The 57,671-nt window shown below is 72.4% G+C and carries 40 protein-coding genes, 1 other RNA gene and 1 pseudogene (2 of these 42 running past the window's edge); 28 read left to right on the top strand and 14 right to left on the bottom strand.

Annotated elements, in window-relative coordinates:
• On the bottom strand, positions 1–1,710 hold the beginning of the coding sequence (locus ABD832_RS05390; RefSeq protein ID WP_344889232.1) for a cation-translocating P-type ATPase. 2,889 nt of this gene lie to the left of the window's left edge; only the first 1,710 of its 4,599 coding nucleotides appear in the window; its start codon is at positions 1,708–1,710; the stop codon falls past the left edge of the window.
• 170 nt (positions 1,711–1,880) lie between these two features.
• Between ABD832_RS05390 and ABD832_RS05385 the strand changes: the two genes are divergently transcribed.
• The 6 genes from ABD832_RS05385 (at position 1,881) to ABD832_RS05360 (ending at position 9,198) form a co-directional block, all read left to right on the top strand.
• Positions 1,881–3,590 carry a hypothetical protein gene (locus ABD832_RS05385; protein ID WP_344889229.1) on the top strand — a complete coding sequence of 570 codons (1,710 nt, stop codon included), beginning with the start codon at positions 1,881–1,883 and terminating at the stop codon, positions 3,588–3,590.
• Between the two features lie 607 nt (positions 3,591–4,197).
• Positions 4,198–4,842: an HAD family hydrolase gene (locus tag ABD832_RS05380; protein WP_344889226.1), complete on the top strand. Its 645-nt coding sequence runs from the start codon at positions 4,198–4,200 to the stop codon at positions 4,840–4,842.
• Between the two features lie 195 nt (positions 4,843–5,037).
• Entirely contained in the window at positions 5,038–5,544 is a 507-nt protein-coding gene (locus ABD832_RS05375; protein WP_344889223.1) for a DUF6912 family protein, read from the top strand.
• 51 nt (positions 5,545–5,595) lie between these two features.
• On the top strand, positions 5,596–6,216 hold the full coding sequence (locus tag ABD832_RS05370; RefSeq protein ID WP_344889220.1) for an HAD family hydrolase: 621 nt from the start codon (positions 5,596–5,598) through the stop codon (positions 6,214–6,216).
• Between the two features lie 176 nt (positions 6,217–6,392).
• On the top strand, positions 6,393–7,127 hold the full coding sequence (locus ABD832_RS05365; RefSeq protein ID WP_344893328.1) for an HAD family hydrolase: 735 nt from the start codon (positions 6,393–6,395) through the stop codon (positions 7,125–7,127).
• A gap of 100 nt (positions 7,128–7,227) precedes the next feature.
• Positions 7,228–9,198 (top strand): acetoacetate--CoA ligase, encoded by a 1,971-nt coding sequence (locus ABD832_RS05360; protein ID WP_344889217.1) that lies wholly within the window; start codon positions 7,228–7,230, stop codon positions 9,196–9,198.
• 38 nt (positions 9,199–9,236) lie between these two features.
• Here the strand turns inward: ABD832_RS05360 and ABD832_RS05355 are convergent, their stop codons facing one another.
• From ABD832_RS05355 to ABD832_RS05335, 5 genes are all read right to left on the bottom strand, one after another.
• Entirely contained in the window at positions 9,237–10,808 is a 1,572-nt protein-coding gene (locus ABD832_RS05355) for an FAD-binding oxidoreductase (RefSeq protein ID WP_344889214.1), read from the bottom strand.
• Between the two features lie 226 nt (positions 10,809–11,034).
• Positions 11,035–12,600 (bottom strand): NADH-ubiquinone oxidoreductase-F iron-sulfur binding region domain-containing protein, encoded by a 1,566-nt coding sequence (locus ABD832_RS05350; RefSeq protein WP_344889212.1) that lies wholly within the window; start codon positions 12,598–12,600, stop codon positions 11,035–11,037.
• 49 nt (positions 12,601–12,649) lie between these two features.
• Positions 12,650–13,369, bottom strand: coding sequence for a ferric reductase-like transmembrane domain-containing protein (locus ABD832_RS05345; protein WP_344889209.1), 720 nt, complete (start codon positions 13,367–13,369; stop codon positions 12,650–12,652).
• 242 nt (positions 13,370–13,611) lie between these two features.
• Entirely contained in the window at positions 13,612–15,108 is a 1,497-nt protein-coding gene (locus ABD832_RS05340) for a DUF1996 domain-containing protein (RefSeq protein WP_344893325.1), read from the bottom strand.
• Between the two features lie 5 nt (positions 15,109–15,113).
• Positions 15,114–15,791, bottom strand: a complete 678-nt coding sequence (locus ABD832_RS05335) for a DUF4142 domain-containing protein (RefSeq protein ID WP_344889206.1) — start codon at positions 15,789–15,791, stop codon at positions 15,114–15,116.
• Between the two features lie 301 nt (positions 15,792–16,092).
• Between ABD832_RS05335 and ABD832_RS05330 the strand changes: the two genes are divergently transcribed.
• The 3 genes from ABD832_RS05330 to ABD832_RS05320 all read left to right on the top strand — a co-directional run bounded on the left by ABD832_RS05330 (position 16,093) and on the right by ABD832_RS05320 (position 22,468).
• The gene (locus ABD832_RS05330) at positions 16,093–16,641 is read left to right on the top strand and encodes a sigma-70 family RNA polymerase sigma factor (protein ID WP_425582568.1); all 549 of its coding nucleotides are present in this window, start codon (positions 16,093–16,095) and stop codon (positions 16,639–16,641) included.
• The gene (locus ABD832_RS05325; RefSeq protein WP_344889203.1) at positions 16,641–16,844 is read left to right on the top strand and encodes a zf-HC2 domain-containing protein; all 204 of its coding nucleotides are present in this window, start codon (positions 16,641–16,643) and stop codon (positions 16,842–16,844) included. The genes ABD832_RS05330 and ABD832_RS05325 overlap by 1 nt, the downstream gene beginning before the upstream one ends.
• A gap of 746 nt (positions 16,845–17,590) precedes the next feature.
• The gene (locus tag ABD832_RS05320) at positions 17,591–22,468 is read left to right on the top strand and encodes an NAD-glutamate dehydrogenase (RefSeq protein WP_344889200.1); all 4,878 of its coding nucleotides are present in this window, start codon (positions 17,591–17,593) and stop codon (positions 22,466–22,468) included.
• Between the two features lie 58 nt (positions 22,469–22,526).
• Here the strand turns inward: ABD832_RS05320 and ABD832_RS05315 are convergent, their stop codons facing one another.
• Positions 22,527–23,636: a DUF8094 domain-containing protein gene (locus tag ABD832_RS05315; RefSeq protein WP_344889197.1), complete on the bottom strand. Its 1,110-nt coding sequence runs from the start codon at positions 23,634–23,636 to the stop codon at positions 22,527–22,529.
• A gap of 65 nt (positions 23,637–23,701) precedes the next feature.
• Between ABD832_RS05315 and prfB the strand changes: the two genes are divergently transcribed.
• The 6 genes from prfB to ssrA all read left to right on the top strand — a co-directional run bounded on the left by prfB (position 23,702) and on the right by ssrA (position 29,959).
• Complete coding sequence (prfB, locus tag ABD832_RS05310; protein WP_344889194.1) at positions 23,702–24,823, top strand: peptide chain release factor 2; 1,122 nt, start codon at positions 23,702–23,704, stop codon at positions 24,821–24,823.
• A gap of 514 nt (positions 24,824–25,337) precedes the next feature.
• Positions 25,338–26,027 (top strand): cell division ATP-binding protein FtsE, encoded by a 690-nt coding sequence (gene ftsE / locus ABD832_RS05305; RefSeq protein WP_012888192.1) that lies wholly within the window; start codon positions 25,338–25,340, stop codon positions 26,025–26,027.
• Between the two features lie 31 nt (positions 26,028–26,058).
• The gene (gene ftsX / locus ABD832_RS05300) at positions 26,059–26,970 is read left to right on the top strand and encodes a permease-like cell division protein FtsX (protein ID WP_344889191.1); all 912 of its coding nucleotides are present in this window, start codon (positions 26,059–26,061) and stop codon (positions 26,968–26,970) included.
• Positions 26,971–27,091: 121 nt separating this feature from the next.
• Positions 27,092–27,565, top strand: a complete 474-nt coding sequence (smpB, locus tag ABD832_RS05295) for an SsrA-binding protein SmpB (RefSeq protein ID WP_344889188.1) — start codon at positions 27,092–27,094, stop codon at positions 27,563–27,565.
• Entirely contained in the window at positions 27,562–29,451 is a 1,890-nt protein-coding gene (locus ABD832_RS05290; protein ID WP_344889185.1) for a penicillin-binding transpeptidase domain-containing protein, read from the top strand. The genes smpB and ABD832_RS05290 overlap by 4 nt, the downstream gene beginning before the upstream one ends.
• Positions 29,452–29,574: 123 nt before the next feature.
• Positions 29,575–29,959: a transfer-messenger RNA gene (gene ssrA / locus ABD832_RS05285) on the top strand.
• Positions 29,960–30,207: 248 nt separating this feature from the next.
• Here ssrA and ABD832_RS05280 read toward each other — a convergent pair.
• Positions 30,208–30,573 (bottom strand): hypothetical protein, encoded by a 366-nt coding sequence (locus ABD832_RS05280; protein WP_344889182.1) that lies wholly within the window; start codon positions 30,571–30,573, stop codon positions 30,208–30,210.
• A gap of 665 nt (positions 30,574–31,238) precedes the next feature.
• Here ABD832_RS05280 and ABD832_RS05275 point away from each other — a divergent pair.
• Positions 31,239–32,186 (top strand): hypothetical protein, encoded by a 948-nt coding sequence (locus ABD832_RS05275; protein WP_344889179.1) that lies wholly within the window; start codon positions 31,239–31,241, stop codon positions 32,184–32,186.
• Between the two features lie 86 nt (positions 32,187–32,272).
• Entirely contained in the window at positions 32,273–32,635 is a 363-nt protein-coding gene (locus tag ABD832_RS05270) for a roadblock/LC7 domain-containing protein (RefSeq protein ID WP_344889176.1), read from the top strand.
• A 145-nt stretch (positions 32,636–32,780) separates the two neighbouring features.
• Here the strand turns inward: ABD832_RS05270 and glpK are convergent, their stop codons facing one another.
• Entirely contained in the window at positions 32,781–34,298 is a 1,518-nt protein-coding gene (glpK, locus tag ABD832_RS05265; protein ID WP_344889173.1) for a glycerol kinase GlpK, read from the bottom strand.
• An 85-nt stretch (positions 34,299–34,383) separates the two neighbouring features.
• Entirely contained in the window at positions 34,384–35,214 is an 831-nt protein-coding gene (locus tag ABD832_RS05260) for an MIP/aquaporin family protein (RefSeq protein WP_344889170.1), read from the bottom strand.
• A 507-nt stretch (positions 35,215–35,721) separates the two neighbouring features.
• On the opposite strand from ABD832_RS05260, the gene ABD832_RS05255 reads away from it, so the two are divergent.
• Entirely contained in the window at positions 35,722–36,474 is a 753-nt protein-coding gene (locus ABD832_RS05255; RefSeq protein ID WP_344889167.1) for a GAF and ANTAR domain-containing protein, read from the top strand.
• A 73-nt stretch (positions 36,475–36,547) separates the two neighbouring features.
• Here the strand turns inward: ABD832_RS05255 and ABD832_RS05250 are convergent, their stop codons facing one another.
• Positions 36,548–37,861 carry a PP2C family protein-serine/threonine phosphatase gene (locus tag ABD832_RS05250; RefSeq protein ID WP_344889164.1) on the bottom strand — a complete coding sequence of 438 codons (1,314 nt, stop codon included), beginning with the start codon at positions 37,859–37,861 and terminating at the stop codon, positions 36,548–36,550.
• A gap of 459 nt (positions 37,862–38,320) precedes the next feature.
• Here ABD832_RS05250 and ABD832_RS05245 point away from each other — a divergent pair, with 459 nt between their 5' ends.
• Together ABD832_RS05245 and ABD832_RS05240 are read left to right on the top strand one after the other, a co-directional pair.
• Entirely contained in the window at positions 38,321–39,061 is a 741-nt protein-coding gene (locus tag ABD832_RS05245) for a GAF and ANTAR domain-containing protein (protein WP_344889161.1), read from the top strand.
• A gap of 207 nt (positions 39,062–39,268) precedes the next feature.
• Positions 39,269–40,336 (top strand): polysaccharide deacetylase family protein, encoded by a 1,068-nt coding sequence (locus ABD832_RS05240; protein ID WP_344889158.1) that lies wholly within the window; start codon positions 39,269–39,271, stop codon positions 40,334–40,336.
• A 90-nt stretch (positions 40,337–40,426) separates the two neighbouring features.
• Here the strand turns inward: ABD832_RS05240 and ABD832_RS05235 are convergent, their stop codons facing one another.
• On the bottom strand, positions 40,427–41,464 hold the full coding sequence (locus tag ABD832_RS05235; RefSeq protein WP_344889155.1) for a S1C family serine protease: 1,038 nt from the start codon (positions 41,462–41,464) through the stop codon (positions 40,427–40,429).
• A gap of 112 nt (positions 41,465–41,576) precedes the next feature.
• Positions 41,577–43,040: an AMP-binding protein gene (locus ABD832_RS05230; protein WP_344889152.1), complete on the bottom strand. Its 1,464-nt coding sequence runs from the start codon at positions 43,038–43,040 to the stop codon at positions 41,577–41,579.
• A 135-nt stretch (positions 43,041–43,175) separates the two neighbouring features.
• Between ABD832_RS05230 and ABD832_RS05225 the strand changes: the two genes are divergently transcribed.
• The 8 genes from ABD832_RS05225 to ABD832_RS05190 all read left to right on the top strand — a co-directional run bounded on the left by ABD832_RS05225 (position 43,176) and on the right by ABD832_RS05190 (position 56,749).
• On the top strand, positions 43,176–44,537 hold the full coding sequence (locus ABD832_RS05225) for a hypothetical protein (protein WP_344889149.1): 1,362 nt from the start codon (positions 43,176–43,178) through the stop codon (positions 44,535–44,537).
• Positions 44,538–44,772: 235 nt separating this feature from the next.
• The gene (locus ABD832_RS05220; protein ID WP_344889146.1) at positions 44,773–47,001 is read left to right on the top strand and encodes an acyl-CoA dehydrogenase family protein; all 2,229 of its coding nucleotides are present in this window, start codon (positions 44,773–44,775) and stop codon (positions 46,999–47,001) included.
• A 12-nt stretch (positions 47,002–47,013) separates the two neighbouring features.
• Positions 47,014–47,778: an FkbM family methyltransferase gene (locus ABD832_RS05215; protein WP_344889143.1), complete on the top strand. Its 765-nt coding sequence runs from the start codon at positions 47,014–47,016 to the stop codon at positions 47,776–47,778.
• Complete coding sequence (locus tag ABD832_RS05210) at positions 47,778–49,517, top strand: MmpA family trehalose lipid delivery protein (RefSeq protein WP_344889140.1); 1,740 nt, start codon at positions 47,778–47,780, stop codon at positions 49,515–49,517. The genes ABD832_RS05215 and ABD832_RS05210 overlap by 1 nt, the downstream gene beginning before the upstream one ends.
• Positions 49,518–49,658: 141 nt before the next feature.
• Positions 49,659–49,790 carry a hypothetical protein gene (locus ABD832_RS05205; protein ID WP_344889137.1) on the top strand — a complete coding sequence of 44 codons (132 nt, stop codon included), beginning with the start codon at positions 49,659–49,661 and terminating at the stop codon, positions 49,788–49,790.
• Between the two features lie 183 nt (positions 49,791–49,973).
• Positions 49,974–51,278 (top strand): glycosyltransferase family 4 protein, encoded by a 1,305-nt coding sequence (locus tag ABD832_RS05200; RefSeq protein WP_413224135.1) that lies wholly within the window; start codon positions 49,974–49,976, stop codon positions 51,276–51,278.
• Between the two features lie 6 nt (positions 51,279–51,284).
• Positions 51,285–55,481 (top strand): alpha-(1->3)-arabinofuranosyltransferase domain-containing protein, encoded by a 4,197-nt coding sequence (locus ABD832_RS05195; protein ID WP_344889134.1) that lies wholly within the window; start codon positions 51,285–51,287, stop codon positions 55,479–55,481.
• Positions 55,478–56,749: a PorA family protein gene (locus ABD832_RS05190; RefSeq protein ID WP_344889131.1), complete on the top strand. Its 1,272-nt coding sequence runs from the start codon at positions 55,478–55,480 to the stop codon at positions 56,747–56,749. The genes ABD832_RS05195 and ABD832_RS05190 overlap by 4 nt, the downstream gene beginning before the upstream one ends.
• 314 nt (positions 56,750–57,063) lie before the next feature.
• Here ABD832_RS05190 and ABD832_RS05185 read toward each other — a convergent pair.
• Positions 57,064–57,671 (bottom strand): annotated as a pseudogene (locus ABD832_RS05185) (acyltransferase family protein); its annotated part runs 220 nt beyond the window's last position; the annotation flags it as partial.

Below are 57,671 nucleotides of genomic sequence, written 5' to 3'. Positions count from 1 at the left end.
CGCGGCCATCCGCCGTGCCGACACCACCGCGACCCCGTGCCCCTGCGCCTGGAGCGTCCGGACCGACCGGGCCAGCCTGGAGCCTCCCGGTACGGTCTCGTCCACCCCGAGCCGCGCGCCGAGCTCGGGCCCGCCGCCGGCCAGCCGCACGGCGCAGCCGCTTCCGGCCGCGGCGACGACGGCGTCCGCCAGCGGATCCACGCCCGGGCTCATGCCGACCAGGGCGACCGGGACGCCCTGCCTCGTCACGCGGACGGCCCGCACGCCCCGGACCTCCCAGCCGGCGGCCTCGGCCGAGACGAGCACGGCCGGGGCCTCGACCGGCTCGGCCGCCCAGCCGTCGCGTTCCCGCCGCGCGCCCGGGTCGGTGAGGTCCAGCAGGGAGTGCAGCCGCGCGTGCAGCCCGTCGGCGTCCGCCTCGTCGCCCAGCGGGACGACACGGTCGATCTCCCAGCAGCCCGTGCCGAGCACGTCGGCGTCCAGGACGACCATGTCGATGCCGTCCATGTGGCGCAGGGCCCGGGCGTCGAGCACGATCGCCCCGCGCCGGGCCAGGGCCCGCCCGATCGCCGAGGCGAAGGACTCCCTGCCCTGTTTCGCGGCCTTGGGCGTGGTCGCGGTGAGCATGGCGACCGACCGGTGCCGGTCGTGGCCGAGAAGCTGGGTCAGGCCGGAGACGCCCGCCGCCGCGGGGCTCGCGGCACGCTCGAACCGCTCCACCGGGCTGTGCCTCAGCGGGGCCGGGCGCGGGCTCTTGGGCGAGCGGATGTGGCGGTAGGAACCGTCGGCGGAGGCCAGCTCGCGCTCGCGCGCGGCCCAGGCCCGGCGCGTGTCGCGTGCCTCCAGGTAGCCGCCGGCGGCGGTGACCGACTGGACGAGCATGCCCAGGGGACGCAGCGCCAGCGTGTGGGTGACGATGTTCGTGGTCACGAGCAGGTCGAACGTGGCCGAGGAACCCAGGCGGCGTTCCAGCTCGGCGCGCACCTTCGGGGTGGACTCGGCCAGGTTCAGCAGGGCGGGGACGATCGCGGGCAGGGCCGGGGCGCGCACGGCACGTCCGGCGATCGTCAGGCCCGCCCCGAGCAGGGTCGCGCCGAGCCGGATGCCGGCCCGCGTGTGACGCTCCACCAGCCTGGCGGCGTGATGCTCGGCGATCATGGAGATGAGGGCCGCGGGTCCCGCCGAGGGGTCCTTCGCGGACGCCGGGTCGTCACCGGGTCCCGGGGCGCCGGTGTCCTCGCTGTCCTCGGTGTCCTCGCTGTCTTCGTCTTCTTCGGTGTCGTCGGTGTCTTCGTCGTCGTCCTCGTCGGTGCCGGTGATGTCGTCGGTGTCCCCGTCGTCGGTGTCCCCGTCGTCGGTGTCCCCGTCGTCGGCGTCGGCGTCGGTGTCCTCGGGGTCATCGCCGTCGAACGCCTCGACCAGTTCGAGGATCTTCTCCAGGTCGATCGAGGCGGGGTCGCATCCCACGAAGACGGAGCCGAGGACGCCGTTCACCTCCGCGCGCTCGATCCCCTCCAGCCGCAGCAGCAGGCTCTCCAGCCGCCGTGCCCTCCCGCGGCTGCCCGGATCGCCGACCGTGCGCAGGTCCACGCGGAGCCCGCCGGGACAGACGCTGCTGCGCCGGGAGCGCGGCAGCAGGCCGCGGACCGCTTCGGGTACGACGCTCCGGAGGGTCTCGGTGGCGGGTGAGAGCAGGCGGGGCATGAACATCCAGAACTCCGGTGGAAGAGATGACGAGGCCGATCAGGCCGCGGTCGCGCATGGCCTGATCGGCCTCATCACGTGATCAGCCGGACGAGCGCCCGCCGGCCGAGCTCCTCGACCGCGCGCCGGACGCCCCGGCCCGGGAGGCGGTCGCCCGGGTCGTGCCAGTCCGGGACGTGGCCGTTCTCCGCGAGCCCCGCGAGGCGGCGGTCCGGGACGTGCCGCTCCCGGCCCGTGCGGTGGACGCCGAGGCCCTGGACGCCGGCTTCGTGGTGCGCGCGGCGGGCTTGGCGGTCCGCGACGCGGGCTTGGCCGTTCGCGAGGCCATGCTCCCGGTCCGGGAGCCGGCGCTCCCGCTCCGGGACGCGGGCTTCGCGCTCCGGCTCCGCGAGGTGCCGGACGCCCGTGAGGTCCCCGACATACCAGACATACCCGACATCTTCGAGCCGCCGGACGCCCGTGAGGTGGACGCCGTCGCCCGGGTGGTGCCGCCGGTGGACCGCGACGTGGCCGCCGAGGTCCGTGCCGTGCCGCTCCTGGTACCGGAGGCGGCCCTCGACGCGGTGGTCCGCGTGGTCCGGGACGCGGCACCCGTGGTGCGCGAGGCGGGCCTCGTGGCGCGTGAGGTGGTGCTCGCCGTGCGAGACGTCGAGCCTGCGGCCCGTGCGGTGGAGCCCGTGGCGCGGGACGCGGTGGTCCTGCTCCGCGACGTGGAACCCGCCGCCCGCGACGCCGGTCTCGTCCTTCCGCCGGCCGAGGCCGCCGTACGGGACGTCGCGCTCCGGGTACGGGAGGCGGGACGTGCCGTCGTCGACGTCGAGGCCGTCGTCCGGGAGGCGGTCCTGGTCCGCGGTGCGGCGGTCCGGGACGTGGTGCCGGTCGTGCGGGACGCGGTGGTGCGGGTCCGCGGGGTGGTGCCCGAGGCCCGGCCGGCCGCCGTCCTGGTCCGGGACGTGGTGCCGGTCGCGCGTGAGGTGGTGCTCGCGGCGCGGGTGGCGGGTGTCCTGGTCCGGGATGTGGTGCCCGTCGTGCGGGAGGTGGCGGTGCGGGTCCGCGGGGTGGTGCCCGTGGTACGCGACGCCGTGCTCCGGCTCCGGGTGGCGGTACCGGTGGTCTTGGACGCGGTGCCCGCGGTGCGCGAGGCGGCCGTCCTGGTCCGGGACGTGGTGCCGGTCGCGCGTGAGGTGGTGCTCGCGGCGCGGGTGGCGGGTGTCCTGGTCCGGGATGTGGTGCCCGTCGTGCGGGAGGTGGCGGTGCGGGTCCGCGGGGTGGTGCCCGTGGTACGCGACGCCGTGCTCCGGCTCCGGGTGGTCGAGCTCCCGGAGGCGGTCCCCGTGGTCTTGGACGTACCGCTTCTCGTGCGGGAGGTGGTGCTCCGGCCGCCCGAGGTCGAACCCGTCGTCCGGGTGGTCCCGCTCGCGCGGGAGGCCGTGCCCGTCGCCCGGGAGGTCGAACCCCCGGTGCGGGAGGCGGCCCCCGTCGTACGGGACGCCGAACCGCTCGTCCGGGAACCGGTGCTCGTGCCGCCGCTCGACGTGCTGCGGGACGCCGTGGACCGTGAGGTCCGGGACGCCGTGCCGCCGGACCGCGAGGCGGTGCCGCGCGAGGCGGAGCCCCCCGTGCGGGAGGCGGACCCTCCGGTACGGGAGGCGGACCCCGCCGAACCGGACCCCGCCGAACCGGACCCCGCCGAACCGGAGCCGGTCATCGCGGAGATCGGGTTCATGCTCTGCGCGGCGGACGCGATGGAGCTCATGGCCCGGGAGGTGCCGGAGGACCGGCCCCTTCCCCGTGCGCGCTGGGCTATCAGCGTCCCCACCCCGATGGCGGCCGCCACCGGCCACTCGATCAGTCCCACCACCGCGAGGGCGCCGAGCCCTCCGTAGTAGGCGATGCGTTCGGCCGGAGGGAGGAACGATGTGGCGGTTTCAGTGGCCTGAGCCGCCCCCCGGGTGTCGACACGTGGCATGCGGACGTTCGGGGGTCGGAGCTGCACGGTCAGCATCGGAAGCTTGAGCGTTAGCGAGTTGCCGTCGCGCTTCCGGTCCGTCGTTGCATTCGTGGCTGATGCGGCCGGTCTCGACGCCGTACGGGCGCGGGAGCGACTCGCCTGAGTTACTGCCATGATCCCTCCTCATGGGAACCGAGGGAAGGTGCGGATGGAGCCCGCAGGAGGTTGATCACGCCTTCTACGTGCGGTTATATGGCACGACTGCCATTCTCATAATCTTCCTCGTATTAGAGCCGCGAAACTCGCACCAGTCCTTGAATCGGATGTTAGGGGATGAATCTCCGGTCAATCACACCCTTCTTGTGTCGTTCCGGGAGAGATACGGCTTGAACTCGCGATGGGATTGCGCGCGCGGACGGACCCCGCCACGACGTGTCGTGACGCGTCACGGCGTCACGGTGCGCGGACGCGGAAGCCGTCCCCGCGCTCGGCCGGTCCGCCGGACGCGTCTACTCTGAAACCCGTTCCATCGAGGAGGACGGATGCTGAAGGGCGTGCTGATCGACTGGGGTGGCGTGCTGACCGTCGGCCTCTCCCAGGCGGTCGCGGAGTGGATCGTCGACGAGAGGCTCGACGCGACCCACTACCGGCAGGTGATGAACGAGCTGATATCGCACGCGTACGAGGGCTCGGGGAACGGGGAGAACGCGATCCACGCGCTGGAGCGCGGTGAGATGTCCGGGCTGGACTTCGAACGTCACCTCGCCGACAGGCTGGTCACCACGGACGGCGTGCCGCCGGAGGCCGAGGGGCTGCTGTCCCGGATGTTCTCCCGCTTCCACAGGGTCGAGCCGATGTACGAGATGCTCCGCGCGGTCCGTGCGGCCGGGTTGCGGACCTGCCTGCTCTCCAACTCCTGGGCGAACGAGTACCCCCGGGAGGGCTGGGACGACGTCTTCGACGAGGTGGTCATCTCCGGCGAGATCGGCATGCGCAAGCCCGAGCCGAGGATCTTCGAGCACGCGCTCGGCAGGATCGGCCTGGCCGGGGAGGAGTGCGTGTTCGTCGACGACATCGAGACCAACATCGAGGCGGCCCGGCGGCTCGGCATCGTCGGCGTGCACCACCGCGAACCCGACCTCACCATCGCCGAGCTGGAGCGCCTGCTCCGGATCCCGCTGCGCTGAGCCGTTCATCAAAGCGGTCGTCACCGCGGATCCCGCTGCGCCGAGCCGTTCGTACGGGCGGTCATCACCGGTCACCCCGTTGCGCCGAGCCGTTCGCACGGCCGGTCATCACCGGGACTCGCCGGTACTGGCACACTCGATGGGTGAATCGGTGCCGAACCGGCGCCGACGTGGGAGAGACAGATCGAGGCATGGATGCGCGTCTACCTGCCGTGTACGCTCCCGGCGCTGGCCCGCGTGGCCGGCGCGGGGGAGCTCGGCCCGGCCCCGCTGACCGGTTACGCGGTGACCCCCGCGCTGATCGAGTGGTACGTCTCGGGTGACACCGAGGAACTGGAGTACGTGGCCCTGACCGAGGCGGCCAGGGCCTCGCTGCGGATGCTGGCGGCCGACCGCGCGGACGGGGTGGAGGTCGCCGCCCGGAGGGTCGTCGTGGCCGTCGACGTACCGGACGGCGACGTCACCGTCCGGCCGGACCTGGAGGAGCGCGCACGGGTACGGCTGGACGCGGCGGTGCCGTCGGCGCGGATCGCCGCCGTCCACGTGGACGAGCCCGAGGCGGTGAAGGACGTCGAGGCCGCCATCGCGGCTCTGCCCGCGGCCGACCTCGGCGACGACGACGCCCGGTTCACCGTGGACGGCGCCGAGGCCAACGAGCTCCTGTGGTACGCCACCCAGGAGATCCCCGACCTGATCGGCTGACCGCGACCCTCCCGGGGTTTTGGCTATTCTTGACGGCATATGAGACACATCGTGTGGGATTGGAATGGCACGCTTTTTCATGACATCGACGCTGTCGTCGGTGCCACGAACGCGGTGTTCGAGCCCTACGGGCTGGGCTCCTACGACGCCGACCGCTTCCGTGCCGTCTACACGCGCCCGATCTGGGCCGCCTACGAGCGCATGCTCGGGCGTCCCCTCCGCGAGGGCGAGTGGGAGGCGCTCGACCTCGGCTTCCATGACAACTACCACCGGCTGATGCTGGAGTGCGGGCTGGCCGAGGACGCCCTCGCCACCCTGGACGCCTGGAAGGCCACCGGGGGCCGGCAGTCGCTGCTGTCCATGTGGGCGCACGAGCGGCTGGTCCCCAAGGTCGCCGAGCTCGGCATCGACCACCACTTCACCCGGATCGACGGCCTGCGCGGCATCCCCGGGGGGCACAAGGCCGAGTGGATGGTGACCCACCTCGCCGCGCTCGGCGTCGACCCGGCCGACGTCCTGGTGATCGGTGACAGCCTGGACGACGCGCACGCCGCCCAGCACGTCGGCGCGCGGGCGGTGCTCTACACCGGTGGCATGACCAGCCGGGCCGACCTGGCGGCCTGCGGGGTGCCGGTCGTCGACACCCTCGCCGACGCCCTCGACCACGCCTAGCGACGCCCCTCTGCTCCGGTCCCGGTCCCGGCAGGCCCCGGGACCGGCACGACCGCCACCATCACCCGCTCGATGTCAGGAAACATCCGGAAACAGGATGGTTTCAGCATCGGAGGCGGTCGCCGGGCGTCCCGGGCCGTACCCTGGGCATCCGCACCCTCTCCGGGAGGCCCCCGATCAACCGCCTCGTTCTGTGGAACATCGACCTCACCCTGGTGGACGTCTCCATCGTCACCCGTGAGGCGTACGCGGAGGCGTTCCGCGCCGTCACCGGACGTCCCCTGGTCAAGCTGACCCAGCCCAACGGCCGCCCGGACTCGGAGATCGTCTTCGAGATGCTCGCCATCAACGGGATCGTCGCGAGCGACGAGCACCTGCCCAGGTTCCTCGACGCGCTGGCCGCGGCCTTCGGAGCCCGGCGCAGGCGCCTGGCCAAGGAGGGCAGGATGATGGCCGGGGCCCGCGACGCGCTCAAGGCGGTGGCGAGGCTCGACGGGGTGGTCCAGTCGGTGCTCACCGGAACGATCAAGAGCAACGCCGCGCACAAGCTGGCCGCGTTCGGTCTCGACAGGTACGTCGACATCGAGATCGGCGGCTACGGCGAGGAGGTCTACCCCAAGGCCACGCTGCTGCAGGTCGCGCAGGGCCGGGCCGGTCGCAGGCACGGGACGGTCTTCGACGGGCGCAACACCGTGCTGATCGGCGACTCGGCCAGGGACGTCCAGGCGGCCAGGATCGCCGGGGCCTCGATGATCGGCGTGGCCTCGGGCAGGTCCCTCCCGGCCGAGCTGCACGAGGCCGGGGCCGACGTGGTCCTGCCCGACCTGTCCAACTCCTCCGAGGTCGTCGCCGCCGTCGCGAGCCTCACCTCCCCGGCCCGCGGCGCCGGTCGTTTCCCCGCGGGCCGCTGACCTGGCCGGACTCTCCTACGTGGGCCTCCCACACGCTCCGGGCGCGCGCTGTGTGGACCCGGGGGATGACATTCGGGTGGGGCGCCGAGAGGATGGGGGCATGGTTGAGGAAGGTGCGCTGCTCTGGGAGCCGTCCCCGGAGGTCGTGAAGAACGCCAGGATCACCCGCTACATGCATTGGCTGGGCCGCAGCGCCGACTACGAGGCGCTGTGGCTGTGGTCGGTGGAGGCGCCGGCCGAGTTCTGGACGTCGATCTGGGACTACTTCAAGGTCGTGGGGGACCGCGGCCACGGGCCGGTCCTGTCGGGGGAGATGCCCGGGGCGGAGTGGTTCGGCGGATCGACGCTGAACTACGCGGCCAACGCGCTGCGCAGGGCCGCGGCCGAGCCGGAACGGCTCGCGGTGATCTTCCGCGACGAGACGGGCGGACGGCGGGAGCTCACCCTGGGCGAGCTGGCCGAGGAGGTGGCGCGGGTCCGCGCGGGCCTGGCCGCGCTGGGCGTCGGGCGCGGTGACCGGGTCGCGGCCTACCTGCCGAACATCCCCGAGACCCTGGTCGCCTTCCTGGCGACCGCCTCCCTGGGGGCGATCTGGTCCTCCTGCTCGCCCGACTTCGGCGCGCCCAGCGTGATCGACCGCTTCACCCAGATCGAGCCGAAGGTGCTCCTCGCGGTCGACGGCTACGACTACAACGGCAGGCACTACGACCGCGGCGCCGTCGTGGAGGACATCGCCGCCCGGCTGCCGACCCTGGTGGCGCGGGTACGCGTCCCGTCCACGAGCACCCCCGCCACCCCGGACGGCTCCGGTTCCCGGGACGACGTCCCGCAGACCGGCTCCGGGGCCCGCACCCTGGACTGGGCCACGCTGCGCGCGGACACGGCGCCGCTCGCGTTCGAGCCGGTGCCGTTCGGCCACCCGCTCTGGATCGTCTACTCCTCGGGCACCACCGGGCTGCCCAAGCCGATCGTGCACGGCCACGGCGGCGTGGTGCTCGAACACCTCAAGGCCCTCTCCTTCCACCAGGACCTGGGCGAGGACGACGTCTTCTTCTGGTACACCACCACCGGCTGGATGATGTGGAACTACCTGATCGGCGGCCTGCTGGTCGGTTCGACGGTGGTGCTCTACGACGGGTCGGCGACCCACCCGGGAACCGACGCGCTCTGGCGGCTGGCCGCGGAGGAGGGGGTCACCTACTTCGGCACGGGCGCACCGTACATGATCGCGTCCATGAAGGCCGGTCTGCGGCCGTCGGGCTTGGACCGGCTGCGGGGGCTCGGCTCCACGGGCTCGCCGCTGCCGCCCGAGGGCTTCGCGTGGGTGCACGACGCGCTCCCCGAGATCCAGCTCGGCTCGTTCTCCGGGGGCACCGACGTGTGCACCGGTTTCGTGGGCGCCGTCCCGCTGCTCCCGGTACGGGCGGGCGTGATCCCCTGCCGCTGCCTCGGGGCGAAGGTCGAGTCCTTCGACCCGTCGGGCAAGCCGGTGGTCGGGGAGGTCGGCGAGCTGGTGCTGACCCTGCCGATGCCGTCGATGCCGGTGATGTTCTGGAACGACCCCGACGGGTCCCGCTACCGGGACAGCTACTTCTCCGAGTACCCGGGCGTCTGGCGGCACGGCGACTGGATCAAGGTCCTCCCCGACGGGGGCTGCGTCATCTACGGCCGGTCCGACTCGACCCTGAACCGGGGCGGCGTGCGGATGGGCACCAGCGAGTTCTACCGCGTGGTCGAGCGCTTCGAGGAGATCGCCGACAGCCTGGTGATCGACACCGGGCAGCTCGGCCAGGAGGGGCGCCTGCTGCTGTACGTGACCATGACCGAGGGCGCCGCCCTGAGCGACGGACTCGTCCTGCGCCTGCGCAGGGAACTGAAGGAGGCGCTCTCCCCGCGCCACGTGCCGAACGAGATCGTCGAGGTTCCCGGAATCCCGCGCACCCTCAGCGGCAAGAAGCTGGAGGTGCCCGTCCGCAAGATCCTGCTCGGCGTCCCCCCGGAGAAGGCCGCGAACCTCGACGCCATGGCCAACCCCGAGGTGCTGTCGTACTTCCTGCCGTCCGAGGGGTGACCTCTTCCGGGGATCCCGGCCCCCGGACCCGGCCCCGGTCAGATGCCCTGGGGCAGGCGGAACAGGCGGCCGGGGTCGTAGGCGGCCTTGACGCGGGCCAGGCGGGCGGCGTTGGGGCCGTAGTAGGCCGAGCGCCAGCCGGAAAGGCCCGCGTCGACGTAGTTGACGTAGGCGTGGTCGCCGAAGTGGGGCCGCATCGCCGCCCGCGCGGTCCTGGTCCAGGTCGCGGCCCCGGCGCGGTGGGCGTAGTACTGCACGCTGTAGAGGGCGGCCCGGTGCGGGAAGGCCGTGGCGTCGGGGCGGACCCGGGCGACGGCGCCGCCCAGGGCGTCCAGCAGCACGGTGTGCTCACCGGCGCGGGCGACCTGGGCGACCAGCGTCCTGGCCCCGCCCTCCGAGAGCGGCCGGTAGGCCATGTGCGACGCGGCCGCGAACCTGTCCCGCGACAGCCGCCCGCCCCGGGTCTGCCCCGGCAGCGATCCGCCCAGGTGGCACTGGCCGACCGAGAGCGAGCCGCAGCCCGCCATGGTCAGCATGGCCTGCCGGTAGGAGGTCCTGCGGACGAGGCTGGACGACGGTGAGCCGGCCGCGTCGGCCAGCCGGTCGAGCAACCGCTCGCACCCGGCCCTGCCGCCCAGGTAGAGGCCGACGACCTGCACGTCCATGGCGCCGTCGCGGCTGAGGTGCATGCCCGACCACATCGCGTCCGGTGCCGAGGGGGCCCACGCCTGCCAGGCGCGCAGCGCCCGGACCGCCTTCGACCACGGCCAGTGCAGGAAGAACACGGTGACCTCGCGGGCCGGGTGGGTGCGGAACTCGAAGGAGACGGCCACCCCCAGGTTGCCGCCCCCGCCGCCGCGCGAGGCCCAGTACAGGTCGGGGTGGTGGTCCGCGTCGCAGGTCAGCAGCCGCCCGTCGGCGGTGACGATCCGGACCGACTCCATCACGTCACAGGTCAGGCCGTACATCCTGGAGACGACCCCGATCCCGCCGCCCAGGGCCAGCCCGCTCACCCCGACCGTGGCGCAGGTCCCGGCGGGGACGCTCACCCCGCTCGCGGCCAGCCTGTCGTAGACGTCGACGAGCCTGGCACCCGCCCCGACGGTGGCCCGTCCGGAGGCGTGGCGCACCGTGTTCATCCGGGAGACGTCCACGACCAGGCCGGTCCCGGTGGACCAGCCGGCGTAGGAGTGCCCGCCGGACCGTACGGTCAGCGGCACGTTCAGCCGCCGCGCGAACCCGACGCACTCGGCGACGTCGGACGGGTCGGCGCAGTAGGCGACGCCCGCGGGCCGTACCGCGTCGAAGGCGGGGTTGAACAGCCGCCGTGCCCTGTCGTACGTGGCGTCGCCCGGCCGGACGAGTGAGCCCTCCAGCCCCTCGGCCAGCGCCCGCCAGTCGGCCGGCCGCGGCGCGCCGCCGGTCCGTGTCGGGGCACGACCGGGCGTGCCGGTGGCGCCCCGAGGCGGACCGGCGGCTCCGCCGGACGTGCCGGACGTGCCGCCCGTGCCCGGGGCGGGTGTGCCCGAGGTGCCGAGCCCGGTGCCGAGGGCGAGGGCGGCCAGGCCGCCGGTCCGCAGGAACGCCCGCCTGTCCGGAGGGATCCGCATGTCGTTCTCCCCGAGGGTTCGTGTCAACTGCTCGATAGGACGACCGATCCGCCGATCCGGTTGGCCACATTCGCATCACCCTTCGCCCGGTGCCCCCGGCGGGACGTCCGGCCGTCCCGGGTCGCAGGGTGATCCCGGTGCTCCCGTCGGGGCGTCCGCTCGTCCCGGGTCGCCCGGTGATCCCGGTGCTCCCGGCGGGACGTTCGGCCGTCCCGGCGGAGGTGGTTCACACCCCCTGGGCCACGCGCAGCGCCAGCGCCGGGCACATCTCGACGGCCCTGCGCGCCATCCGCCGGAACTGGGCGGGCACGGTGTCCCGGCCGAACACCGGGTAGCCGTGCTCGTCGAGGTGGACCAGGTCGGGGGCGAGCTGGGCGCACAGGCCGTGGCCCTGGCAGCGGGTCCAGTCCACGGTCAGCCTCACCTCCGGCTCGTTCTCCTGCGGCGGCAGCGGGAGCACGCCGTGCACCGGGCGCCCGCAGGTGCCGTGCAGCAGGTGCTCCTCGATGTCGTCGGGGAAGGCGTCCAGGGCCGAGAGCACGAACCGGGAGGTCCCGTCGGGGTGGAAGCAGGCGCCCCTGCCCTTGACCCCCGCCGCCCTGACCCGCAGCTCGTCCAGGGCCGTGGCCGACCCGGCCATGACCTCGGCCAGCGACTGCGCCACGTCCGGCAGGCCCAGGCGGCACGGGCCGCACTGGCCCGAGGACTGCGCGGCCAGGTAACGGGCGACCCTGACCGTCTCGCCGATCGGGCAGGTCTCCCCGCCGAGCGGCACGATGATCCCGGCGCCGAGCTGGCCGCCCGCCTCGGCGATGCCCTGGCGGGAGACGGTCGCCACGGCCGCGGCGTCCGCGGACAGCCACGCGCCGTGGTACCCGCCTACCAGCACGCCGTCGCCGGTGGTGGCCTTGCAGGCGTCCAGGACGGCGTACAGCGGGGTGCCGGTCGCGACCTCGACGACGGCCGGCGCCTTGGCCGACCCGCCGACGGTGAGCAGGACCGTCCCGGGCTCGCGCGCGGTGCCGACGTCGGCGTAGCGCTCCGCGCCCAGGGTGGCCAGGACCGCGAGCTGGGCGTAGGTCTCGGCGTTGGACAGCAGCGTGGGCAGGCCGTTGACACCGCTCTCCACGGCCCTGACCTTGCGGCCCGGCGGCTCCCCGATCTGCCCGTTCACCGACCGGACCAGGGCGCCGCCCTCGCCGGAGATGAACCGCTCGACGATGCCCGCGACCCGGACCTGGTGGCCGATGCCGCGCTCCTCGACCGCGGCGGACACCGACGCGTGGCCCATGCCGCCCGCGACGGTGGCGATCACCACCTGCTTGGCGCCGATCGCGTTCGCCGCGAGCAGGGCGCCCTCGATGACCAGGTGCGGGGTCCGGGTGAGCAGCATGGTGTCCTTGCTGCTCGCCGGTTCGCCCTCGGCCGCGTTGACCAGGACGATCTTGTCGGCCTTCTTGCCCATCACCGCGCGGAGCTTGCGGGCGAAGGGGAACGCCGCGCCGCCCCGGCCGCGCATGTCCACCTCGTCGGCCAGCGAGGCCAGGTCCTCGCCGCTCATCGCCGGCGCGGTGCCGTGCATGTCGCGGTGCGCCGCCAGGTCCATCCTGCGGCAGTCCTCCAGCCCGGCCGTCAGCCGGGCCGGTCCGAGCTGCCGGACGGGGGGGACGCGGTAGGGGATCATCGACGGTGCCGGGTCGGCCGAGGCCGCCGGGCCCGCCGGGCCCGTCATGCCGGCCGGCCCCGTCAGGGGCGTCACGGTCGTCGTGTTCCTCTTGGTCAAAGTGATCATCGAACACCTCCGGTGGAGAGACGCTGGGGTCCGGCCGCAGGGGAGGTCGTCACCCGACGCCTCCGACGCGACGGAGTTCCGGCGGATCCTCGCGCGCCTGGCGCGGGATACGGCCGACGATGCTCGTGGGCGGGGTCAGCTCCGCGACGGCGGGCCGCTCCACCACGATCTCCTCGCGTACCGGGATCTCCCTGGGTTGCAGCTCGGAGATCACCCGGATCAGCAGGGCCGCTCCCACCGCGACCAGGCAGACCACGTAGCTCCAGGTCACCCACTCGGCGGGACGGCGGCCGGCGGTGAGGCCGTGCAGCACCGACAGCGGCCACGCCAGGTAGGCCGCCCCGTGCAGCAGCCGCCACATCCACGGCCTGCGGTTGTCGGCGAACCTGGCCCGGGCGACGCCGGTGAGGAAGACCAGGATCATCAGGTCGGAGGCGACGGCCCCGAAGCCGACGTAGAGGCTCTGGCCGCTCACACCCAGCGGGAGCACGACGGACGCGAGAGAGGTCCTGCTTTCGATGATCTTCATGATGACGTGCACGGCGAGGAAACCCATGCCGAGCACGGCCGCGGCCCGATGGGCGAGCTGGGAGCGGATCCTGCCGATGACGGGAAGCACGATCCGGTCGGCCGAGAGCAGGCCGAGCGCCACGGTCGTGGTGAGCGACACCAGGGCGATCACGCCCGAGAAGAACGAGAAGACTCCGCGGACCGTGGCGGCGACCTGCATGCCGGGCGCGGTCCGCCCGAGCATGAGAAGGCCGACCACGGAGACCGTGATCGCGACACCCAGACCGATCCTGGAGGGCCTCTCGTCGAGGCGTATTCCGGCCTCCGACCGGGTGTGTCGCGGAGTCCGTCTGTTACCCACCTGTTGCTCCTGTCTGCGAAGCGGCTCGACGGCGTGTACGTGCGAGGGGAAGGACCCCCATACCGCGGATGCCGCTCCCCGTCCTCGCGGGATCGTGGAAGAGGCGCGAGGACGGGGAGCGGCGGTCCCGGGCGGGGTCGTCAGCAGCGACGGCCCCGGTTGATGCAGTCGACGGCGAACCTCATGAGCCGCTCGGGCATCACGTTCGCGAAGTCGGCGTGGTCGGTGACGGGGTTGTGGCGCTGCTCGGGGAAGGCGTCCAGCGCGAAGGACGGGGTGCGCGGCGTGGAGTAGACCAGGGTCATCCGCAGCTGCGGGATCGCCCGGGTGCCGGACGGGCAGGTGCCGCCCGCGTCGGGGAAGAGCACGTGCGTGCGGTGGTTGGCGCTGTCGGTGTTCTGGCCGTCCCAGCAGCTGGGGAAGTCCAGGATCCGCACGAGCTGGCTGCCGCGGGGGCAGAGCGGGTACTTGGTGGTGATCCGGTCGGTGAAGCCGGTGCAGCTCCACTTGGCGAGGGCGTTGGCGCCGCCGTTCGTGGCGGCCTTGGCGTCACCGGTGAGGATCCTGATGAAGCGCGGCATGGCGGTCACCCTGGAGGCCGGGTTGCCGCGGAACTGCAGGCTCACCTGGCGGGCCCGCATGATGGTGCCCACGTTGCCGTCGGGGTCGTCGGCGTTGGCGTCGGAGGTGCGGTCGCGCAGGACCGGCCAGAAGTACGTCGAGCGGTCCCCGAAGGCGCACGTGGTGCCCGCGGCCGCGAGCGACTGGTCGGTGCTGAACGCGTCGGTCGACAGGTTGCCGACGTAGTCGTGGATGTGGTGGGCGCCGTTGCTGACGCCGGGGGCCACGATGAAGTTGTCGGGGTTGCGGTGGCCGTTGCCGTTCGTGCCGCAGCGGGAGGTGAAGACGCCGCGCGAGCCGCCGCGCCGCGCCCGGGGCTCCTGGACGTTGCGCTGGACCTGCCGGATGTCGATGAAGTCCTCGGGGAACGGGCCGAGGTCGGCGCACTCCTCCTCGTCCCCGCCCGGCGCGGGGCTCTGGGTGGGGGCGGGCGTCTCGGCGGGCGGCGCGTCGGTGGGGGCCGGGCTCGGCGACCTCGTGGGCCGGCGTCGGGAGGTGTCCTGGTTCCGGCGCTGGTCCTGCTCCTGTACGCCCTGCTGGTCCTGCTCCTGGTCCTGGTTCTGCCGGTCGCCGTCCGGTTCGGGGGCGGGCGGCTCGGTGGGGGACGCCGGGACGGCGGCTCCGGCCGGGGGAGGCACGTCGGCCCCCTGCTGCTCCTGACCCTGCTGGTCCTGCGCGGGCTGGTCCTGGGCCGGCGGGTTCTCGGCAGGGGGGTCCTGCGCGGGGGGCGCCTGCTCCTGGTTCTGGCCCTGCTGCTCCTGACCCTGCTGGTTTTGACCCTGCTGGTCCTGAGGCGGCTGGTCCTGGTCCTGCTGGTCCTGCTGCGCGGGCGGGTTCTCGGCCGGCGCGTCCTGCTGTCCCTGACGGTTCTGCCGGTTCTGCTGGTTCTGGGCCTGCTCGGCGGGGTCGCAGTGGTCACCGTAGGCGGGGGCCGTGCTCGCCACCGTGAACGTGACGGTGGTGAGCGTGCCGGCGGCGAGTACCAGCGCCGACAGGGAGACGAGCGAGCGTTTCATGCGTTTCAAGCGTGTTCTCTCCTCACAGGTGTGTCGAGAGCGGCCGCGACGGGCGGCGGCGGCGAGGGCGCCGGGGGCTCGGGCAGGGCCGAGTAGTCGACGAGCCCGGTGCTCTCCAGCAGGGTCATGTGCTTCATGACCACCTCCACGGCCCGCTGGGCGAATGCCCGGACCAGGTCGTTGCGGGTGCCGGCGCGTACCGCGGCGACCACCGTGAAGACCTTTCCGTGGGCCTTGCGCAGCAGGTCGGCGAAGAGCAGGTCGTACTCGGCGCCAGCCGGGACGGCCGCGAGCTGCGCCATCCACTTCTGCTGGTCGGCGCTGGCCTGGCTGGGCAGCGTCACGTTCAGCTTGGCGGCGAGGGCGCGGACCTCCTCGTCGAGCTTGAGGTGGTCGGTCATCAGGTGCATGCCGACCTCCTTGACCCGTTTGCTCGCGGCCCGTTGCTGGGCCTGCTGGCCGCTGGGGATCTCCCAGAGCCCGGCCTGCCTGACCTTGATCAGCAGATCGCGGTCGGCCGGACCCAGGGGCCCCTGCGGGGTCTGGGTCCAGCCCTCGGTAGCCAGGGAGGGGGAGCCGCCGGGCGGCGTGATCAGGACGACCGCCACCGCGGCGACCGCGATGAAGACCCCGAACAGCAGGGGCTCGCCGTTCGTGAAGCGGCGGAACAGTGATCTGAACATGACCCGGCTTCCGCTCTCAGATGACGGCCGTCACCGGGGCCGTCCCGGCGCCCGGTGTGGTGGCCGGCGTGCCGCTCCGCCCGGGCCGGGCGGAACGCGCAAGGAGGAGGACGGGTCCGACCGGCCACGGGATGTGCCGCTCTGCCATGCCGTTTCCTTTCCCCGAGGCCCGCCGGTGCGGGCGCACTTGGTGGGAGGTACGCGGCGCTCGCCGGGGTGGTTCACAAGAAGTGATGAGATAGTTAGAAATGACTGGAGTTGCGCGAGTTGCAGACGTGACGCATAACGAAGGTGTAAAGATGTGCCCGTGCGTCGTCAACTCGACAGTCGTTTCGAGAGCACGGACACCGATGCCGTCCTGGTAGAGGACTTGTACCGGGAGTTCGGTGTCCCACTGCTCCGGCATGTTCGCAAGGCCACAGGTAACGACCTGCAGTGGGCGGAGGACGTCGTCCAGGAGACGCTCGTCCGCGCCTGGCGTAACGCAGGGAGGTTGCAACGAGAGCCCGGCCTGTTGTGGGCCTGGCTCCTCACCGTCGCCCGTCGTATCGTCATCGACGGTCGTCGCAGGCGAGGGACGAGACCACAGGAGGTCGAACCGGCCGACGCCAACGCCGTACCGGTCCCCGACGGGGCGGATCGCGCGCTCGAGGCGATGATCGTCGCCGAGGCGCTCCGTGAATTGTCACCAGAACACCGCGAAGTCATCGAGCAGACGTACCTGCAGGACCGTACGATTAACGAAGCGGCGGAGATCCTCGGAATTCCGCCGGGTACGGTCAAGTCTCGGCTCTACTACGGGATCCGAGCTCTCCGCAAGGTCCTGAAGGAGAGAGGTGTCGCGAGCTGATGTTGCCCTCCCCGCATCATGACGTGGCGGCGTACGCCCTCGGTGTGCTCGACGACGAGGACCACGAGGCCTTCGAACGCCATCTCATGGAGTGCGAGGAGTGCCAGATCGAGCTCCGGGAGCTGAGCGAGGTTCCCGGCCCGCTCGACGCACTGCGACGGGACCGCTCCAACTCGCTGGACGACGACCGGACGTCACATTGACGTTTCATTGGTTTTCGGGTGGTATCAGGGACGGTGGTGCATTCCGGTCAACGAGGACCGGAACTGACGGCCACTGGAGGTGCCGTGCCGCGGGCCATGCCCGATGGGCGGAGCACGGACCGCGAGGTCCGGCCCGCCGGGCGACAGGCCGCAGGCGAGACCGGACTCGCCCGGCTGCGCCACGACCTCTCCGGACCGACCCTGTGGGATGATCGCCGTACCGCGGTCTCGCGGGAGGGACCGGCCCTGTCCGACCGGAGGACCCGCCTTTCTCCGCAGGCTGTGGCCACGGACCGTGTTTTCCGCGTTTCCCACGTTTCCCGTGTCCTGCACGTCTCCCAGGTTTCCCAGGTTTCCCACGACGAACCGCGGCGGCCGGCCGTGAACCCGCCGGCCCTCCATGACGGAGCGGTCACCCCGCACCGGACGCCCCGCGTCCCGGTGCCCGACGATCCGGTAACGCCCCGGAACCCGGGAACACCCGGCGGCCCGGCAAGGCTCGACAGACCGGCAGGGCTTGAGAACCCGGCAGGGCTCACGAGGCCGGCAAGGCTCGAAAGTCCGGAAACACCAGATGATTCAGGAACGCCGGAAGCGTTCGGTACGTCCGACACGCGGCCCGACGTGGACGTCGCGGCCCGCCCGATGCGCGCGACGGCATCACCTTCTCCGGGACGGGCACCATGAGTCCGGTCATGGATTCCCATCAGAACATGCAAAATCCCTCACAAAGGAGTGAGAGCGACATGCCGCTCGACGAGGCCAAGGACGAGCTGCTGAGGAGTGCCGCCGAGACGTGCGCGCGCACCCCGGGCAGCGACCACGCGAGCGCGGAGGAGGTGCTCGCCTTCCTGCGGCGCTACTACCGGCATGTCGCCCCGGAGGACCTGCTCGGCCGCGAGCCGGCCGAGGTGTACGGACCGGCGCTGGCCCAGCGGCGGCTCGCCGCGACACGCCCCCAGGGACGCGCCCTGGTGCGTGCCTCCACGCCGGAGCCGGGCGAGCACGGCCACGACGCCGGGATCTCCGTGGTGGAGATCGTCACCGACGACATGCCCTTCCTCGTCGACTCGGTGACGATGGAGCTCGACCGCCACGGCATCGCCGTCCACCTGGTCGTCCACCCGCAGATGCGGGTGCGCAGGGACATGACCGGCACGCTGCTGGACGGCGACCGGCAGGACGTCACCGGGCAGGTGCTCGCCGAGTCCTGGATGCGCCTGGAGATCGACCGGCAGCCCGACCCCGAGGTCCTCGGGCGGATCGAGGCCGACCTGCAGCGCGTCCTGGAGGACGTGCGCAACGCCGTCGAGGACTTCGTCAAGATGCGGGCCATCGCGCTGCGCACCGCCGAGGACGTCGAGGCCCACCCGCCGCCCCTGGACCAGGCGGGCGTGGAGGACAGCCTGGAGCTGATGCGCTGGCTGGCCGACGGGCACTTCACCTTCCTCGGCTACCGCGAGTACCGCCTGGAGGAGAGCGAGGGCGGCGACAGGCTGCACCCGCTGCCCGGCACCGGGCTGGGCATCCTCCGCCACGACAGCACCGACTCCGGCAGCTTCGCCGCGCTCCCGCCGGAGCTGCGCGCCAAGGCCCGCGAGAAACAGCAGATGCTGATCATCACCAAGGCCAACACCCGCGCCACCGTCCACCGCCCGGCCTACCTCGACTACGTCGGCGTGAAGCTCTTCGACGCCTCCGGCGAGGTCGTCGGCGAGCGGCGCTTCCTCGGCCTGTTCACCCACGTGGCCTACAACGAGTCCATCTCGCGGGTGCCGGTGCTGCGGCGCAAGCTGGCCGAGGTGCTCGTGCTCGCCGGCCTGGACGCCGACAGCCACGACGGCAAGGACCTCATCGAGATCCTGGAGACCTTCCCCCGCGACGAGCTCTTCCAGACCTCGGTGGAGCAATTGCTGCCGATCGCGCTGGGCGTCCTCCGGCTCCGCGAGCGCAAGCAGGTCAAGCTCTTCCTGCGCCCGGACGACTACGGCCGCTACATCTCCTGCCTGGTCTACCTGCCGCGCGACCGCTACACCACCAAGATCCGCCTCAAGATGCAGGACATCCTGCTCCGGGCCCTGGGCGGCACCTCCTTCGACTACAGCGCCATGATCGGCGAGTCGGCCCTGGCCAGGCTGCACGTGGTGGTGCGCGGCGAGCGCGGCAGGCCGCTGGCGCTGGACGCGGTGAACGTCGAGGAGCTGGAGGCCCGGCTGGCCGAGGCCACGAAGTCCTGGGAGGACGACCTGGCCACCGCGATCGCCGAGCTCTGCCCCGAGCAGGACGCGCCCGCGCTGACCCGCCGCTACGCCGCGGCCTTCCCCGAGGGCTACAAGGCCGACTTCCCGCCCCGGACCGCGGTCGCCGACCTGCGCCGCCTGGAGGACCTCGCCGCCTCCGGCGACGAGATCGGGATGAACCTGTACGAGCCCTACGACGCCTCCGAGGGGGACCGCCGCTTCAAGGTCTACCGCCTCGGCGCGCCGGTCTCCCTGTCGCACGTGCTGCCGCTGCTGCAGCGGATGGGCGTGGAGGTGGTCGACGAGCGGCCGTACGCGATCGACCGGGACAACGACCCGGCCACCAGGGACGCCTGGATCTACGACTTCGGCCTGCGCCACACGCTCTCGCCCGAGGTGGACAGGGACGAGTTCAAGCGGCTCTTCCAGGACGCGTTCGGCGCCCTGTGGGCCGGGCGGGTGGAGAGCGACGGCTTCAACGGGCTCGTCCTGGCCGCCGGGCTGACCTGGGAGCAGGCCGAGATCCTGCGGGTCTACGCCAGGTACCTGCGCCAGGCCGGCACCGCGTTCAGCCAGGAGTACATCGAGCGGGTGCTGACCGGCAACGTGCGGATCGCCCGCCTGCTGGTCCGGCTGTTCGACGCCAGGCTCAACCCCCGCCGCCCGGCCGAGGTCCGCGCGGACCTGGCCGAGGCACTGCGCGAGGAGATCCTCGCCGCCCTGGACGACGTGGCGTCCCTGGACGAGGACCGGATCCTGCGGACCTACGTGGAGATGATCGGGGCCACGCTCCGGACCAACTACTTCCAGACGGTCGACGGCGTCCGCAAGCCGTACGTCAGCCTGAAGTTCGACTCGCCGTCGATCAGCGCGCTGCCGCTGCCCCGGCCGAGGTTCGAGGTGTTCGTCTACTCGCCCCGGGTCGAGGGCGTGCACCTGCGCTTCGGCAAGGTCGCGCGCGGCGGGCTGCGCTGGTCGGACCGGATGGAGGACTTCCGCACCGAGGTGCTCGGGCTGGTGAAGGCGCAGATGGTGAAGAACACCGTCATCGTCCCCACCGGCTCCAAGGGCGGCTTCGTGGTGAAGAACCCGCCCAGATCGGGCTCGCGCGAGGACGTGCTGGTCGAGGGCATCGCCTGCTACCGGATGTTCATCTGCGGCCTGCTCGACATCACCGACAACCTCGTCGACGGCGCGGTGGTCCCGCCCGCCGACGTGGTCAGGCACGACGAGGACGACACCTACCTGGTGGTCGCCGCCGACAAGGGCACCGCGACGTTCTCCGACATCGCCAACGGCGTGGCCAAGGAGTACGGCTTCTGGCTCGGCGACGCCTTCGCCTCGGGCGGTTCGATCGGCTACGACCACAAGGCCATGGGCATCACCGCGCGGGGTGCCTGGGAGTCGGTCAAGTACCACTTCCGCACGATCGGCATGGACGTGCAGACCACCGACTTCACCGTGACCGGCATCGGCGACATGTCCGGCGACGTGTTCGGCAACGGCATGCTGCTGTCGGAGCACATCCGGCTGGTCGCGGCCTTCGACCACCGGCACGTCTTCGTCGACCCCGACCCCGACGCCGCCCGCGGCCACGCCGAGCGGGCCCGGCTGTTCGCGCTGCCGCGCAGCTCCTGGGCGGACTACGACGCCTCGCTCATCTCCGCGGGCGGCGGCGTCTGGCCGCGTACGGCCAAGTCGATCCCGGTCTCGCCGCAGATGCGCGCCGCGCTCGGCATCGACGGCGAGGTGACGTCGCTGGCCCCGGCCGACCTGATCAGCGCGATCCTGCGGGCCCCGGTCGACCTGCTGTGGAACGGCGGCATCGGCACCTACGTCCGCGCCTCCACCGAGTCCAACGCCGACGTCGGCGACAAGGCCAACGACGGCCTGCGGATCACCGCGGCCGAGCTGCGCTGCAAGGTGATCGGCGAGGGCGGCAACCTGGGCTTCACCCAGCCGGCCAGGATCGAGTTCGCCCGGGGAGGCGGGCTGGTCAACACCGACTTCATCGACAACTCCGCCGGGGTGGACACCTCCGACCACGAGGTGAACATCAAGATCCTGCTGGACCGGGCGGTCCGCGACGGCGAGCTCACCGACTCCGAGCGCAACCAGCTCTTCCTCGACATGACCGACGAGGTGGCCGGGCTCGTCCTGCGCGACAACTACGACCAGAACGTGGTGCTGGCCGCGGCCCGCGCCCAGGCCCCCGAGATGCTGCACATCCACGCCCGCCAGCTGCGCAGGCTGGAGCGGGCCGGGCTGCTCAACCGGGAGCTGGAGGCCCTGCCGTCGGACAAGATGCTCGCCGAGCGGCGCCAGGCCCGGCTCGGGCTGACCGCGCCGGAGTTCTCGGTGCTGCTGGCCTACACCAAGCTGGTGACCGACGCCGAGATCCTCGCCTCGGACCTGCCCGACGACCCCTACCTGGCCTCCTGGCTGGTCTCCTACTTCCCCTCGGCGCTGCGCGACCGGCTGCGCACCTACATGGACTCCCACCCGCTGCGCAGGGAGATCATCACCACCGGCGTGGTGAACGACCTGGTCAACTCCAGCGGGACCACCTTCATGTTCCGGCTGGGCGAGGAGAGCGGGGCCTCCAGCCCGGACATCGCCCGCGCCTACCTGGTCACCCGCGAGGTCTTCGACATGCCGAGCCTGTGGCGCCGGATCGAGGAGCTGGACAACAGGGTCGACACCGCCACGCAGATCGCGATGGAGCTGGAGGCGCGCAAGCTCGTCGAGCGGGGCACCCGGTGGCTGCTGGGCAACCGGCGTCCGCCGCTGGACCTGGCCTCCACCGTCGGCTTCTTCGCCAAGGGCATGAACGGCCTGCTGCCGCACCTGCCCAAGCTGCTGACCGGTTCTGACCTGTCGGCGTTCGAGGAGCGGCGCGACGGCTTCGTCGCCCGGGGCGTCCCGGCCGAGCTGGCCGAGCGGGTGGCCGCGATGGTGCCCGCCTACTCCACGTTCGACCTGGTCGAGGTGGCCTCGCGGACCGGACGCCCGGTGCACGACGTCGCCGAGGTCTACTTCGACCTCGCCGACCGGCTCCAGCTCGCCCGGCTGCGCGAGCGGGTGGTCGCGCTGCCCAGGGACAGCCGCTGGAACTCGATGGCGCGGGCCGCGCTCCGCGACGACCTGTACGCCGCGCACGCGGCCCTCACCCACGACGTCGTGACGCACAGCACGCCGGGACTGTCGCCGGAGGAGCGCCTGGCGCGCTGGACCGAGGCCAACTCGGCGGCGGTCGCGCGGGCCCGGCAGACCCTGTCGGAGATCTGGGAGAGCGACACCTTCGACCTGGCGACCCTGTCGGTGGCGCTGCGCGCGATCCGCACCCTGGTGGCCACCATCAACCTGCCGCACGCCGGGGCCTGACGGCACCGGCGGGCCCCTGCCCGGCCCCGCCCGGCCCGGCCGGGGCCGGGCGGCGGGGTCAGTTCCCGGTCACCTTGGTGAGACCGCCGAGGTAGCCGATGACCCTGGCCGCCCGGCCGCTGTTTTTGGCCGGGACCGTGGTCACGTACTGTTGCGTCTCCACGATGCGCAGCTCGTCGCGGATGAACCTCGCCGTGGTCAGCTCCCTGGCCTCGGGCGGGACCGGGGTGTCCGACCCGCACGGATCGACCCGGACGATCCGGGTGGTGGTCCTGATCAGGGAGTACAGGACCAGCGCGCCGCCGTCGGCGGTGCGCAGCGCGTGCACGGGGTAGTTGCTCGCCGCGAAGATCGAGTCGTAGCTCAGGCAGGCGGTCTTCTCGATCCTGGTCCTTCTGGCGATCTCGTCGGCGAAGCCGGTGGTGTGCGGGCCCTTCTCGATCAGGCCTGCCGTGAACCCGCGCTCGCCCTCCTCGGCGGAGGTCGCGTGCAGCGGGGCCATCAGCCGGGGGCTGATCACCACGGTCGTGTCCTGCGGGTCCAGGGCGGTCGCGTACCCCTCGGCGTCCTTGGCGACCTGCGGCGGGGGGGCGCCCACCTCCAGCAGCGAGGTCGAGCTGAGCTGCCAGTTCTCCCGGTCGTGGCGGACCAGCGTGAGCACGGCGGTCCTGGTCCCGCCGGAGGCGTCGGTGCGCTCCACCGTCGCGGCGAACCACGCCGGGCCGCTCTGCTCGCGCGGGACCAGCAGGCTCGGGGTGCCCCAGGTGTGGCGGGGGAGCTTCCCGGCCGGGCCGTTGAAGGCCGCCAGGGTGAGGGCCTCCTGCCCGTCGCGGGTCTGGGCCAGGAGCAGCCTCTGCTCGGCGTCCAGGCGCGGCGTGGCCGCCCCCAGCACGCCGTCGGCGCCCAGCACGCCCGCCAGCGCCCCGGCCGCCTCGGCGAGCGTCACCCGGGGGGCGGGCAGGGGCGTGCCGGTGGGGCCGGCCGTGGTGGCGGCCACGCCCGCCGCCCGGCCCGGCCCCGGCCGGGCCTCGCCCGGACCTGAGCACGCGGCGCCTCCCGCCACGACGGCCGACGCCAGCGCGAGGGCGAGCACGCCCCGCCGCCCGTGTCCGCGCACGTCCACCTCCCGCGCCTTCCGATGATCCCCGCCGCTCCCGATGCGGGCCATGCTAGCCATGGTGACGCAGCGGGCCGTACACGATGGGGGCCGGGGGTCGCGTACCCTTTACAGACGTGGCACTCATCGATCCGGCAGAACAGATCAGCGAGCTCAGCGGGACGCTGAAAAGCATCCAGGACGTGCTCGACCTCGGCGCGATGCGCAAGCAGATCGAGGAGCTGGAGGACCAGGCCGCCGCCCCCGATCTGTGGAACGACCAGGACCGCGCCCAGAAGGTCACCAGCAGGCTCTCCTACCTCCAGGGCGAGGTCAACAGGATCGAGTCGCTGGGACAGCGCCTGGACGACATCTCCGTCCTGTACGAGCTGGCGGCCTCCGAGGACGACGAGGACACGCTCGCCGAGGCCGAGCGCGAGCTGGCGTCCCTCAAGAGCGACGTCGGTGCCCTGGAGGTCCGCACCCTGCTGTCCGGGGAGTACGACGCCCGTGAGGCGGTCGTCACGATCCAGTCGCAGGCCGGGGGCGTGGACGCGGCCGACTGGGCCCAGATGCTCCAGCGGATGTACCTGCGCTGGGCCGAGCGCCGGGGCTACCCGACGGACGTCTACGAGACCTCCTACGCCGAGGAGGCGGGGATCAAGTCGACGACCTTCACGGTCAAGGCGCCCTACGCCTACGGCACGCTCCGCGGCGAGCACGGCACCCACCGCCTGGTGCGGATCAGCCCGTTCGACAACCAGGGCCGCCGCCAGACGTCGTTCGCGGGCGTGGACGTGGTGCCGGTCGTCGAGACGACCGACCACATCGACATCAACGAGGACGACCTGCGCGTCGACGTCTACCGCTCCTCGGGCCCCGGCGGCCAGGGCGTCAACACGACCGACTCCGCGGTCCGGCTGACCCACCTGCCCACCGGCATCGTGGTGTCCTGCCAGAACGAGCGCTCGCAGCTGCAGAACAAGGCGACCGCGATGGCCGTCCTGCAGGCCAAACTCCTGGAGCGCAAGCGCCAGGAGGAGACCGCGGCGCTGAACGAGATCCGGGGCGAGTCGACCACCTCGTGGGGCACCCAGATCCGCAACTACGTGCTGCACCCGTACCAGATCGTCAAGGACCTGCGGACGGGCGCCGAGGCGGGCAACCCGAGCGCGGTGCTCGACGGCGACCTGGACTCCTTCATCGAGGCGGAGATCCGCTGGACCCGCCGCCAGGAGTCGGGCGTCGACGACGCCTGAGACACCTGACCGGCGCTTGAGAACCGACCGGCGCCTGATATGCCTGACCGGGCCCGAGGGCCCCTTCGGGGGCCCGGACGGGCCGGTCAGGCGCCGGTGAGCCGCTCCAGGGCCATGGTGAGGAACAGGAGCACGATCAGCGCCAGCGAGACGAGCGCCGGGGTCAGGCCGCCGAAGGCGTTCTGATGCATCCGGTCACGGTACGCGCGGCACCGGGGGCATCTGCCCTCGGCCACCGGGTGAGCACACCCCGCGCAGACCAGGTCTTCACAGCTCATGCCGTCCTCCCTCGTCGAGGTCAGAACCACTTTATGCGGTCGTTACCGGGCGCCGAATCGTTTTGTTTCCGTTATGGACGTTCCATGCCAGTCTTCCCCCTAGACTGGGCACCGGCCAACCGGAGCTTCGGTCTGGAGACAAGACCGGGGTCCTCGGGCCGGAGAGTAGGTGGAAGTGGCCCTCTGCCACTCCTGCGACCGTCCTAACCCCTAGACTGGCATGCCGTGATGCGCCCGTGATCCATTTTGATAATGTCACCAAGGTCTACGCGAACCAGAACCGGCCCGCGTTGGACCACGTCAGCGTCGATGTCGACAAGGGCGAGTTCGTGTTCCTCGTCGGCCCCTCGGGGTCCGGGAAGTCGACCTTCCTCCGGCTGGTCCTGAAGGAGGAGCGCCCCAACTCGGGCGCGATCCACGTGGCCGGCAAGGACCTCGCCCGACTGTCCAACTTCAAGATTCCGCACCTGCGCCGCCGGATCGGATGTGTCTTCCAGGACTTCCGGCTGCTCCCCAACAAGAACGTGTACGAGAACGTCGCGTTCGCTCTGGAGGTCATCGGCAAACCGCGCCGTTTCATCCGTAAGGTGGTCCCGGAGGTCGTCGAACTCGTCGGCCTGGAGGGCAAGGCACACCGGATGCCCGACGAGCTGTCCGGTGGTGAGCAGCAGCGGGTCGCGATGGCCCGGGCGTTCGTCAACCGGCCGATGATCCTGCTGGCCGACGAGCCGACCGGGAACATCGACCCCGCGACGAGCATCGGCATCATGAAGGTGCTCGACCGGATCAACCGGACCGGCACCACGGTCGTCATGGCCACGCACGACGCGGCCATCGTCGACTCCATGCGCAAGCGGGTGGTGGAACTGGAGGACGGCAAGATCGTCCGTGACCAGTCGCGGGGCGTGTACGGCCAGGCGTACTGACACCAGGACCGGAAAGAGCGACAGGAAGAGCATGCGGGCAAACTTCATCTTCTCCGAGGTCTGGATCGGCCTCCGCCGCAATCTCACGATGACCATCGCGGTCGTCCTGAACGTGGCGATCGGCATGGCACTGCTCGGCGTGGGGCTGCTGATCAACTCTCAGATCAACGCCATGAGCGACTTCTGGACGGACAAGGTCGAGGTCTCGGTCTTCCTGTGCGACAAGAACAGCCCCTTCCCGAGCTGCAAGGGCAGCGCCGGGATCAAGGAGGAGGAGAAGGCCGAGCTCAAGGCGACCATCGAGGCCATGCCTCAGGTGCAGCAGGTCACCTTCGAGAGCGAGGCCGAGGCCTACGAGAAGTGGAAGAACGACAACAACAGCAACCCGGTCCTGATCTCCGCCATCCAGGTCGGCGACATGCCCGAGTCGTTCCGGGTCAAGCTCAAGGACCCGAACACCTACGACGCGGTGATCGAGGCGCTCAGCGGCGCCAAGGGCGTCTCCAACGTGGTCAACCAGAAGCTCCTGCTGGAGAAGGTCTTCGGGCTGATGGAGATGTTCCGCTGGGCCGCCATGCTGGTGGCGATCATCCTGGTCTTCGCCGCGACCCTGCAGATCGGTAACACGGTCAGGCTCTCGGCGTACAACCGCAGACGCGAGACCGGGATCATGCGCCTGGTGGGCGCGTCCAACCTGTACATCCAGCTCCCGTTCGTGATGGAAGGCGTCATCGCCGGACTGCTGGGCGGTGTGGTGGCCGCGATCCTGCTGATCGTCAGCAAGGTCTTCATCTTCGACAGCGTGCAGGGCTACCTCGCCGCCGGGAACAACCAGCTCTCCTGGGAGACGGTCGCCTCGGTGATCAGCTTCACCATGGTGGTCGGCGTGGTCATCTGTGTGCTGGCCTCGTTCTTCACGCTCCGCCGCTACCTGCGGGTGTGACGCCCCCGTGTCGGCGTCCTCGTCGGTGTCTTCGGATGTCTTCGGATGTCTTCGGGTGTCTTCGGCGACCCCGGCGTTCTCGGACGCGGCCCGCGCGCCCGGTCACCGGTAGGCTCCAGACATGCCACGTGAGACCGGGCGGAAGGTCATCGCCCAGAACAAGCGTGCCTGGCACGATTACCACATCGAGGACACCTACGAGGCTGGTCTCGTGCTCCAGGGCACGGAGGTGAAGTCGCTGCGGCTCGGCCGCGCGTCCCTCCTCGACGGGTACGCGGTCATCAAGGACCGCGAGGCCTGGTTGATCAACGTCCACATCCCCGAGTACACCATGGGGACCTGGACCAACCACGCCGCGCGCCGAACCCGCAAGCTGCTGCTGCACCGCAAGGAGATCGAGAAGCTGATCTCCAAGACCAAGGAGGGCGGCCTGACCCTGGTGCCGCTCGCCATCTACTTCAAGGACGGCAAGGCCAAGATCGAGATCGGCCTCGCCAAGGGCAAGAAGGACTGGGACAAGCGCCAGACACTGGCCGAGAACCAGGCCAAGCGGGAGATGGCGCGCGCGCTCCGGCACAGGAACAGGGGATCGTGAGGGGAAAGGCCCGGCGTGCCGGCGCCGCGGCGCTCGCGCTGGCGGTGACGGCTCCCATGCTGTCCGCCTGCTTCGAGGAGCCCTCCGCCCACGAGGCGGTGCGCGACTTCCTGATCGGCTGGCAGACGGGCGACTACGACTACGCGGCCCGGCGTACGGACGGCGACGAGAAGGCGGTCGGCAAGGCGCTGGAGAACGCCACGTTCGACCTCGACGCCGCGTCGTTCCGCTTCACCATCACCGGGATGCGCCGCGCCGCCGACCAGGTCGAGGCCGACTTCGACGCCGAGGTGGACCTGGGGGAGAACAACCCGCTCTGGGAGTACCAGGGCAAGATCCCGCTCCACCTGGTCGACGGCCGCTGGAAGGTGCGCTGGTCGCCCAGTGTGCTGCACCCCAAGCTGGCCGAGGGGCAGCGCTTCGCGGTGGACGTCGACCCCGAGGGACGCCAGCCCATCCTCGACCGCAACCGCGACCCCCTCCAGGAGAAGGCCGTCCTGCACGTGGCGCAGGTGGTCCCGGCCAACCTCAAGGACGGCGAGGCCGAGAAGCTCTGCGAGCGGCTCTCCAGGATCACGGGCTTTCCGCAGGACCGGCTGCTCAGCCGGATCCGCTCGGCGCCGCCCAACGTGCAGGTGCCGCTGGTGACCTTCGGCCGCACCAGGTTCGGGCAGCTCAGCGCCGACCTGCGGGCCGTGCCCGGCATCACCCTCACCGAGCAGGAGCAGGAGCTCGCGCCGGCCTCGCCCAAGCAGATCGTCGGCACCGTCACCGCCGTGACGCAGGAGGCGGTGCAGCAGCTCGGCGGCCCGCAGCGGGCCGGGGACACGGTCGGCAAGACGGGGCTGCAGGAGGCGTACCAGGAGCACCTGACCGGTTCGACCGACACCCGCGTGATCACCGTCGACCTGAAGACGCTCAAGGAAGTGGCCGAGCTCAAGAAGTGGCAGCCCGACCGGTCCACCGCGCCGGTGCAGACCACGCTCGACCGCGCGCAGCAGAAGGCGGCCGACGCCGCGCTGCTGGGCGGGCCCCCCGGCATGCTGGTGGCCGTCCAGGCCTCCACCGGTGACATCCGGGCGGTGGCCGGCACCGAGGAGTACGACCAGGAGAGGCACGCGCTCGCCGGGAAGTTCTCCCCGGGCACCGCGTTCTCCATCATGTCGGTCGGCGGCATGGTCAGGGCACAGATCGACCCCAAGCAGAAACTGTCCTGCCCGGCCGACCGGAGCGTCGGCGGCGCCCCGTTCCACCAGGAGGGCTCGCCCGCCGGGACCTCGCCGACGCTGCAGGCCAACTTCGCCAACGGCTGCGTGACCGCGCTCGCGTCGCTGGCCCGCAGGATCGACGGCGCGGACCTGGCCGAGGAGGCGGCGAAGTTCGGCATCGGGGCGAAGTGGACCCTGCCGCTGAAGGCGTTCAGCGGGGTGACGCGGCCGCTCACCGGCGACGCCGCCACCGCCAAGGCCATCGCCGGGCAGAACGTCCTGGTCAGCCCGCTGTCCATGGCGCTGGTCGCCGGAGCCGTGGCGTCGGGCACCTGGCGTCCCCCGGTGCTGGTCACCGACCCCAAGACCACCGACCCCACGACCGACGCCGAGCCGCCCAAGCCGCCCGACCCGATCAAGCTGGACGACAGGACGGTCAGGACCCTGCGCACCTTCATGCGCGCCGGGGTGACCACGGGATCCGCCCGCGCCGCCGCGGCGCTCGGCGACCCCGTCCACGGCATCACGGCCGCCGCGCTGCAGAAGCGCAAGCCGTACGCGTGGTTCGTCGGCTGGCAGGGCGACGTGGCCGTGGCGGTGCTCATGCAGAGCTCCGACCCGTCCGCGGGCGCGGCCGTCGCGGGACGGTTCTTCCAGGGGCTGCAGGCCACTCCCTGAACCCGGAACCCGGGCCCGCTCCCGGGTTCCGGCGCGTCGGCGGGAATTCGATTGGCGTTGACCCTGTTGTAACGGGTATCTTCGGATGGCTCGGCCCCGCGGGGACGAGTTGAAAACTCAACAGGGGGTGACTGGTTTCGACTTTGGCTTTGCAAGCCAGGTGAAGCGGGTCGAGGACTGCGGACATAACCTCGTTAACACTGTGACCGCGACCAATAAGTGCCAATAAGACGCACTCCGAAGTCAGCCAGGGCAACCTGGCACTCGCCGCCTAAGCAGCGAGTGACTTCTGCCGGCCCGGGAGCGCCTCCGGCCCGGATCCGGCATCGCTAGGAGGCTCAACCGATCGACCCGGCCACGGGGAAGATCGGGAAATCAAACAGTGGCTGAGCCCGTCGGCGTCTTGCCTGTGTGATCGCCGGGGCTGAGAAAAGCACAACAGGCTGCACCCGGAGAAGCCCTGTCTTGAAGTTGAAGGACGCGGGTTCGATTCCCGCCACCTCCACCCCCGTTCCGCGTTCGAACGCGTGGAACAGATCGCCCGAGGGCGGTCGGAGCGGCCTCAGTGCCGTCCCGGCCGCCCTTCGGCTTTCTCCGGTGGTTTTCGCCCGGCCGCCCTCCGAGGACCCGCGGATCTTCGCCGAACCCACCGGACCCGCCGGTCCTTGCGGGGGATCCGCGGGAATCACCGTGGCGCCGGGCCCGGGGACGCGCGGGTGATCGCCGCCCCGGACGCGTCCCCGTGGCGGACGGCCGCTAGACGGTGAGGGCGCCCTCGATACGGCGCAGGTGGTGCCGGGCCAGGGCCAGGTTGGCGCGCTCGCGGTCGAGCACCAGGTACAGGAAGATGTGGCCGCCGCTGTCCGACAGGAGCCGGATGATGTGGTACTGCCGGGCCAGGGTGATCAGGATGTCCTCGACGGTGTCGTCGATGTTCAGCGCGGACAGCGTCCGGACCTTGGCCCGGACGACCTCGGTGTTGCCCGCCGCCGCCACCTCCAGGTTCAGGCCCCGATCTCCTCCGGTGGTGCCCAGGCACATGCCGCTTTCGTAGTCGACCAGCGCCGCGCCGATCGCGCCGTCGATCGTCATGGTTTCCTTGAGAGCGGTCTCGATGTTCATGAACTTCTTCCCTGCGATCGCGTGTGCCCCGACGCCTCGCCCGGCGGACCTGTCGGTCGTACCGAGGAGATCGTTTGTGACGGTAGATACGTAAAGTACACTCATTTACTACCGTTAGTGAAGTGTCATATGCTTTAGTACCGGATACAAGGGTCTATTGGGGGATATATGCCCCATCATGTGACCCGAGTGTGATCCGTTCCGTCCACGGGGCAGGGGTGGCGGGCCGGTCGTCCACCCGGTCGTCCACGGGGTGCCTTCCGGACGTCCGCCGGTGCGCGGTGCGGTGTCCGTGACGTCGTCTTCCCGGGGCGGTGTGCCCGGGGAGAGTCGAGGGAGAACGCAGTGGTGAGGACCGGCCCGCTTTCACACGTGATCGGCTCGCCCGTGGCGATCAGGGCCGGGGATGATCCCGTGCCGTCGCCGGTCGTGGCCCGGCCGGCGCCGTCCCGTGGAGCGGCGTGTCGTTCCCGCCTCCCGCATGCGATGACGGCATGACCGCGGGGGAGCTCCCGGAGCCCGGCGAGACCGCAGGGCCCGGGACCGCAGGGCCCGGGACCGCAGGGCCCGGGGCCGTGGAGTCAGGGATCCGGGAACACGAGATCGCAGGACCCGTGACCATGGAGCCCGGGACCACAGAGCCCGGGGCCGCAGAGCCCGCACGCGTGGAGCCCGTGTCCCCGGTCACCGGGGCCGCGGGCGGGGTCCGGGAGCCCCGGGCGGTCGCGAGGATCGACGAGTTCCTGCCGCGCTTCGCGCGCGAGGGCTTCTCCGGGGTGCTGCGCGTCGACGGAGGCCCGGGAGGCGCGATCTGGATGAGGGACGGCCTCGTGGTGGCCGCCACCACCCCCGCCGCCCCGGGCCCGGAGTCGCTGCTGCTGCGCTCGGGCCGGATCTCGGAGCAGGACTGGACCGAGGCGTACGCCGTCGGCGCCCCCGCCGACCGGCTGGCCGCGGAACTCGCCGGGCGTGGTGTCATCGGCGTCGCGGGCCTGGAGGCGGTCTGCCTGGCCGCGACCTTCGACGCGGTCTTCGCCATGGTCCTGTACGGGATCGAGTCCTGCCGCGCCGAGCCCGCGGGCGCGGGGGACCGGCTGCCGCTGCTCCCGGTCCTGCCGGGGATCGAGGCGGGACGGCTGCTGCGCGAGACCGCCCGCCGCATGGCGTACGTGGCGACCTGGCGACGGCTGGGCATGTCCATGCGGATCAGGCCCGTGCCCCCGGCCGTTCCCGCGTCCACCCTGCTGGGGTCCGACCGTATCCGGCGTGCCGTCATGGAGCGGGCCAACGGCCGCCGGACACCGCGCGACATCGCGTTCGTGCTGGGCAAGGGGTTGTTCGCGGTGATGAGCGAGATCGCCAGGATGGTCGAGGAGGGCGTGCTCGACCTCGGTGCCCCCGGATCCGCGCCGGGCGGGAAGACCCCGGCGCCGGAGCCTGCCGGAGCGGATCCGGGCGGTCCCGCCGACCTGCCGCGCCGCCGTCCGGGCACCAGCAGGATCAACGAGGTGCTGGCCGCCGCGGGGGGAGGGCCGATCACCTCCCGGCCCCTGCTGGCACTGCGGTCCCTGCCCCGGCAGTGGGCGGACGACGCCGGCCCGGCCGGTGAGTGAGGGATCCCCGCGACCCGCCGGGCGGCACCCCGCCGTCCTTGTCCCCCCGGGCCCCGGGCTCCGGGGCCGCACGCTGGAGGTATCCGATGGGTAGGCAAGAGGTTCTCGCCGAGCTGAAGCTGCTGCGCGAGCAGGTGGCCGGTGTGCTGGAGACGGCCGTCGCGTCGGTGGACGGGCTGCTCGTCGCGGCCGACAGCGAGGGCGACAGGCCCGAGGTGCTGGCCGCCCTGGCCGCCGCCTCCCTGGGACTGGGCAAGCGCACCGGCCACGAGGTCGGCATGGGGGAGCTGCGCGAGGTGGTGACCCGGTGCCGGAGCGGGTACATCGTCGTCTACGCCGTCCGCCAGGCGGCGCTGCTGGTCGTGCTCGCCGACGAGGGGCTGGACGTGGCCCGGCTGCACGTGGAGTCGCGCCCCACGGTGGAGCGGCTGGGCGCGATGCTCGCCTGAGTCCGAGTCCGAGTCCGAGTCCGAGTCCGAGCCTGAGCCGGAGCCGGAGCCGGAGTCTGAGCCTGAGTCTGAGTCTGAGCCGGAGCCTGACGCAGGCGCCGGCCGGGTCTCCCGGGAGACCCGGCCGCCCGGCGGTCCGCGTCGCTCAGGAGACGTCGACCCAGTCGAGGGTGCGCTGGACGGCCTTCTTCCAGCCCGCGTACCCCTCCGCCCGCTGCTCCTCGGACCAGGTCGGCTCCCATCGCCGGCCCTCGTTCCAGTTCTGCTTGAGCTCGTCGGTCGACTTCCAGAACCCGACCGCCAGCCCGGCCGCGTAGGCGGCCCCCAGGGCGGTCGTCTCGGCCACCACGGGCCGGGAGACCGGCACGCCGAGCACGTCGGCCTGGATCTGCATGCACAGGTCGTTGGCGGTGACGCCGCCGTCCACCCGCAGGACGTCGAGGGTGACGCCGGAGTCCTCCCGCATCGCCTCGACCACGTCGCGGCTCTGGTAGCAGATCGCCTCCAGGGTGGCCCGCGCCAGGTGGGCGTTGTTGTTGAAGCGGGACAGGCCCACCACGGCGCCCCGGGCGTCGGAGCGCCAGTACGGCGCGAAAAGCCCGGAGAAGGCCGGGACGAAGTAGACGCCGCCGTTGTCCTCGACCTGCCGGGCCAGCGCCTCGCTCTGCGCCGCCCCGGAGATGATGCCGAGCTGGTCGCGCAGCCACTGCACGGCCGAACCGGTCACCGCGATGGAGCCCTCCAGCGCGTACACCGGGGCGTCCTCGCCGAAGCGGTAGCAGACCGTGGTGAGCAGGCCGTTCTGGGAGCGTACGAGCTCGGTACCGGTGTTGAGCAGCAGGAAGTTGCCGGTGCCGTAGGTGTTCTTGGCCTCGCCGACCTCGAAGCAGACCTGCCCGACGGTGGCGGCCTGCTGGTCGCCGAGGTCGCCCGACAGCGGGACCTCGCCGCCCAGCGGGCCGCCCGGCCTGGTGGTGCCGTACAGGCCGGGGTGGGAGGAGGGCTTGATGGACGGCAGCATCGAGCGGGGGATGCCGAAGAACGACAGCAGCTCGTCGTCCCAGTCGAGCGTCTCCAGGTCCATCAGCATCGTGCGGCTGGCGTTGGTCGGGTCGGTGACGTGCACGCCGCCGTCGATGCCGCCGGTGAGGTGCCACAGCAGCCAGGTGTCGGTGTTGCCGAAGATCGCGTCCCCGGCCTCGGCGGCCTGGCGCACCCCGTCGACGTTCTCCAGGATCCACTGGATCTTGCCGCCGGAGAAGTACGTCGCCGGGGGGAGGCCCGCCCTGCGGCGGATGACGTCGCCCCTGCCGTCGCGGTCCAGGGCGGAGGCGATCCGGTCGGTGCGGGTGTCCTGCCAGACGATCGCGTTGTGGTACGGCCGCCCGGTCCTGCGGTTCCAGACCACGGTGGTCTCGCGCTGGTTGGTGATGCCGAGCGCGGCCAGGTCGGAGGCGGTCAGGCCGGCCCGGGCGAGCGCGGTCTCGATCACCGCCCTGGTCCGCTCCCAGATCTCGACGGGGTTGTGCTCGACCCACCCGGCGCGGGGCAGGATCTGCTCGTGCTCGAGCTGGTGACGTCCTATCTCGTTACCGCCGTGATCGAAGATCATGAAGCGGGTGCTCGTCGTTCCCTGGTCGACTGCTCCGACGAAATCAGGCATTGACGGTGCCTCCTCTGTGAGACTCTCCGGGGGATCGGCTGCTCTCCCGTGGCTGTTCCCGGCCGCGGCCGGTGTTCCACGCCCGTCAGGCGACGTCGCGCGCCTCGTCGGACGGCATCCGCCCCACCTCGAGTTCGGCCTCCTCGGGAGGGAGGAACCTGGCCACCAGGGCCTGGTACAGGAACGCCCCGAGCAGGCCTCCGATGAGGGGCGCCACGATCGGCACCCAGAAGTAGAGCTGACCGTACTGATCCTGCCAGGCGGTCTCGTACCCGGTGAGGAACGACGCGAGCCGAGGGCCGAAGTCCCGGGCGGGGTTGATGGCGTAGCCGGCGTTGGTGCCCCAGGCCATGCCGATGGCCACGACGATCAGGCCGATGATGAACGGCGCCAGGTTGGCCACCGGCGCGGTGTTGCGCGCGTCGGAGACGGCCAGGACGAGCAGGAGCAGGATCGCGGTGCCGATGATCTGGTCGCGGAAGGCGCCCCAGGTGCCGATGGGGAGGGTCCCGTTGCCCGGCAGGGTGGAGAAGACCCCCTGGGTCTTGATGGTCAGGCCGGGGTCGGCCTTGTGCAGCACCTCGGTGTAGTTGAGGCGGACGATGAGCGCCGCCACGAACGCGCCCAGGGTCTGCGCCAGCGCGTACGGCAGCACCTTGCGCCAGGAGAAGCCCTTGAAGACGGCCAGCGCGAGGGTGACGGCGGGGTTGAGGTGCGCTCCGCTGGTGCGGGCCGCGACGTAGACGCCGAGCGTCACGCCGATTCCCCAGGCCCAGGCGATGCTGTCGTGGTCGCCGATCTCGGCCGCGACGACCTGGGCCACCACGCCCGCCCCGAAGAGGATGAGGATCAGGGTGCCCGCGAACTCGGCCGCGAGCTCACCGAGAAGACCGGGCTTCTTCAGGCGCTCCGTCATCTGTCCCCCTCACGAATGCCGCTCGGATTCCCGGAACGTAAGCGCCAAACGCGAGGTCGTCAACGGTGATGTGACGCGATTGTTGAATAATGGTCAGGAATATAGGCTTCCCGCAACAGTGACGAAATATCGGGAAGGGTCCTTCACCTGGGCCGTGTTCGCCCGGTGAGATGTCCTTACAAAGTGGATTCTTCCCTTTTGGTCACATCAGTCACCCGAGACGACCGAGTCAGCCTGTCCCGTTCCCTCCCTTCCGTCCGGCCCGTGCCGGAGGCCGCGCATCGGCGTGCGCGACCTGCGCCGCGAGGTGCCCGGCGGGCAGGTGAGGGGCCTGCGCGCCGCGTGTACCAGCCGGACGGAGGGGCGTTCTCGTCCGCTCCCGTGGTCGGGCACCGCCCGGGGTGTGTGAAAATGGGAAGGTCACCGAGGGCACCTTGCACCCGTCATCTGGACGTCTCGTCGCCGGTGGCCGTTGGGCCGTAGCCCCGGAAATCCGCAGGGCACGCCGTGTCGTCGCCTTTCGTCATCACCTCCGATCCCTCCTGGCCGGACCCGCTGTTGTCGCTGCTGTTGTCGACGCAGACCTTCGAGACGTTCCTGCGCGAGCTGGCCGTGCTGACCGTCGAGGCCCTGCCCCAGGGCGGCATGTGCGGTATCACCGTCGCCCGCGCCTCGCATGCGGCGACCATCGCCGGCAGCGACGACCTCACCCTGGCCGTCGACGAGATCCAGTACCGCACCGGTCAGGGGCCGTGCCTGGACACCCTGGCCGACGGTGAGGTCCACCACATCGCCGACACCTCCGTCGAGTCGCGCTGGCCGGCCTTCTGCGCCGAGGCCTTCGCGCACGGGGTGCGCAGCTGCCTGTCGATCCCGATGCCGCTGGCGCTGCCGGAGCCGACCGGGGTCAGGGGCGTCTACAACCTCTACAACCCTCGTCCCGGCGCCTTCGACGAGGCCGCACGGGCCCGGATGCACGTCCTGGCCGCCAATGCCGCCGGCGCGGTCTCCCTGGCGCTGCGCATCGCCGGCCAGGCGCGATCGAACGAGGACCTGCGCGCCACGCTGGCCTCCCGCAGCGTCATCGACCAGGCGACCGGCATCGTGATGGAGCAGGGGTGCCCGCCCGGTGAGGCCTTCGCGCTGCTCAGCCGCGCCTCGCAGAACCGCAACCTCAAGATCCGCGTCCTGGCCGCAGAGATCGTCGCCACCGTCGGTGGCCGGGCCGGCGACCCGGCCGGCGTCGACCCGCCCGGGTAGATCGTCGCGTTCTGCCGTTCACGGTGTTCCCGCCTCGGCGTTCGAGGCGGTGTGTCCCGGGGACGATCATCCGTCAGCCGAGGGCCGGTGTCACCGATTCGGGCGCCGCGCCTGCCGGATGCACCCGTCTGCGGGTGTCGCCGTGCCATTCCAGGATCACCACCGTGGCGTCGTCCTGGAGATGATGGTCGTGGTAGTCCAGCACGTTGCGCACCAGGCGGCGCAGGGTCTCGGGCGCGGGCAGGCCGTCGGCGGTGTGGCGGATGATGAAGTCGATGAAACGGCTCAGGCCGAACTCCTGGCCGGCGGCGTTGCGGGCCTCGGTGATGCCGTCGCTGTAGAACACCACCCGATCCCCCGGCTCCAGCTGCGTGTGGCACGTCGTGACCGTCAGGCCCAGGTCCAGGCCCAGCGGGTGAGCCGGCCGGCACTGCAGCGTGCTGACCCAGCGGCCGCCGCGGATCACCACCGGCGGGTGGTGGCCGCGGTTGACCCAGGAGATCACCCCGGTGCGGGTGTCGAGGTCGGCCAGGATCGCGGTGACGAAACGGGTGGCCTGGCCGAACTCGGTGATCAGGACCTGCTCGATGGCCTGGCTGTTCGCCGCGAGGTCGGCGCCTTGGCGGCGGTTGTTGCGGCAGGCGGCCACCGCGAGGTTGGCGCTCAGCCCGGCCGAGACGTCGTGCCCCATCGCGTCGAAGATCCCCAGATGGACGACGTCGCCGGCCAGGGCGTAGTCGAAGGCGTCCCCGCCGACCTGGTAGGCCGGCTCCAGCGCCGCGGCGATGCTCACCCGGTGGTCGGCGAACGTCAGCGGTGGCATCAGCGTCCACTGCATCTCCGCGGCCACGTGCATCGGCCGGGTGCGCACCAGGCGGGCGTAGGAGTCGCTGTAGGGGCGCTTGTCGATCACCAGCAACGCCACCAGCGACGCCAGGTCGCGCATGTTGTCCCGGCCCTGGGCGTCGAGGGCGGCCCTGCCGCCGACCCGCAGCACCCCCAGGCGTTCGGTACCGTTCAGCAGCGGCACCCACCACTGCCGCGTACCCTCGCCGGCCTCGACACCCTCGCCGGCGTCCTCGGCGGTCTCGCCGCCCGTCTCGGTTCCGGCCAGGACCCGGATCTCCTGGAAGGCCCGCCCGGCCAAGGTGGCGTCGACGCCCAGCTCGGCGATCTCCTTGCCGGCACCTTCCCCGCCGCGCAGCCCCTCACCGGTCAGCAGACGCAGCACGACGTGCTGCAGGTCCGCCAGGTAGATCAGCACCTCCTCCAGGCCCGCGGACGCGGCGTGCTCGGCGACCAGGTCCGGCAACTGCTCCAGAGCCGCCATGTGACCGGCCCGCAGCAACCCCACCAGCATTCGCTCGGGACCCGGGGAGGTCGTCACGACCGCGCTACCGCCGACATGTGCTCACCCACCTTCGCCGACCCTTCGTTCTTGTTGCCTTATGAGAGGATTATCCGCTTTGCCGGATGGTTGCCGTGGACCGGCCGGCGCGCACGCGGGGGGCGGTGAGGGCGTCCGGCTCGTCCGGAAGGCGAAGAATCCGCGGCGACCTCAGCCGCCAGGTGCGTACCTCCGGCGGCGCGTCACGATCATCGGCCGTCGGGTGCGGCGGTGAAAAGGGGGTGATCGGGTCGAGAGACACCAGGCGTTGACCTTCGCGGGCGTGGCAAATAGAGGCCACGTCTCTGGACCGGGCCTCATTATACTCTTCCTGCGGGCTCAAGTACTACTTCCGGCGTGCAAGGCTGTGGGGGTCACCGCGGGCACTTCGTACGCGTCGGTCAGACGTCTCGTCTCCGGTGACCGTTGGGACGTAGCCCCAGAAATCGCGGGAGAGCCGTGTCTTCGCCGTACATCCCCCCTCCCGACGCCACCTGGTCGGACGGCCTGCTGTCGCTGCTGGTGGTGACCGAGACCTTCGAGGAGTTCCTGCACGAGCTGACCGTGGCCACCGTGGCCGCGCTGCCCGAGGGCAGCATGTGCGGCCTCACCGTCGTGCGCGACGAGCGCGCCGTGACGCTCTCCACCAGCGACGCCCTGACGCTGGCCGTCGATCAGATCCAGTACCGCACCGGCGAGGGCCCGTGCCTGGACACCCTGGCCAGCGGGCAGGTCAACCACATCGCCGACACCTCCGCCGAGCCGCGCTGGCGCTCGTTCTGCACCGAGGCCTTCGCCCACGGCGTGCGCAGCTGCCTCGCGCTCCCGCTGATGGCCCCCGGCGGCCAGGTGGGCGGCTACAACCTCTACAACACCCACCCCGGCGCCTTCAAGGACGTCCAGGCGCGGATGGGTCTGTACGCCGGCACCGCCGCCGGCGCCGTCGCGCTGAGCCTGCGCCTGGCCGACCAGTCCAAGCTGAACGCCGACCTGCGCGCCACCCTGGCCTCACGCAGCGTCATCGACCAGGCGGTCGGCATCGTGATGGCCCAGCAACGCTGCCCGGCCGAAGACGCCTTCGCCCTGCTCAGCCGCGCCTCCCAGAACCGCAACCTCAAGGTCCACGACCTGGCGGCCGAGATCGTCGCCACCGTCGGCGGCCAGGCCCCCGGCCCCGGCCCCTTCCAGCCGCACGAGTGACGACCGGCCCCGGGCCGGTCCGCACGCGGGACGACCCGGCCCGGGGCCGGTAGGCCGTTTCACGGTGAGGCCCGCCGGACGCGGGGGAAACCGCCGGTGACCCGTTCCGCCGAGGGGAGCCGCAGCGCGAACCTTTGCCCCTCCTGGAGATCGAACCGCAGGTCAGAGGGGATGAAAGGCGTATCGTCAGCGCGCTTGGAGGATTCGATGGGCCGTCGTGGAATGGGCAGGGCCGGTGTGGTGGTCGTCGCGGCCGGGACGGTGCTGGCCGGATGCTCATCGGGGCAGGACGAGGGGGGCGTGCAGAAGGCGCAGGTGGAGTCCACGTCCAACGCGTCGGCCGCCGCGGCCTCGCGGGCGAACGCCCTGAAGGCGAAGGCGCAGGCCGCCGCCAAGGCCAGGGCGAACGAGCTGGGCCAGGTGCCCGTGCTCATGTACCACCGGGTGGTCGACAAGCCCACCACGCAGGACGACCGTACCCCCGCGCAGTTCCGGGCCGAGCTGGAGCGGCTGGCCAGGGAGGACTACGTGCCGGTCACGGCGGCCGAGTTCGTCTCCGGGCGCATCGACATCCCGGCGGGCAAGCACCCCGTCGTGCTCACCTTCGACGACTCCTCACCCACACAGTTCGAGCTGGACGGGATGGGCGTCCCCAAGGCGAACACCGCCGTGGCGATCCTTCAGGACGTGGCCAAGACCCACCCGGGGTTCCGCGCGGTCGGGACCTTCTACGTCACCCGCGACATGTTCGGCAAGGCGACCCCCGAGGAGGGGGCGCAGATGCTCCTCTGGCTCACCCAGCAGGGCTTCGACGTGGGCAACCACACCCGCGACCACCTCAACCTGGGCGGCAAGGCGAAGAAGCGGGTGTACGAGGAGGTGGCGGCGGGCCACCGGCTCATCACCGACCTGATCAAGACGCCCCCGTCCACGCTGGCGCTGCCGTACGGCAACCAGCCCGACGGCAAGGAGTGGGGCCAGAAGGGGAAGGCCGGTGACGTCTCCTACGACTACGGAGGCGTCTTCCTCGCCGGGTACACGCCCGCGCTGTCGCCGTTCAACAAGAAGTTCGACCCGCTCGGCATCCCGCGCATCCGCTCGATGGACAAGAAGGGCGACTGCGCCAAGTTCTGCTCCACCGCCTGGCTCGACTGGCTGAAGGCGAACCCCGACGAGCGCTACACCTCCGACGGTGACGCCCAGACGGTGGCCTTCCCCAAGTTCAAGGCGCCCTTCGTGTCCAAGACGTTCACCGAGCGGCTCCTGCCCTACTGATTGGTCCGCGCCGGTCCACCGCCCGCCCCCGCGCGGGGCGGGTGAGCCGTTACGCGGCGTCACCGCCCGCCCCCGCGCGGGGCGGGTCCGTCAGCCTCCGGAGAGCTCCTCCAGGGGGACGGCGACGGTGCTCCTGTTCCCGTCGGGACGCAGGATCTCGACCTTGGCGTCCTCGCCGGGCCGCAGGGTGGCCAGGATGGTCGACAGGTCCTGGGTGGCCGGGGTGGGCCTGCCGTCGATCGAGACGATCAGGTCACCGGCCTTGAGCCCGGCCCGTTCGGCACCGCTGTTCTTCAGCACCCGTACGACGCCGACCCCGGCGGGCTGCCCGTTCATGTCGATCACGGTCCGTACCACGACGCCGAGCGTGGCCCGGCGGGTGTTGGTGACCCGGCCGTCCTTGACGATCTGGGCGGCGATGTCCTTGACCGTGTTGGACGGGATCGCGAAGCCGATGCCCGGGGCCTGGGCGTTGTCCAGCTCGGGGTTGACGGCGGTCAGCGTCGGCACGCCGATGACCTCGCCCGACAGGTTGACCAGCGCGCCGCCGCTGTTGCCCGGGTTGATCGGGGCGGAGGTCTGGATGGCCCCGCTGATCGTGGCTCCCGCCTTCCCGTTGCTCTCGGGCTCGCTGACCGTGCGGCCCAGCGCGGAGATGATCCCCTCGGTGACGCTGCCGGACAGGCCCAGCGGGTTCCCCATGGCCATCACGACCTGGCCGACGCGCAGCCGCGAGGAGTCCCCGAAGACGACGGGCCTGAGCCCGGTGGGGTCGTCCACCTTGATCACGGCCAGGTCGCCCAGCTCGAAGGAGTCGACCAGCCTGGCCGTCCGCGGCATGCCGCCCGTGGCGAGCGTGACCTCGAAACGGCGGGCGGACCCGACCACGTGGGCGTTGGTGATGATGTGCCCCAGCGTGTCGTAGACGACCCCCGAACCGAGGTCGTCGCCGGTGGTGATCTGCACGACCGACGGCATCACCCGGGTGATGGTCCGCTCGTAGGCGTTCTCCAGGTTCCCCGGGTCGCTCCCCGGGGTTCCGGGTGAGGGCGCCCGGGGACTCGCCGGGGAGTCCTCGGCCGAGGCCCCGGGGGACGCCGGTGCCGGCGACCCCGGGGAGGCGGCCATTCCGACGGGCCGCGACCCCCGTTCCGTGCCGCAGCCCGCGAGCGCGACCGCGGTTGCCGCCAGTAGTGCGACGCTTGTCTGTGATGCCCCCATACAGGGGTATATCCCCAGCTCAGGCTGGAAGATACTTCTCCCGGAGGGTGCTGCGGCTGAGCTTGCCCGTGGGGGTGCGGGGCAGCCGGTCGCGGTACTCGATCACCCGGGGGTGCTTGAGGCGGGCCAGCCGGGGCGCGCAGTGGGCCAGCAGCTCGCCGGTGAGCTCCGGGCCGGGCGTGACCCCGGGCGCGGGCTGGACCAGCGCGACGACGCGGTGCCCCCACTCCGGGTCCGGTACGCCGATCACGGCCACGTCCGCCACCGAGGGGTGCTCCTGCAGCACCGCCTCGACCTCGGCCGGGTAGATGTTGACCCCGCCGGAGATGATCAGGTCGGTGCGCCGGTCGCAGAGGAACAGGTAGCCGTCCTCGTCCAGGTAGCCGATGTCGCCGGGCGTGTAGAGGCGGCCGCGCATCGCCGAGGCGGTCTTGGACGGGTCGCGGTGGTACTCGAAGCGGTTGATGCCGCCGATGTAGACCAGGCCGGGCTCGCCCGCGGGGAGCTCGGCGCCGTCCTCGCCGACGATGGTGAACTCCAGGCCCTCGACCGCCCGGCCGACCGTGCCGGGCCGCTCCAGCCACTCGGCCGAGGAGACCATGGTGGCCACGGCGGCCTCGGTCGAGCCGTAGTACTCCCACAGCACCGGGCCGAGCCAGTCGATCATCGCCCGCTTGGTCGCGGGCGGGCAGGGCGCGGCGCCGTGGTACAGGTGCGTCAGGGACGACAGGTCGTACTTCGTCCTGACCGGCGCGGGCAGCGCCAGCAGCCGGTGGAACATGGTCGGCACCATGAACGCGTTGGTCACCCGGTGCCGCTCGACGAGCGCCAGGGTCTCCTCGGCGTCGAACCGCTCGGTCACCACGACGGTGTGGCCGAACTGCAGGGCCATCATCGCCTGCCCGTACGGGGCGGAGTGGTACAGCTGCGACAGCAGCAGGTGGACCCCGTCGGAGGGGAGCCCGAAGTGGCGCCAGCTCTTGCGCATCAGGATCGGGTGGAGATCCTCCGGGCTCAGCTCCAGCAGCCGCCGCCGCACGCCCTTGGGCCTGCCGGTGGTGCCGGAGGTGTAGAGCATCATCGACCCGGCCCTGCGTCCCTCGGGCGGGGAGGCCGGACGTCCCTCGGCCAGGTCGGAGGTCTCGACGAACCCGCCCGGCACCGCGTGCCCGTACCGTTCGGAGCTCACCACCGTCCGCGCCGCGCAGTCGGCGACGATGTAGCCGATCTCCTCGGCGGTGTAGTGCCAGTTGACCGGGACGTGGTACACGCCGATCTGGTACGTGGCCAGTATCATCGTGATCGCGTCGATGCCGTTGGGCAGGACCGTCACGACGGTGTCACCGGGCCGGGTGCCGCGTGCCAGCAGGCCGTGCGACACCCGGTCGACCCTCTCGTGCAGCTCGCCGTAGGTCACGGTGACGTCCGCGACGACGGCGGTGCGCCCGGGGTCGGCATTCGCGATCTCGTAGAAGCCCCTCATGGCCGTGACCCTACAGAGCGACATTCTGTTCATGGAAGGGGAAACGCGGTCACCTGGGCTGATGCACAGCCCGTGGCCGAAGCGTAATAAACGCCGATGCGCTGAATCTTTCGCGGGTGACATAACCTGACGCGTATGGCGGACGTCGGCGGCAACTCCTCCGGGCGCTCTAACGAGCGGTACGTTCCCTCCTATGACGCGCCCACGGCGCCCATACCCGCCATCCCCGCCGAGGACGGTTCGATCATCAGTCCCCGGGTCCCCCGGAGGTTCCCCATCGGGGACGGCGAGGAGACCGCACTGGTCTCCAGGCCCAAGATTCCTGGAGCGTTCCCCCCGTACTCCTCCCCACCGGCCTCCGGCCGTCCCGGCGCGGACCGCCCCGGCTCCGGCCGTCCGGGGACGCCCTCCGGCGACCGTCCCGACGGGCCCGGGGAGAGCGACCCCGAAGACGCCGGCGACACTCGTGACACCGGGCGGGCACGCGAGTCCGGCGGTCTGGGCACGATCCCGGTCAGGCAGGTGGGCGGTTCCGCCGGTCCATGGCGCCCCGACCGCCAGGGGGCGCCCCTTCCCCCGGACGCCGGGACCCGGCGGGGCGCGGGTGCGGCCCCGGGTGCGACCTCGGGTGGCGCGACGGGCACGGCCACCGGATGGCCCGGCGCGGCGGAGCGCCCCGGCGTGTTCGGCGACCCGGGCGCGGCGGACGGCGCCGGTGCGCCCGCCGGTGCGGGAGCGCGACGGCCCGGCGGGGCCAAGCGGTCCGGCGGCCTGCTGATGCGGATCGGCGACATCCCGATCCGGGTGGCCTACAGCCTGGGGGCCGCCCTCATCACGGGCCTCGTGGTGGTCCTGATCTTCGTTCTCTTCTCGGGCGACGAGCCCTCCGACCCGGCGGGCGCCGACCGGGCCGCGGCGCCCGGCGTCAGCGCCTCGCCGGCGGCGTCCCCGATCACGCTGCCCGCCCTGCCCGGCACGACCTCCCTGAGCGTGCTGCCGGGACGACCCAGCGCGGTGCTCGGGGCGGTGACCGACACCAGGTCGGCGCTGACCTACTCCAGCCTGGGCGCCCCCTGGGCGGCCAAGTCCGTGCCGTCCTTCTCCGTCGGCCAGCAGGTGGGCGCGGCCCGGCTGCCGCGTACGGTGATCGGCTCCGGCCCGCTCCCGGGCGCCACGCCCGCCAAGGCCCTCAAGAGCGACGCCGACTACCGCAAGGCCGCGCTGAGCGCGGTGCGCTGGACGATCCGCAACCACCACCCCGCGGGCAGCCGGGTCGTCTGGACCGGCTCGCAGCGCCTGACGAGCGGCAAGGGGTGGGTGCTCGGCTACCAGGTGACCTACCGGGTCAAGGGGAAGAAGCGCGTCTCCCACGCCGCGCTCGCGGTGGTCGACGTGGGCCGCCGGAAGCCGTCGATGCTGTTCGTGACCGTGCCCGACACGCGCAAGCGGCTCTGGGCGGACATCGCCCCCCTGATGACCGGCGTCCGCGCCCTCTGACGGGTCCCCGCGAGGGGCCTTTCCCGGAGTGACCCTTCCCGGTGGCCGTCCCCCTCGGGACGGCCTGCCCGTGCGACCTCTTCCGCGGCCCGTGTGCCCCGTGATCCGTGACCGTGATCCTGATCCGGTGGTCGGCGGGCCCCGGTCCCGCGTCCGGGGCATCCGCGGGGGCGCGTTGTGATGGAAGTACCTTCTAGAATATGGTTCTGTCATTGAATCGCGTCTGGAGGCTGTCATGGCGATCGGGTTGAGCGAGGAGCACGAGGCGCTCCGGGAGTCGGTGACCGGATGGGCGGAGCGCAACATCCCGTCCGGGGTGGTGCGCGCCGCCATGGCGGCGGAGGGGGAGGATCGCCCCGGCTTCTGGTCCGGGCTGGCCGACCAGGGCCTGCTCGGCCTGCACATCCCCGAGGAGCACGGCGGCAGCGGCTACGGCCTGCTGGAGACCGCCATCGCGGTGGAGGCCCTCGGTGAGCGGGTCGCCCCCGGCCCCTACGTCCCCACGGTGCTCGCCAGCGCCGCGATCCTCGCCTCCGACGGCAAGGCCCACGCCGAACTCCTGCCGGGCCTCGCCGACGGCACGCTGACCGGAGCGGTCGCGCTGTCGGCCTCGATCACCGGCACCCGTGGCGAGGACGGCGCCCTGACGATCGGCGGGACCGCCGAGCACGTCCTGGGCGGCGTCCTGGCCGACGTCCTGGTGCTCCCGGTGAGCACCGACCGCGGCGAGGAGTGGGTCGCGGTGGACGCCTCCGCGGCGACCGTGACCCCGGTCGGGGCCCTGGACGTCACCCGTGGCGTGGCGAGGATCGAGCTGGACGCCGTCGCCGTACCGGCGGGCCGGATCCTGGACGGGCTGCAGGGCCCCGGGGTCCTCAACCTGGCCGCGACCGTGCTCGGCGCCGAGGCCGCGGGCGTGGCCTCCTGGTGCGTGACCGCCGCCGCCGAGTACGCCAAGGTCCGCGTGCAGTTCGGCCGCCCGATCGGGCAGTTCCAGGGCGTCAAGCACAAGGCCGCCCGGATGCTCGTCGCCCTGGAGCAGGCCCGCGCCACCGTGTGGGACGCCGCCCGAGCCTTCGACGGAGCGGGCTCCGGCGACCGGGTCACGGCCGACGAGCTGGCCTACGCCGCCGCGATCGCCGGTGTGGTGGCGCCCGACGCGGCCGTGCACTGCGCCAAGGACGCCGTCCAGATCTTCGGTGGCATCGGCTACACCTACGAGCACGACGCCCACCTGTACTACCGCCGGGCGCTGACCCTGCGCGCGCTGCTCGGCTCCTCGGGCGAGTGGGCCGAGACCGTCGCCGAGCTGGCGCTGAACGGCGTCAGCCGGGAGCTGGAGGTCGAGCTGCCCGAGGAGGCCGCCGAGCTGCGCGAGGGCATCCGCGCCGAGGTCGCCGGGTTCGCCGCGCTGGAGGGCAAGGAGCAGAAGCGGGCGCTGGCCTCGGCCGGGTACGTCATGCCGCACCTGTCCCGGCCGTGGGGGCGTGACGCCAAGCCGCTGGAGCAGGTCCTCATCATCCAGGAGCTCAAGGCGGCCAGGGTCAAGCTGCCCCAGATGATCATCGGTGCCTGGGTGGTGCCGTCGATCGCCACGTACGGCACCCCCGAGCAGCAGCAGCGCTTCCTGCCGCCCACGCTGAGCGGCGAGATGATCTGGTGCCAGCTGTTCTCCGAGCCCGGCGCCGGTTCCGACCTCGCGAACGTGCAGATGAAGGCCGAGAAGGTCGAGGGCGGCTGGCGGCTCAACGGCCAGAAGATCTGGACCTCGGTGGCGCACTTCGCCGAGTGGGGCATCTGCATCGCCCGCAACTCCTCCGAGGGCTCCAAGCACGAGGGCATCACCTACTTCCTGGTCGACATGAAGGGCCCCGGCGTCACGGTCAGGCCGCTGACCGAGATGACCGGCGAGAACCTGTTCAACGAGGTCTTCCTCGACGACGTGTTCGTCCCGGACGACCTGGTCGTGGGCGAGGTGGGACAGGGCTGGAAGGTCGCCAGGAACACCCTGTCCAACGAGCGGGTCTCGCTCTCGGCGGGCTCCGGCGGCACCGGCGCGTCCGTCCCCGACCTGATCGGCCTGGTCGGTCGGCTCGGCCGGGAGCTGACCGCCGCCGAGCGCCAGGAGCTGGCCCACGTCGTCTGCGAGGGCCACTCGATCGCGGCGCTCGGCCTGCGGGTGACGCTCAAGCAGCTCACCGGCGTCGAGCCCGGGGCCGACGCCTCGGTGCGCAAGCTGCTGTCCACCTCGCACGCCCAGCACGTCTCGGAGTGCGCGGTCTCGCTGCTCGGCCCCTCGGCCGTCATCGCCGCCGACATGAAGCTCGGCGACGCCGGCTACTGGAACCGGGCCGTGCTGGCCACCCGGGCCATGACGATCTACGGCGGCACCACGGAGGTGCAGCTCAACATCATCGGCGAGCGCATGCTCGGCCTGCCCAGGGACCCCGAGCCGGGCAGGTAATAGGCTTCGCGCATGTCGATGCGGTTCCGGCCAGGGGTGGCCGTCCGGAGTGCCGTGGCCGGCGCGGTCCCGCCGCGCTGGTTCGGCGCGGCGATCCGCAGGGTCTACCCCCGGCTGGACGCCGAGCTGGCCCGCGCCGGGGAGTTCGTGCCGCGCGGCGGCACCGCCGTGGACGTGGGCGTCTGGTACGGGCCGTGGACGGCCGCGCTGCGGCGGCTCGCCTCGGAGGTGGTCTCGATCGAGGCCAACCCCCGGCTGGCCGCCCTGCTCACGACCACCTTCCCCGACGTGCGGGTGGTCGCGGCGGCGGCCTCGGACCGCTCCGGCACGGCACGGCTCTGGATCCCCGGGGGCGGCCGGGGCGCCGAGGCCACGGCCTCGGTGGTGCACGGACAGGGCGTGCCGGTGGACGTCCCGGCCGTCACCATCGACGAGCTGGACCTGAGGGACGTCCGGTTCATGAAGATCGACGTGGAGGGTCACGAGCTGGCCGCGCTGCTCGGCGCCGAGCGGACCGTCCGCCGTGACCGGCCCGTCCTGCTGATCGAGCTGGAGACCCGCCACCAGGACATCGGCCTGGTCGTCGACCGGCTCGCCGGGTGGGGCTACACCGGCTCCGTCCTGACCGGCGGCTCCTGGCGCCCGCTGGACGGCTTCGACCTGCCGGCCCACCAGGAGGAGGCGGTCGGCGAGGTGCGGCGGAGCTTCATCTCCCGCCTGCTCGTCCCCGGCCGGGAGTACGTGAACATGGTGCTCTTCCGCCCCGCCGCTCCGTAGTGGGCGTTCCCGGGGCCGGTGACAGGCGCCCCGCCCGCCCGCCGGACCGGCGATCGGCGCCGTCCCGGATCCGGGCGCGACGGTCCCGTCCCGGGGATCGGCGACCGGCCCGGGAGCTGTGGCGCGGACGGGCCGTCCACGCGCTGCCCGCCCTGGCGGGGCTGCTGCTCGGGGTGCTCGCCCTGGGACCCGCGCTCGGTCCCGGCTTCGTGCTCCGCTACGACATGGTGTTCGTACCGGATCCGCCGATCCTCCCGCAGGGCGGCGGCTTCCCGCGTGCCGTGCCGAGCGACACGGCGGTGGCCCTGCTGTCGGCGGTGCCGTCGTTCCTGCCGGACCAGGTGGTGCAGAAGGCGATCCTGCTGGGCCTCTTCGTGCTCGCCGCGACGGGCGCGGCGGCCCTGGTCCCCGGGGAACGCGGGGAGCGCACGGTCGCACGGCTGGTCGCCGCGGTGTTCTACGCCTGGAACGTCTACCTGGCCCAGCGGCTGCTGCTGGGCCAGTGGGCGCTGCTGCTCGGGTACGCGGGGCTGCCGTGGGCGGTGCGCGCGGCCACCGGCAGGCGGGCCGGTCCGATGGTCCTGGCGCTGCTGCCCGCCGCGGTCGGGGGCTTCCAGGCGATGCTGGTCTCGGTGATGACCGTCGTCCCGGTGGCCGGCCGCCGGGCCCCGCGCGTCCTGCTGATCGCCGCCGTGCTGAGCCTGCCGTGGCTGGTCCCGGCACTGGGCAGCGCCGCCGTCACCGACCCGGCCGGGGTACGGGCCTTCGCCCCCCGGGCGGACGGGCCGCTGGGGACCCTCGGCAGCCTGCTCACCCTGGGCGGGGTGTGGAACTCCGGCGCCGTCGTACCGGGGCAGGAGACCTGGTGGTCGGCCCTGGTCCGGCTCGCGGTGACCGTGACGGCGGTGGCGGGCCACGCGCTGCTCGTCCGCGAGCGACGACAGCGGCGACGGCAGCGGCCACGGGATCAGCGACGGGGACGGGACGAGGAGCGGCGACGGGATCAGGAACGGGCACGGGACGGGGAACGGGGACGGGACGGGGCGTGGGGGTGGGAGGAGGGGCTGGCGGTGGCGTCCGCGGCGGGGCTGGCGGTGGGGTGCGCCGGAGCCTTCCTGCCGGGGGCGGTACAGGCGCTGGTCGGGTTCTGGCCCGGCTTCGGGCCGCTGCGCGACGGGCAGCTCTACCTCGCGCCCTTCGCGCTGCTCCAGGCGGTCGGCCTGGCCGCGGTCGCGGCCCGGCTGCCCGCGACGATCCGGCCGGGCATGATCCTGGTGCCGCTGCTGGTGCTGCCCACCTTCGCGCTGGGGGCGTTCGGCAGGCTGGTCGCGGTCGAGTACCCGCCCGACTGGTCGCGGGTGCGGCAGATCGTGGACGCCGACCCGGCCCCGGGGGCGCTGCTGACGCTGCCGTGGAGCGCGTACCGGGCGTTCGGCTGGAACGGCGGGCGGGTGGTGCTGGACCCGGCGGTCAAGTCCTTCCATCGCCGGGTGGTCTGGAACGACGGCCTGACGGTCGGCCTGGGGGACGGCCGCACGCTCGCCCTGGGGGCCGAGGACCCGCTGGCGCGCGAGATCGGCCCGCTCCTCGCCGGGTCCGGTGCCCTGACCGGGCCGCTGGCCGCACGGGGGGTCAGCCACGTGCTGATCCTGCGGGCGAACGAGAACATGTTCCGTTCCAGGCTGTCGGGCGCGCGGCTGCTCCACGCCGGTCCGGAGCTCCTGCTCTACCGCCTCTGAGCTCGTGAGATGCAAATATTGTAGGATTTACCCAGCGGTAACTTTATTTATCACATTTTGACCAAGTTGCTGGCTGGCGAGCTGTATCACGTTCTACTCTCGGGCAGACTGCACGATCCACGCGTTGGAGGGAGAACTCGGGTGTTGCGAGTGATTGCCGCTCTGGCGGTAGGGGCAGTGCTGGCGATCGGAACCTCGGTGGCGGTCGTGAACGTCGCGGCACCGACCCCCGAGCCGCCCAACAGGCCGCTGTACAACTACGGCACCAGGTGACGGCCCGGGGCCGCCGACCGGCCCCGGCGCTCACCTGAGCCTTCGGGGCCCCGGCGCGAGGAATCGTCCCGACGGGACAGGGGCCGGTCTCGGCATGCCCGCGGGCGCCCCGGTGCCGCCGTTCCCGCACGCCGTGCGGAGACATGCCGTGCGGAGACACGCCGTGCGGAGATAGGAGTGCTCGTGGCCGGACAGGGCGCCAGAGCGATCCCGCGCACCCCCGTCGCGCCCGCAGTGCCCCCAGTGCCGGTCGCGTCCGTCGCGCCCGCGGGTCTGGTCGCCGCGACCGGGCCGCGCCGGCTCTCCATGCGCGGGGTGCGCGTCGCCGTCCTGAACTTCCGCGAGCCGCTGCAGTCCGTGGCCGGGGGCGCCGAGGAGTACGCCTGGCAGGTCAGCCGCCACCTGGCCGGGCAGGGTGCCGAGGTGACGTTCGTCACCGCCAGGGAGGCCGGGCAGGCCGCGGCCGAGGAGCGCGACGGCATCGCGCTGCGGCGGATGGGCAACCCGTTCCTGGTCTACCTGCTGGTCCCGCTCTGGATGCTGCTGCGGCGCAGGCGCTTCGACGTCGTCATCGACTGCATGAACGGCATCCCCTTCTTCGCGCCCCTGGTGGTGAGCCGCCGGACCGTGGTCGTCTCGCTGGTGCACCACGTGCACGACCGCCAGTTCTACGCGTTCTTCCCGCCCTGGCTGGCCCGGATCGGCTGCTTCATCGAGGGTCCGGTGGCCCGGCTGGTCTACCGGCGCCGCCCGACCGTGACGGTCTCGGAGTCCTCCCGCGCCGAGCTGCGCGAGCGGCTGGGCTGGCTCGCGCCCATCCAGGTGATCCCGAACGGCAGCCCGGTGGCCCGCCCGGTGGCCGATCCCGGCGGGGTGGCCGGCGACCCGGCCGTGGTCTACCTGGGCAGGCTGGTCGGGCACAAGCGCGTCGAGCGGGTGGTGGACCTCGCCCGTGACCTCGGCGACGCCTGGCCCGGCATGCACGTGCACGTCATCGGGCGCGGCCACGAGCAGGAGCGGCTCGCCGCCCACGCCTCCGGCCGGGGGGTGGAGGACCGGGTCCACCTGCACGGCTTCCTGCCCGAGGCCGCCAAGAACGCGATCCTGGGGGCCGCGCGGCTGAACGTCACCGCCTCGGCGTTCGAGGGCTGGGGGCTGACCGTGATCGAGGCCGCCGCGCTCGGCGTCCCCACGGTCGCCTACGACGTGGCGGGGCTGCGCGACTCGGTGCGCGACGGCGTCACCGGCTGGCTGGTCAGGGACGGTGAGACGCTGGCCGGCGTGGTGGACCGCGCGCTCGGGGAGCTGTCGGACCCGGCCCGGCGCGAGGAGATCCAGCAGGCGTGCCGGCTCTGGGCCGCCGAGTTCACCTGGGGGAGAACCGGCGCTACGATGACCGGACTGATCACCACAGAGTTAGCCAAAAACGGTCGTCACCTCCATGCATCCGATCTCTGTCTCGCCTCGGGTGAGACCGACCCGCCGTAAGCGCCCGTGACCCCTGACACGTGGATCGCCCGCCTGTCGGCACCCGTCGCCGAGTTCGGCGCCTCCGACACCGGGCTCCGCCGCAGGCTCAGGCTGCTGGCCGGATGTCTCCTCCTCGCCGCGGTCGCCTTCCACATGGCGCCGGGCAGGCTCATCGCCGAGACCAAGCTGGACATGCCGGTCAACCCGATCGGCTTCCTGGCCCAGGCGCTGAACATGTGGGACCAGGACTACCTGGGACACCTGCAGAACCAGGCGTACGGCTACATCTTCCCGATGGGGCCCTTCTACACCCTGCTGATCAACGCGGACATGCCGCCCTGGGTGGTCCAGCGCCTGTGGGTGACGCTGATGCTGTGCGCGGCCTTCGTCGGCGTCGCCCAGGTGGCACGGGCGCTGCGGATCGGCGGCCCGCTCGCCGGGGTGCTGGCGGGCCTGGCGTACGCGCTCGCCCCGCACGCGCAGGCCCTGATGGGGTTCAACTCCGTCGAGTTCGCCCCCAGCGCCGTGCTGCCCTGGGTGCTGCTCTTCCTGATCAGGGGCGCGCAGGGGGAGACGACCCCGCGCCGGGCCGCCTGCCTGTCGGCGCTGGTCTTCCTGTTCGCCGGGGGCATCAACGCCGCCGCCGAGCTGGCCGTGCTCGTCGTACCGATGATCTACCTGCTGACCCGCCGTCCCGGGCCGCGCAAGCGGCGGCTGATCGCCTGGTGGCTGGCCGCGATCGCCGCGGTCTCCTTCTGGTGGCTGGTCCCGCTGGTGATGCTGGGCCGCTACGTCTTCTCCTTCATGCCGTTCACCGAGAACGCGTGGACGACCACGGTCGTCGGGTCGCTGACCAACGTGCTGCGCGGCATGAACCACTGGGTGGCCTTCCTGCCGGTGGACGGCCGCCCCTACCTGCCCGCCGCCTACGAGCACGCCACCGTGCCCTGGCTGGTCGTGGTCACCGCCCTGGTGGCCGGGCTGGGACTGGCCGGTCTCACGCTCGCCCGCACCCCCGAGCGGCCCTTCCTGGTCCTGACCGCCCTGGCCGGCGTGATCGTTCTCGTCGCCGGCCACACCGGGCCGCTCGCCGAGCCGCTCAGGGCACTGCTGGACGGCCCGCTGGCCCCCTTCCGCAACCTGCACAAGTTCAACGCGCTGCTGCGGCTCCCGCTGGTGCTGGGCCTGGCCGCCCTGGTCTCCCACGTGGGGGCCGTCAGGGCCGCCGTCCGCCTCCCCGCGACGGTGGCCGTCGCCGCCCTGGCCGGGCTGACCCTGATGCCCGTCGCGACCGCCGGCATCGCCCCGGGCGGCGCCTTCGCCGACGTCCCCGAGCACTGGCGGCAGGCGGCCTCCTGGCTGGACGAGCGGGCCGACCAGGGCACCGTGCTGGTCCTGCCGGGGGCGCGGCGCGGCGAGTACACCTGGGGACGCCCGCTGGACGAGCCGTTCCAGCCGCTGCTGAAGAAGGCCAGGTGGGTGAGCAACACGATCGTGCCCTGGGGCACGGCCGGGTCGAACCGCCTGGTCAAGGCGATCGACGACCGCTTCGCCAACGGGCAGGGCTCCGAGGGGCTGACCCGGGCGCTGCGCCGGATGGGCGTGCGCTACCTGCTGGTCCGCAACGACCTGGACCGCGTCGCCTTCGGTGACGCCTGGCCCGCCCGGGTGCACGAGGCCCTGGACCGCTCTCCCGGCCTGAGCAGGGTGCGCGGCTTCGGGCCCTCCGTCGGCTTCGAGGACTCCCCGACCGCGTCGGGCTGGCTCGACCAGCCGTACGCGTCCCTGGAGATCTACGAGGTCACCGGGGCGAGCCCGGTCGTCGGCACGGTGCCCGCGGCCCGGCCGCTGCGGGTCTCCGGCGCCCCGGAGGCGCTGCTCACCATGGCCGAGGAGGGCGTGCTCGGCGACGACCGCCCGGTGATCCTCGGCGACGACCCCGGCGCAGACGCGATCCCGGCCGAGGATACGGTGCTCACCGACACCATGCGCCGTCGCGAGCTGGTCGTGAGCGACCTGCGCAGGCCCTACACCGAGACGATGACGCCGGACGAGCCCTACGAGGGACGCGGCACCGCCCACGACCTCACGGACCCCGCCTGGGACGAGCCGAAGACCGTCGCCGTCCTCACCGGCGTCGAGTCCGTCACCGCCTCCTCCTCGCAGTCCAGGCTGGGGGCGACCCCGGGCACCCGCGACGCCGGGCAGCAGCCGTACGCGGCGCTGGACGACGACCTGCGCACCGGCTGGCGCTCCACCGGCTGGGAACCGGCGGTCGAGCAGTGGCTGGAGGTCCGGCTGGCCGAGCCGATCGCGGTCCCCTCGATCCAGGCGGTGTTCGAGCGCTCCGAGGAGGCGGTGACGGTCTCGGAGGTCATGGTGGAGACCGACACCGGCCGGGTCCGCACCCGGCTCGGCCTCACCTCGCTGTGGGAACGGCTCAACGTCCCGGCGGGGAAGACCTCCAGGATCCGGATCCGGGTGACCGGCGTCCTGCGCGACCCCAACCCGCGGGTCGGTATCACCGAGATCGCCATTCCCGGCGTCCGGCCCGGCCGTACCCTCGTGGTGCCCTCCGCGACCCCGGCCGACCCCTCCCGGGACGCCCCGGCGCCGGGACGGACGGTCGTGACCAGCCGGACCGACGCCGCCCCCGGCTGCATGCTCGGCTCCTACGCCTGGACCTGCGCGGACCGGCTCCGCTACGTGGGCGAGGACGGCTACGCCTTCGACCGGTCGTTCCCGGTCGCCACCGGCCGGCGCGTGCTGGAGGGCAGGGCCGTGCTCGCCGACCAGCGGGCCGCCGAGACCGTGCTGATGCCCCCCGGCACCTTCCCGCGCGTCACCGCCTCCTCCACCGCGGCCGACGTCCCGGCCGCGGGGGCGTACGCGGCGTTCGACGACGACCACAGGACCGTCTGGTACGCCGGGCGGGCCGACCTCGCACCCACCCTCACCGCCGAGCTGGGCAGGACCGTGACCCTGTCGCGGCTGCGGGTCGACTTCCCCGACACCAGGCTGGGGGCGCCACCCGTGCGGGTCACCATCACCGCCGGTGACTCCGTCCGGTACGCGTGGGCGTCCCGGGACGGCTGGATCGGCTTCGCGCCGATGCGGGCCGACCGGGTCCAGATCACCTTCACCGCCCTGGGCTCGTGGCGGATGGAGGTGCTCGGGGTGTCCGTCCCCGGGATCAGGCCGCTGCCCGCCCTGGGCACGCAGCCGCTGAGGATGCCCTGCGGGTTCGGCCCCATGCTCACCGTCAACGGGGTCGAGACGCCCACCGAGATCCGCGGCGGGACCCTGGGCGACCTGTTCGCCGGCCGCCCGGTCCCGTACCGCACCTGCGAGGCGGTCTGGACGCAGGCGGGCACGCTGCGGGTACGCGCGGCCGCCGCCCAGGGGTTCCGGGTGGACTCGATGGTCCTGCGCGCCACCGGCGGGACCGGCGCGGGCTCCGGCGCGGCTCCTGCGGTGCTGCGCCCGGCCGCGGTCGAGAGCTGGGACGCGGGGGAGCGCCGGGTCCGGGTCTCCACGACCGAGCCCTCCTACCTGGCGCTCGGCGAGAACTTCAACGCGGGCTGGCGGGCCACGTTCGGCGGGCGCGTGCTGGAACCGGCCCGGCTCGACGGCTGGCGGCAGGCCTGGCTGCTGCCGCCCGGGGACGGGACCGTGGTGATGACGTACGCCCCGGACGGGCTCTACCGGACCGCGCTGCTCGTCGGCTGGGCACTGGTCGCCCTGGTCGCGGCGCTTGCCCTGGCCCGGCCGCGCCGGGTGCGGACGCTCGCCGCCGCACCGGCCGCGCGGGTGCGGGCGGCCTGGCTCTGGCCGCTGGTCCCGGTGCTGGGCCTGGTGGCCGAGGGCTGGGCCGGTGCCGCGCTCGCCGGTACGGTGGCGGCGCTCGCGCTGTGGCTGCGCGGCGTCGCCTCGGCCGAGCACAGCGCGGGCGGCCGGGCGTACCGGATCGGCAGGGTGCTGCTCACGCCGTTCCCGGTGGTGGCGGGGCTCGGCGCGGCCGGTCTCGCGCTCGGGTACGGCGGGGAGGCCGGGGCGGTCGTGGCGCAGTACCTGTGCCTGACGGTGCTGGGCCTGCTGTTCGCCGCGGTGCGGGTGCCCCGGCCGTCCAGGCCGTGGCTGCGGGTGCCCGGCACAGCGACTCCGGTGCCCGTCGAGACCGTCCCGGCGCGACCGGCCGGGCGGCCGGTGGAGCGACGATGACCGGCCCCACGACGGACCCGTCGGCCGACTCGGTGGCGACCGGCTCCGAGGTGACCGTTCCCGAGGCGACCGGCTCGGCGGCGACCGGTTCCGAGACGACGCGTTCCGAGGCGACCGGTTCGGTGGCGACCGGCCGGGGGATGAGCGGGGAGCGGCTGCGCGGGGTGCTGGTCCTCGCCGCCGGGGCCTTCCTGATCACGCTGGCCGCGCTGGTCCGCCTGTACGTCTATCCCAGCGGTCTGGTGCTGCCCGCCGAGCAGAACCGGATCACCATGCTGACCACCGAGTCCGGCTCCTACCTCGACACCGCCGCCCTGCGCGTCCGCAGCGGCGTCCCGCTGGAGCAGGCCGTGGCCCGGTACGGCGACACGGTCAGGTCCACGCCCGACGTCGCGGTGTGGACCGAGTTCGTCTCGCTCGCCACCCGGAGCGGGCAGCGGGTCGACTACCACGAGCGGCGCCTGGCCTTCGACCGGCGCACGGCGCAGGCGTTCCCCTGCTGCGAGGACTACGTCGACGAGAACCCCGACCCCGCCCCGCGCGGCCTGCTCTTCCGCTGGCCCTTCGAGGCCCGGCCGATCGCGTACCAGGTCTACGACCCGCTGGCCCGCAGGCCGGTGGCGGCCCGCTTCGACGGGATCGAGACCCTGCACGGCGTGCGGGTGTACCGCTACGCGCAGCGCCTGGTCGACGAGCCCTACGTCCAGCAGCCCATGCGGCTGCCCGGATCCGTCCTGGGCCTGGGGGAACCGGAGGAGCCGGAGGAGCGGAAGACCGCGAAGCGACCGGAGAAGAGGCGGTCCCCGCAGACGTCCCGCTCTCCAGGGGCCGCGAGGACCACGGGGACCACGGGGACCGCGGGCACCTCGGGAGTCTCCGCGTCGGACGCGGAGCTGTTCCCGGTCGACGCCTACCTGAACGGGACCCGCACCTTCTGGGTGGAGCCGACCAGCGGCATGGTGATCGGGTTCAGGGAGAACCTGGTCAGGACCCTGCGCACGCCGGACGGCCGGGGGAGGGTGATCGCGCTCGCGGCCGACCTGCGCACCAGCACCGGGGACGAGCGCTGGAACGCCGGGGAGGCCCGGCAGTTCCAGAGCCGGGCGACGCTGGTCAACCTGGTGATCCCGATCTCCTTCCTGGTGCTGGGCGTGGCGGTGCTGGTGGCCGGTGTGCGCCTGACCCGCGCCGCCGGGGTCAGTTCCGGGCGGGACGGCGGCGCAGCCGGTGCAGGCGCAGCGCCGGAGCCTCGACCAGCCGATGGCTGAGGTCGGCGAGCAGCACGGTGAGCGCGGTGCACACCGCCAGCGTGGAGAGCAGGCCGCCGCTGAAGGACTCCTGGCCGGTCAGCTCGTACCAGCCCACGATCACCACGAACTGCCACAGGAAGACGCCGTAGGAGATGCGGCCCAGGTAGCGCATCACCCGGTTGCCCAGCAGCGAGCGGATCGGCGAGGGGCCGGGGGGGCTGCAGGGCGACCGGGGAGAGCAGAGCGAGCACGAACACCGTGTAGAGCGTCATCTCGAACAGGTCGGTCCACAGGTCCTGCATCTCGAACAGGCGGCCCCCCGCGATCGGGCTGGCCGCCACCACGTAGACCAGGGCGGCGATGATCCAGCAGGTCACCCAGGACTCGCGGATCCCCCGGGTCAGGCGCCGTACCGGAGCGTCCGGGTCGGGTTCGGCGTGCACCCAGAGCGAGACGACCGCCAGCGCCATGCCCGCGGCGAAGTAGATCAGCAGCCGGGGCAGCCAGAGGCCCAGCTCGGGGCGGTGGACCGGGTAGTGGCTGAAGGCCGCCCACAGCGGGGAGACCGCCCCGAGCGCGCAGACGCCGCCGAGCAGCAGCCGGGCCCTGGCCACCGGGTCCGCCCCGCGCCGCGCCAGCGCGTGCAGGGCGGCGGCGATCAGCGGCAGGGCCAGGTAGAACGTCATCTCGACCGAGAGGCTCCACATCTGCCCGAGCCCCGGCGGGCTCACCCCGCCCCACCAGGGATCGGGGACGTAGTTCTGCACCAGCAGCACGAACGGCAGCCACTTCCACGGGTCGGCCGCCTGCGGCCAGGACCAGAGCGTCAGCGCCACTGCGACCACCAGCCAGTACGCGGGCAGGATGCGCAGCGCCCGCTTCCACAGGTAGTCCCCGACGTCCGGGGCGTGCCCGGTGTCCCTGGTGTCCCCGGGCCTCT

Origin of the sequence: Streptosporangium longisporum (genome assembly GCF_039534895.1) — a bacterium.
Classification (GTDB): domain Bacteria; phylum Actinomycetota; class Actinomycetes; order Streptosporangiales; family Streptosporangiaceae; genus Streptosporangium; species Streptosporangium longisporum.
The sequence above is the reverse complement of the archived record's forward strand: the minus strand, read 5'-3'. Positions and strand labels throughout refer to the sequence as shown.

Coding starts and splice junctions, on each gene's coding strand:
- ABD832_RS05380 (WP_344889226.1), top strand. CDS start 4,198: ATGCTGAAGGGCGTGCTGATCGACTGGGGTGGCGTGCTGACCGTCGGC.
- ABD832_RS05375 (WP_344889223.1), top strand. CDS start 5,038: ATGCGCGTCTACCTGCCGTGTACGCTCCCGGCGCTGGCCCGCGTGGCC.
- ABD832_RS05360 (WP_344889217.1), top strand. CDS start 7,228: ATGGTTGAGGAAGGTGCGCTGCTCTGGGAGCCGTCCCCGGAGGTCGTG.
- ABD832_RS05355 (WP_344889214.1), bottom strand. CDS start 10,808: ATGCGGATCCCTCCGGACAGGCGGGCGTTCCTGCGGACCGGCGGCCTG.
- ABD832_RS05350 (WP_344889212.1), bottom strand. CDS start 12,600: ATGATCACTTTGACCAAGAGGAACACGACGACCGTGACGCCCCTGACG.
- ABD832_RS05340 (WP_344893325.1), bottom strand. CDS start 15,108: ATGAAACGCTCGCTCGTCTCCCTGTCGGCGCTGGTACTCGCCGCCGGC.
- ABD832_RS05335 (WP_344889206.1), bottom strand. CDS start 15,791: ATGTTCAGATCACTGTTCCGCCGCTTCACGAACGGCGAGCCCCTGCTG.
- ABD832_RS05325 (WP_344889203.1), top strand. CDS start 16,641: ATGTTGCCCTCCCCGCATCATGACGTGGCGGCGTACGCCCTCGGTGTG.
- ABD832_RS05320 (WP_344889200.1), top strand. CDS start 17,591: ATGCCGCTCGACGAGGCCAAGGACGAGCTGCTGAGGAGTGCCGCCGAG.
- ABD832_RS05315 (WP_344889197.1), bottom strand. CDS start 23,636: ATGGCCCGCATCGGGAGCGGCGGGGATCATCGGAAGGCGCGGGAGGTG.
- ftsX (WP_344889191.1), top strand. CDS start 26,059: ATGCGGGCAAACTTCATCTTCTCCGAGGTCTGGATCGGCCTCCGCCGC.
- smpB (WP_344889188.1), top strand. CDS start 27,092: ATGCCACGTGAGACCGGGCGGAAGGTCATCGCCCAGAACAAGCGTGCC.
- ABD832_RS05280 (WP_344889182.1), bottom strand. CDS start 30,573: ATGAACATCGAGACCGCTCTCAAGGAAACCATGACGATCGACGGCGCG.
- ABD832_RS05270 (WP_344889176.1), top strand. CDS start 32,273: ATGGGTAGGCAAGAGGTTCTCGCCGAGCTGAAGCTGCTGCGCGAGCAG.
- glpK (WP_344889173.1), bottom strand. CDS start 34,298: ATGCCTGATTTCGTCGGAGCAGTCGACCAGGGAACGACGAGCACCCGC.
- ABD832_RS05260 (WP_344889170.1), bottom strand. CDS start 35,214: ATGACGGAGCGCCTGAAGAAGCCCGGTCTTCTCGGTGAGCTCGCGGCC.
- ABD832_RS05240 (WP_344889158.1), top strand. CDS start 39,269: ATGGGCCGTCGTGGAATGGGCAGGGCCGGTGTGGTGGTCGTCGCGGCC.
- ABD832_RS05235 (WP_344889155.1), bottom strand. CDS start 41,464: ATGGCCGCCTCCCCGGGGTCGCCGGCACCGGCGTCCCCCGGGGCCTCG.
- ABD832_RS05230 (WP_344889152.1), bottom strand. CDS start 43,040: ATGAGGGGCTTCTACGAGATCGCGAATGCCGACCCCGGGCGCACCGCC.
- ABD832_RS05225 (WP_344889149.1), top strand. CDS start 43,176: ATGGCGGACGTCGGCGGCAACTCCTCCGGGCGCTCTAACGAGCGGTAC.
- ABD832_RS05220 (WP_344889146.1), top strand. CDS start 44,773: ATGGCGATCGGGTTGAGCGAGGAGCACGAGGCGCTCCGGGAGTCGGTG.
- ABD832_RS05215 (WP_344889143.1), top strand. CDS start 47,014: ATGTCGATGCGGTTCCGGCCAGGGGTGGCCGTCCGGAGTGCCGTGGCC.
- ABD832_RS05190 (WP_344889131.1), top strand. CDS start 55,478: ATGACCGGCCCCACGACGGACCCGTCGGCCGACTCGGTGGCGACCGGC.